The 56,796-nt window shown below is 52.8% G+C and carries 57 protein-coding genes, 2 tRNA genes and 1 other annotated feature (1 of these 60 only partly in view); of the genes, 49 read left to right on the plus strand and 10 right to left on the minus strand.

Translation table 11 applies throughout. From position 1 onward, the window contains the following. Positions 1-320 precede the first annotated feature (320 nt). From V4U84_RS24915 to argS, 8 genes are all read left to right on the plus strand, one after another. On the plus strand, positions 321-1,373 hold the full coding sequence (locus tag V4U84_RS24915) for an IS4 family transposase (RefSeq protein WP_334076942.1): 1,053 nt from the start codon (positions 321-323) through the stop codon (positions 1,371-1,373). 942 nt (positions 1,374-2,315) lie between these two features. Further along, positions 2,316-2,504 carry a hypothetical protein gene (locus V4U84_RS24920; protein WP_036624401.1) on the plus strand — a complete coding sequence of 63 codons (189 nt, stop codon included), beginning with the start codon at positions 2,316-2,318 and terminating at the stop codon, positions 2,502-2,504. 93 nt (positions 2,505-2,597) lie between these two features. Next, a complete protein-coding gene (gene accD, locus V4U84_RS24925; RefSeq protein ID WP_334075876.1) occupies positions 2,598-3,503 on the plus strand; it encodes an acetyl-CoA carboxylase, carboxyltransferase subunit beta in 906 nt (301 codons plus the stop codon). Continuing rightward, complete coding sequence (locus V4U84_RS24930; protein WP_334075877.1) at positions 3,493-4,515, plus strand: acetyl-CoA carboxylase carboxyltransferase subunit alpha; 1,023 nt, start codon at positions 3,493-3,495, stop codon at positions 4,513-4,515. Before accD ends, V4U84_RS24930 begins: the two co-directional genes overlap by 11 nt. 110 nt (positions 4,516-4,625) lie before the next feature. Beyond that, the gene (gene pyk / locus V4U84_RS24935) at positions 4,626-6,047 is read left to right on the plus strand and encodes a pyruvate kinase (protein ID WP_334075878.1); all 1,422 of its coding nucleotides are present in this window, start codon (positions 4,626-4,628) and stop codon (positions 6,045-6,047) included. Between the two features lie 139 nt (positions 6,048-6,186). Beyond that, the gene (locus tag V4U84_RS24940; RefSeq protein ID WP_334075879.1) at positions 6,187-6,606 is read left to right on the plus strand and encodes an acyl-CoA thioesterase; all 420 of its coding nucleotides are present in this window, start codon (positions 6,187-6,189) and stop codon (positions 6,604-6,606) included. An 84-nt stretch (positions 6,607-6,690) separates the two neighbouring features. Continuing rightward, the gene (locus V4U84_RS24945) at positions 6,691-7,083 is read left to right on the plus strand and encodes an FxsA family protein (RefSeq protein WP_334075880.1); all 393 of its coding nucleotides are present in this window, start codon (positions 6,691-6,693) and stop codon (positions 7,081-7,083) included. A 53-nt stretch (positions 7,084-7,136) separates the two neighbouring features. After that, positions 7,137-7,376: a binding site (T-box leader), on the plus strand. A gap of 45 nt (positions 7,377-7,421) precedes the next feature. Further along, positions 7,422-9,161: an arginine--tRNA ligase gene (argS, locus tag V4U84_RS24950; RefSeq protein WP_334075881.1), complete on the plus strand. Its 1,740-nt coding sequence runs from the start codon at positions 7,422-7,424 to the stop codon at positions 9,159-9,161. Positions 9,162-9,189: 28 nt separating this feature from the next. On the opposite strand, the gene ytvI is transcribed toward argS, so the two are convergent. Beyond that, positions 9,190-10,308: a sporulation integral membrane protein YtvI gene (gene ytvI / locus V4U84_RS24955; RefSeq protein ID WP_334075882.1), complete on the minus strand. Its 1,119-nt coding sequence runs from the start codon at positions 10,306-10,308 to the stop codon at positions 9,190-9,192. Positions 10,309-10,721: 413 nt separating this feature from the next. Here ytvI and V4U84_RS24960 point away from each other — a divergent pair, with 413 nt between their 5' ends. The 4 genes from V4U84_RS24960 (at position 10,722) to V4U84_RS24975 (ending at position 14,721) form a co-directional block, all read left to right on the plus strand. Then, a complete protein-coding gene (locus V4U84_RS24960; RefSeq protein WP_334075883.1) occupies positions 10,722-11,834 on the plus strand; it encodes a citrate/2-methylcitrate synthase in 1,113 nt (370 codons plus the stop codon). 77 nt (positions 11,835-11,911) lie between these two features. Continuing rightward, complete coding sequence (gene icd, locus V4U84_RS24965; protein ID WP_334075884.1) at positions 11,912-13,207, plus strand: NADP-dependent isocitrate dehydrogenase; 1,296 nt, start codon at positions 11,912-11,914, stop codon at positions 13,205-13,207. A 15-nt stretch (positions 13,208-13,222) separates the two neighbouring features. Continuing rightward, positions 13,223-14,164 carry a malate dehydrogenase gene (gene mdh / locus V4U84_RS24970; RefSeq protein ID WP_334075885.1) on the plus strand — a complete coding sequence of 314 codons (942 nt, stop codon included), beginning with the start codon at positions 13,223-13,225 and terminating at the stop codon, positions 14,162-14,164. A 125-nt stretch (positions 14,165-14,289) separates the two neighbouring features. Beyond that, the gene (locus V4U84_RS24975; RefSeq protein ID WP_334075886.1) at positions 14,290-14,721 is read left to right on the plus strand and encodes a hypothetical protein; all 432 of its coding nucleotides are present in this window, start codon (positions 14,290-14,292) and stop codon (positions 14,719-14,721) included. A 106-nt stretch (positions 14,722-14,827) separates the two neighbouring features. Here V4U84_RS24975 and V4U84_RS24980 read toward each other — a convergent pair whose 3' ends face one another. The 3 genes from V4U84_RS24980 to V4U84_RS24990 form a co-directional block, all read right to left on the minus strand. Further along, on the minus strand, positions 14,828-15,238 hold the full coding sequence (locus V4U84_RS24980; RefSeq protein ID WP_334078180.1) for a nuclear transport factor 2 family protein: 411 nt from the start codon (positions 15,236-15,238) through the stop codon (positions 14,828-14,830). A gap of 32 nt (positions 15,239-15,270) precedes the next feature. Then, positions 15,271-15,744 carry a MarR family transcriptional regulator gene (locus V4U84_RS24985; protein ID WP_334075888.1) on the minus strand — a complete coding sequence of 158 codons (474 nt, stop codon included), beginning with the start codon at positions 15,742-15,744 and terminating at the stop codon, positions 15,271-15,273. Positions 15,745-15,866: 122 nt separating this feature from the next. Further along, positions 15,867-16,202, minus strand: a complete 336-nt coding sequence (locus tag V4U84_RS24990; RefSeq protein ID WP_334075889.1) for a helix-turn-helix domain-containing protein — start codon at positions 16,200-16,202, stop codon at positions 15,867-15,869. Between the two features lie 176 nt (positions 16,203-16,378). On the opposite strand from V4U84_RS24990, the gene V4U84_RS24995 reads away from it, so the two are divergent. Together V4U84_RS24995 and V4U84_RS25000 are read left to right on the plus strand one after the other, a co-directional pair. Next, complete coding sequence (locus V4U84_RS24995) at positions 16,379-17,260, plus strand: glycosyltransferase family 2 protein (RefSeq protein WP_334075890.1); 882 nt, start codon at positions 16,379-16,381, stop codon at positions 17,258-17,260. Between the two features lie 168 nt (positions 17,261-17,428). Next, on the plus strand, positions 17,429-18,298 hold the full coding sequence (locus V4U84_RS25000) for an SDR family oxidoreductase (protein ID WP_334075891.1): 870 nt from the start codon (positions 17,429-17,431) through the stop codon (positions 18,296-18,298). Positions 18,299-18,585: 287 nt separating this feature from the next. On the opposite strand, the gene yfbR is transcribed toward V4U84_RS25000, so the two are convergent. Beyond that, entirely contained in the window at positions 18,586-19,191 is a 606-nt protein-coding gene (gene yfbR, locus V4U84_RS25005) for a 5'-deoxynucleotidase (RefSeq protein ID WP_334075892.1), read from the minus strand. 118 nt (positions 19,192-19,309) lie between these two features. Here yfbR and V4U84_RS25010 point away from each other — a divergent pair, with 118 nt between their 5' ends. From V4U84_RS25010 to V4U84_RS25055, 10 genes are all read left to right on the plus strand, one after another. Beyond that, positions 19,310-20,905 (plus strand): fumarate hydratase, encoded by a 1,596-nt coding sequence (locus V4U84_RS25010; RefSeq protein WP_334075893.1) that lies wholly within the window; start codon positions 19,310-19,312, stop codon positions 20,903-20,905. Positions 20,906-20,907: 2 nt separating this feature from the next. Continuing rightward, complete coding sequence (gene pnpS / locus V4U84_RS25015; RefSeq protein WP_334075894.1) at positions 20,908-22,710, plus strand: two-component system histidine kinase PnpS; 1,803 nt, start codon at positions 20,908-20,910, stop codon at positions 22,708-22,710. Between the two features lie 121 nt (positions 22,711-22,831). Then, positions 22,832-23,557: a response regulator transcription factor gene (locus V4U84_RS25020; RefSeq protein WP_334075941.1), complete on the plus strand. Its 726-nt coding sequence runs from the start codon at positions 22,832-22,834 to the stop codon at positions 23,555-23,557. 146 nt (positions 23,558-23,703) lie between these two features. Beyond that, positions 23,704-24,813 (plus strand): methyl-accepting chemotaxis protein, encoded by a 1,110-nt coding sequence (locus V4U84_RS25025; protein ID WP_334075895.1) that lies wholly within the window; start codon positions 23,704-23,706, stop codon positions 24,811-24,813. A 156-nt stretch (positions 24,814-24,969) separates the two neighbouring features. Beyond that, entirely contained in the window at positions 24,970-25,725 is a 756-nt protein-coding gene (gene pstB, locus V4U84_RS25030) for a phosphate ABC transporter ATP-binding protein PstB (RefSeq protein WP_334075896.1), read from the plus strand. Between the two features lie 19 nt (positions 25,726-25,744). Beyond that, positions 25,745-26,404, plus strand: coding sequence for a phosphate signaling complex protein PhoU (gene phoU, locus V4U84_RS25035; protein WP_334075897.1), 660 nt, complete (start codon positions 25,745-25,747; stop codon positions 26,402-26,404). Positions 26,405-26,543: 139 nt separating this feature from the next. Then, on the plus strand, positions 26,544-29,201 hold the full coding sequence (gene polA / locus V4U84_RS25040) for a DNA polymerase I (RefSeq protein WP_334075898.1): 2,658 nt from the start codon (positions 26,544-26,546) through the stop codon (positions 29,199-29,201). 69 nt (positions 29,202-29,270) lie between these two features. Further along, positions 29,271-30,218 carry a DNA-formamidopyrimidine glycosylase gene (mutM, locus tag V4U84_RS25045; RefSeq protein WP_334075899.1) on the plus strand — a complete coding sequence of 316 codons (948 nt, stop codon included), beginning with the start codon at positions 29,271-29,273 and terminating at the stop codon, positions 30,216-30,218. After that, positions 30,215-30,811: a dephospho-CoA kinase gene (gene coaE / locus V4U84_RS25050; RefSeq protein WP_334078181.1), complete on the plus strand. Its 597-nt coding sequence runs from the start codon at positions 30,215-30,217 to the stop codon at positions 30,809-30,811. Before mutM ends, coaE begins: the two co-directional genes overlap by 4 nt. Beyond that, a complete protein-coding gene (locus tag V4U84_RS25055) occupies positions 30,808-31,371 on the plus strand; it encodes a lytic transglycosylase domain-containing protein (protein ID WP_334078182.1) in 564 nt (187 codons plus the stop codon). The genes coaE and V4U84_RS25055 overlap by 4 nt, the downstream gene beginning before the upstream one ends. A 58-nt stretch (positions 31,372-31,429) precedes the next feature. On the opposite strand, the gene V4U84_RS25060 is transcribed toward V4U84_RS25055, so the two are convergent. Then, positions 31,430-31,651, minus strand: a complete 222-nt coding sequence (locus V4U84_RS25060; RefSeq protein WP_334075902.1) for an alpha/beta-type small acid-soluble spore protein — start codon at positions 31,649-31,651, stop codon at positions 31,430-31,432. A 162-nt stretch (positions 31,652-31,813) separates the two neighbouring features. Between V4U84_RS25060 and nrdR the strand changes: the two genes are divergently transcribed. The 8 genes from nrdR (at position 31,814) to V4U84_RS25100 (ending at position 37,702) form a co-directional block, all read left to right on the plus strand. Then, positions 31,814-32,284, plus strand: a complete 471-nt coding sequence (gene nrdR / locus V4U84_RS25065) for a transcriptional regulator NrdR (RefSeq protein ID WP_334078183.1) — start codon at positions 31,814-31,816, stop codon at positions 32,282-32,284. A 36-nt stretch (positions 32,285-32,320) separates the two neighbouring features. Beyond that, a complete protein-coding gene (locus V4U84_RS25070; protein WP_334078184.1) occupies positions 32,321-32,506 on the plus strand; it encodes a hypothetical protein in 186 nt (61 codons plus the stop codon). Between the two features lie 168 nt (positions 32,507-32,674). After that, a complete protein-coding gene (locus V4U84_RS25075) occupies positions 32,675-33,634 on the plus strand; it encodes a phosphate ABC transporter substrate-binding protein (protein ID WP_334075905.1) in 960 nt (319 codons plus the stop codon). Positions 33,635-33,712: 78 nt separating this feature from the next. Next, positions 33,713-34,615: a phosphate ABC transporter permease subunit PstC gene (pstC, locus tag V4U84_RS25080; RefSeq protein ID WP_334075906.1), complete on the plus strand. Its 903-nt coding sequence runs from the start codon at positions 33,713-33,715 to the stop codon at positions 34,613-34,615. Further along, the gene (gene pstA / locus V4U84_RS25085) at positions 34,612-35,499 is read left to right on the plus strand and encodes a phosphate ABC transporter permease PstA (protein ID WP_334075907.1); all 888 of its coding nucleotides are present in this window, start codon (positions 34,612-34,614) and stop codon (positions 35,497-35,499) included. Before pstC ends, pstA begins: the two co-directional genes overlap by 4 nt. Positions 35,500-35,509: 10 nt before the next feature. Continuing rightward, complete coding sequence (pstB, locus tag V4U84_RS25090; RefSeq protein WP_334075908.1) at positions 35,510-36,268, plus strand: phosphate ABC transporter ATP-binding protein PstB; 759 nt, start codon at positions 35,510-35,512, stop codon at positions 36,266-36,268. A 154-nt stretch (positions 36,269-36,422) separates the two neighbouring features. Beyond that, complete coding sequence (locus V4U84_RS25095; RefSeq protein ID WP_334075909.1) at positions 36,423-36,935, plus strand: PadR family transcriptional regulator; 513 nt, start codon at positions 36,423-36,425, stop codon at positions 36,933-36,935. A gap of 137 nt (positions 36,936-37,072) precedes the next feature. Further along, the gene (locus V4U84_RS25100) at positions 37,073-37,702 is read left to right on the plus strand and encodes a DedA family protein (RefSeq protein ID WP_334075910.1); all 630 of its coding nucleotides are present in this window, start codon (positions 37,073-37,075) and stop codon (positions 37,700-37,702) included. A gap of 63 nt (positions 37,703-37,765) precedes the next feature. Here V4U84_RS25100 and V4U84_RS25105 read toward each other — a convergent pair whose 3' ends face one another. Continuing rightward, on the minus strand, positions 37,766-37,972 hold the full coding sequence (locus V4U84_RS25105; RefSeq protein ID WP_334075911.1) for a hypothetical protein: 207 nt from the start codon (positions 37,970-37,972) through the stop codon (positions 37,766-37,768). 444 nt (positions 37,973-38,416) lie between these two features. On the opposite strand from V4U84_RS25105, the gene V4U84_RS25110 reads away from it, so the two are divergent. From V4U84_RS25110 to V4U84_RS25125, 4 genes are all read left to right on the plus strand, one after another. Beyond that, entirely contained in the window at positions 38,417-39,250 is an 834-nt protein-coding gene (locus tag V4U84_RS25110) for a patatin-like phospholipase family protein (RefSeq protein ID WP_334078185.1), read from the plus strand. 346 nt (positions 39,251-39,596) lie between these two features. Next, the gene (locus V4U84_RS25115) at positions 39,597-40,946 is read left to right on the plus strand and encodes a lytic polysaccharide monooxygenase (RefSeq protein ID WP_334078186.1); all 1,350 of its coding nucleotides are present in this window, start codon (positions 39,597-39,599) and stop codon (positions 40,944-40,946) included. 187 nt (positions 40,947-41,133) lie between these two features. Then, positions 41,134-41,631: a DinB family protein gene (locus V4U84_RS25120; protein ID WP_334075914.1), complete on the plus strand. Its 498-nt coding sequence runs from the start codon at positions 41,134-41,136 to the stop codon at positions 41,629-41,631. 58 nt (positions 41,632-41,689) lie between these two features. Then, positions 41,690-42,670: a helix-turn-helix transcriptional regulator gene (locus tag V4U84_RS25125; RefSeq protein WP_334075915.1), complete on the plus strand. Its 981-nt coding sequence runs from the start codon at positions 41,690-41,692 to the stop codon at positions 42,668-42,670. A gap of 13 nt (positions 42,671-42,683) precedes the next feature. On the opposite strand, the gene V4U84_RS25130 is transcribed toward V4U84_RS25125, so the two are convergent. Together V4U84_RS25130 and fabV are read right to left on the minus strand one after the other, a co-directional pair. Continuing rightward, positions 42,684-44,741 (minus strand): HelD family protein, encoded by a 2,058-nt coding sequence (locus V4U84_RS25130; protein WP_334078187.1) that lies wholly within the window; start codon positions 44,739-44,741, stop codon positions 42,684-42,686. Positions 44,742-44,914: 173 nt separating this feature from the next. Then, positions 44,915-46,105, minus strand: a complete 1,191-nt coding sequence (fabV, locus tag V4U84_RS25135) for an enoyl-ACP reductase FabV (RefSeq protein ID WP_334075917.1) — start codon at positions 46,103-46,105, stop codon at positions 44,915-44,917. 206 nt (positions 46,106-46,311) lie between these two features. On the opposite strand from fabV, the gene V4U84_RS25140 reads away from it, so the two are divergent. The 5 genes from V4U84_RS25140 to V4U84_RS25160 all read left to right on the plus strand — a co-directional run bounded on the left by V4U84_RS25140 (position 46,312) and on the right by V4U84_RS25160 (position 50,264). Beyond that, on the plus strand, positions 46,312-47,058 hold the full coding sequence (locus V4U84_RS25140; protein WP_334075918.1) for a DeoR/GlpR family DNA-binding transcription regulator: 747 nt from the start codon (positions 46,312-46,314) through the stop codon (positions 47,056-47,058). A gap of 3 nt (positions 47,059-47,061) precedes the next feature. Further along, positions 47,062-47,976, plus strand: coding sequence for a 1-phosphofructokinase (pfkB, locus tag V4U84_RS25145; protein WP_334075919.1), 915 nt, complete (start codon positions 47,062-47,064; stop codon positions 47,974-47,976). A gap of 45 nt (positions 47,977-48,021) precedes the next feature. Then, positions 48,022-49,944: a PTS fructose transporter subunit IIABC gene (locus tag V4U84_RS25150; RefSeq protein ID WP_334075920.1), complete on the plus strand. Its 1,923-nt coding sequence runs from the start codon at positions 48,022-48,024 to the stop codon at positions 49,942-49,944. A 163-nt stretch (positions 49,945-50,107) separates the two neighbouring features. Then, positions 50,108-50,182 (plus strand) — tRNA-Ala (locus V4U84_RS25155). A gap of 9 nt (positions 50,183-50,191) precedes the next feature. Beyond that, a tRNA-Lys gene (locus V4U84_RS25160) sits at positions 50,192-50,264 on the plus strand. 62 nt (positions 50,265-50,326) lie between these two features. On the opposite strand, the gene V4U84_RS25165 is transcribed toward V4U84_RS25160, so the two are convergent. Next, positions 50,327-50,641 carry a hypothetical protein gene (locus V4U84_RS25165; protein ID WP_334075921.1) on the minus strand — a complete coding sequence of 105 codons (315 nt, stop codon included), beginning with the start codon at positions 50,639-50,641 and terminating at the stop codon, positions 50,327-50,329. Positions 50,642-50,835: 194 nt separating this feature from the next. On the opposite strand from V4U84_RS25165, the gene V4U84_RS25170 reads away from it, so the two are divergent. The 8 genes from V4U84_RS25170 to V4U84_RS25205 all read left to right on the plus strand — a co-directional run. Then, positions 50,836-51,720 carry an AraC family transcriptional regulator gene (locus V4U84_RS25170; RefSeq protein WP_334075922.1) on the plus strand — a complete coding sequence of 295 codons (885 nt, stop codon included), beginning with the start codon at positions 50,836-50,838 and terminating at the stop codon, positions 51,718-51,720. A gap of 80 nt (positions 51,721-51,800) precedes the next feature. Beyond that, positions 51,801-52,793: an N-acetylglucosamine kinase gene (locus V4U84_RS25175; protein ID WP_334075923.1), complete on the plus strand. Its 993-nt coding sequence runs from the start codon at positions 51,801-51,803 to the stop codon at positions 52,791-52,793. Further along, the gene (locus V4U84_RS25180; protein ID WP_334075924.1) at positions 52,790-54,103 is read left to right on the plus strand and encodes a 6-phospho-beta-glucosidase; all 1,314 of its coding nucleotides are present in this window, start codon (positions 52,790-52,792) and stop codon (positions 54,101-54,103) included. The genes V4U84_RS25175 and V4U84_RS25180 overlap by 4 nt, the downstream gene beginning before the upstream one ends. 159 nt (positions 54,104-54,262) lie before the next feature. Continuing rightward, positions 54,263-54,550 (plus strand): Dabb family protein, encoded by a 288-nt coding sequence (locus V4U84_RS25185; protein WP_334075925.1) that lies wholly within the window; start codon positions 54,263-54,265, stop codon positions 54,548-54,550. Positions 54,551-54,583: 33 nt separating this feature from the next. Continuing rightward, on the plus strand, positions 54,584-55,012 hold the full coding sequence (locus V4U84_RS25190) for a DUF86 domain-containing protein (RefSeq protein WP_334075926.1): 429 nt from the start codon (positions 54,584-54,586) through the stop codon (positions 55,010-55,012). 117 nt (positions 55,013-55,129) lie between these two features. Continuing rightward, positions 55,130-55,552 (plus strand): YtxH domain-containing protein, encoded by a 423-nt coding sequence (locus V4U84_RS25195; protein WP_334075927.1) that lies wholly within the window; start codon positions 55,130-55,132, stop codon positions 55,550-55,552. A 195-nt stretch (positions 55,553-55,747) separates the two neighbouring features. Beyond that, on the plus strand, positions 55,748-56,569 hold the full coding sequence (gene racE / locus V4U84_RS25200) for a glutamate racemase (protein ID WP_334075928.1): 822 nt from the start codon (positions 55,748-55,750) through the stop codon (positions 56,567-56,569). A 184-nt stretch (positions 56,570-56,753) separates the two neighbouring features. Further along, on the plus strand, positions 56,754-56,796 hold the beginning of the coding sequence (locus tag V4U84_RS25205) for a TraX family protein (protein ID WP_334075929.1). It continues 599 nt past the right edge of the window; 43 of the gene's 642 nt are visible here — the first part of the coding sequence; its start codon is at positions 56,754-56,756; the stop codon falls past the right edge of the window.

Below are 56,796 nucleotides of genomic sequence, written 5' to 3' on the forward strand. Positions count from 1 at the left end.
AGGCACTAGCATTGCATTAAACCTGACACAAGAAATTAACGGAACAGTATTTACTAAATATGTTAATTTATATGTTATTTTCATGGAATAAAATAAAAAAAGCTCCTATTGTTGAGTTAGATGCGTTACCCATAACTCATCTCAACAAAAGGAGCCAACCATGGGTAACATACACAATTTATCTGTGATTCGTCAATGCTTTTCTTATATTTCTGAAGAAAATTTTAGCTTTCCAATTTCCGATCATCGTGTTCGCAAGCTTACTACCTTAAAAAGTATCAAGTTAATTTTAGCCTCCCAACTCGCTAAGTGGGATTCTTATGAACACATTTCTCAAGCCACTTCGAACAAGCACAACGCTGCAGGAAAGTCTGGAACTATCCAGCATCAGTAGTTCTCAAATCTCCAGGCGTCTAAAGATGATTCCTACCGAGATACTCGAAGGTCTATTCCTTGAACTCATCGGCAAGGTCAAGCAGAAAGCTCCATCGGAAATCAAGGGCACACAGATTCGGATTATCGACTCGACTTGTCTAAGACTTCCGGCGACACTGGCCAACTGGGCGTACGTAACCCGTGACCACACTCAAATCAAAATTCATGTTCGAGTCTTGGTTTTGACTAAAAATGAAGAGAAAGAGGTCATTCCTGAGAAGGCCATCCCTACTACGGGGAATGTGAGTGACTACGAAACCATGAACTTTCTGGTCGAAGATGACGGCACAATATACGTGATGGATCGCGGTTATGTGAAGTATAAACAGTTCGATACTTGGCTAGAGCAAAAAGTTCAATTCGTAACTCGAATCAACGAAAAACATAGGGTTTGGCAGGTGGAGCAAGAGCTGCCGGTTCATCCGGATTCAAACATCATCCGAGATGCTATCGTTCAATTAGGGAGTGCCTTTCGCAAGACAGAGAATTCTTTACGCCTTGTAGAGTTTTTGGATGAAAAGGGGCGCAAGTATCGTCTGGCTACTTCGTGCTTTGACCTAAGTGCTGAGGAAATCGCGGACATCTATCGGCAGCGTTGGCTGATCGAGCTATTTTTCAAGTGGATGAAGCAGCATTTGCGATTAGTGAAGCTGTATAGCTATGATCCTCAAGGGATAGGGAACCAGATCTTTATCGCTTTGATCGCTTATGCTATGGCCATGCTCATTCATGTGATCAGTGGAACCCGAATGAGTTTGTGGGAAGTGCTTCAATCACTTCGTCTTTTATGGGAGAAACCTAATTTGCTACTTGAATCCGAGCTTCATCGAAGGAGTAAAAGCCAGAACAACAAAGGGCGTCAAAGGAGTACAAAAATGTACAAGGAACCGCCTATTATGAACACATCGGTTGGAATGATCAAGCCAAGAAGAAAATGAAGCTGAGTGAAGAGGCAAAATAGAACAAAAAGTTAATATCCATAAAATGGAATAACGCATCTATTTTCTGACCCCCTTCATTTTTTGGCCAATTACTTAAAAATCGATATGGAAAAAAATTACACAACATCTCTGTAAGCCATCATGTAAGCTTTGGTGCAATGCCAGTGATTTTTAGGGCCTTATTTTCGGAACAAGCGGGCCAAACCCTGATTTCGAGGCCAGCCACAGGGCAATAAGGCCTTTTTTAACCGCTATGATTCCACCGGAGCCGAAGCGGGACGAAATAGCGTCCCAAAAGGCCGTTAACGTGGCGGGCGGCCGGGTAAAATTACGGGCGTCGGATCCAGCACGCCACACCGCTTCTTAACTCGTCGAATAAGCATTAAAATGGTCCGTACCCTGTCAGATTTGATGTAACGTCGATGCGTTATTAGTGTTGGATCCCTTCCTGCTGCAATCGTCCGCGCAAGAATCGCCCACGCGGAATCGCCCGCGCCGAATCGCCCGTGCGGAATCGCCCGCGCAAGAATCGCCCACGCGGAATCGCCCGCGCCGAATCGCCCGTGCGGGATCGCCCCGCGCAAGAATCGCCCGCGCCGAATCGCCCGTGCGGAATCGCCCGCGCAAGAATCGCCCACGCGGAATCGCCCGTGCGGGATCGCCCCGCGCAAGAATCGCCCACGCGGAATCGTCCGCGCCGAATCGTCTGTGCGGGAACGCCCGCGCAAGAATCGTCCGCGTCGAATCTTCCGCAGCCGGGAACGCGGGCGCGAAGGCGCGCCGGGCAACGGCCGGGTCTAACGCTGGAAGCGAAGCGGGGTGATGGTCTGGTTTTCCCCAGGACCAGGTTCCTTCCCTTTGTTGCGGGATTTTTTAAAATTATGTTATCATTACTCTATTATATGGGCTCGAGAAAAGATTGGGGGCTTGGAAGAGGACATGTGGACTGTTATGTACATTGCGCCTACCGCCAAAGTGGCGGACATGATCAAGACGAAACTCACCGAAGAAGGCTTTCTTGTCCAAACACGTCCTGTTAATTTATCCAAACAGCAGTTTGAAATTTTAGTTCCGTCTGGTGAACTGGAAGAGGTTCAAGAGGTTCTTAATTCGATATTGCATCCCTGAGGGCAAGGAAATAGGCATGGGCAACTTACCGGCATTGTTTCCTTGTCTTGCTGTGATGCGGCCAATAAATTTAACGGCTGAAGAGGTGTAGTTGTGTTTAAAGACTTGTTTCAGAAAAAAAGGAAATACGCGACCATTCCTTCAGAACGTTTGGGGACCAGCGAAAGTCCGCAGCCGGGAGACCGGCCGAAGCGTGAAATACCTGAGGGTCTGATGAGTAAATGCAGCCGCTGCGGCAGCATTCAATACAGCAAAGAGCTTGAAAAGAATCTTAAAGTCTGCCCTTCCTGCGGGCACCATATGCGTTTAAACGCCTTGGAACGGATTCAAATGACGTTGGATGAGGGAAGCTTCCTTGAATATGATGCGGATTTAATTTCCGTCGACCCGCTAAATTTTCCGGGTTACGCGAACAAGCTGGAACAGCAGAAGCTGAAGTCCGGGCTTCGTGAAGCCGTTGTAACCGGAGAAGGGACGATCGGCGGCTTTCCGGCGGTCATGGCCGTGATGAGTTTTGATTTTTTCACGGGCAGTATGGGCTCCGTCGTAGGCGAGAAGATTACGAGAGCGATAGAAACGGCGACGAAGAAGCGTCTTCCGTTGATTATATTCTCGACTTCGGGTGGAGCACGGATGCAGGAAAGCATTTTAAGTCTGATGCAAATGGCCAAAACCAGCGCTGCGTTAGCCCGTCTGGACGAGCAGGGCGGCCTGTATATCTCGGTCATTACGGATCCGACTACCGGGGGCGTTTCGGCCAGCTTTGCCATGCTCGGCGATCTTATTATCGCCGAACCCGGCGCGGTGTTCGGTTTTGCCGGCCGGATCGTGATCGAGCAAACGATCCGCCAGAAGCTGCCGGATGATTTCCAGACGGCGGAGTTCAACTTGCAGCACGGTCAACTGGACATGGTCGTCCACCGTAAAGAGCTGCGGGCCACCTTGGCTCAGGTACTGGATCTGCACAACGTGAAGGGAGGAGTTAATCATGGCGGGTGAGCTGCCTTTTGAAGCCCCTCTCGTGAAACTTCGCGAGAAAATCCGGGAGCTGGAGCAATTTGGTCAGGAGAAAGGGATCGATTTCAACGAGGAAATCGCCCGGTTGGAAGAGCGGTACAAGCAGTTGGAGGAGGAGATTTACAGCAGCATCTCCCCTTCGCAAAAGATGCACTTGGCGCGGCATCATCAGCGTCCGACTTCCCTGGATTTGATCGAGCTTATTTTTGACGATTTCATGGAACTCCATGGCGACCGCGTGTTTGGGGACGATCTGGCCGTTGTCGGCGGACTGGCGAAGCTGAACGGGACGTCGGTGACCGTGCTCGGACAGCAGCGGGGCAAGGATACCAAAGACAATATCGCCCGCTTCTTCGGAAGCGCGCATCCCGAAGGTTTCCGGAAGGCGCTCCGTCTGATGCGGCAAGCGGAAAAATTCGGCCGTCCGATCGTTACGTTTATCGATACGAAGGGAGCATACCCGGGGATTACGGCGGAAGAAAGGGGGCAGTCGGAAGCCATCGCCCGGAATTTGCTGGAGATGGCCAAGCTGCGGGTTCCTGTCGTCTGCGTTGTCATCGGCGAGGGAGGCAGTGGCGGCGCGCTTGCGTTGGGCGTCGGAAACCGGGTTTTGATGCTGGAGAACGCGATTTATTCCGTCATCTCGCCGAACGGAGCGGCTTCAATCCTTTGGAAGGATGCCTCCAAAGCCGATCAGGCGGCGGAAGCGATGAAGATTACCGCCCAGGATTTGCTGGAAATGGACGTGATCGAGGAGATTGTTCCGGAGCCTCGAGGCGGTGCGCACCGGGACTACGAGACTACGGCCGTGGCCATCAAAGAGAGTGTCGTTCGGCATTTAGAAGAATTGTCTCTTATGAATCCGGACGAGCTTGTGGAAGACAGATACCGGAAATTCCGCAAAATCGGACAATTTGCCGAGGGCGGGGCGAGCCGGGCGCAGGAAAAAGAAGCAGAGCCCATTATAGATTCCTCCCTAGTGGGTAATGACTAGATAGACTGTTACAATATGATAAACTTCCTATACAAAATGGGGAAAATGTAGTAAATTTAATTGTTGGAAATGATGTATAGAGAGAACTAAATAAACGGAGGAAACCCAAAATGCGCAAAACAAAAATCGTATGTACTATCGGTCCTTCCAGTGAATCGTTAGACAACACCAAGAAACTGATCATGGCCGGGATGAACGTCGCTCGCCTCAACTTCTCCCACGGAGATTTCGAGGAGCATGGGAATCGGATCAAAACGATCCGCCAAGCGAGCGAAGAGTTGGGGAAATCAATCGCCATACTGTTGGACACGAAAGGTCCTGAAATCCGCACCGGCAAATTGAAGGAAGAACCGATCGAGCTTGTGCAAGACGAGTTCATCACTTTGACAACCGAAGAAATTCTCGGCGACAAAGACCGCATCTCCATCACATACCAAGAGCTTCCTGGCGATGTGGAAGTCGGTTCAACCATTCTGATCGATGACGGTTTGATCGGTTTGACCGTAGTGGATATTCAAGGAACGGAAATCAAGTGTCGTATTGTCAACGGCGGTACCATCAAGAGCAAGAAGGGCGTTAACGTCCCAGGCGTAAACATTTCCCTGCCAGGCATCACTGAGAAAGACGCTAACGATATTATCTTCGGGATCGAACAAGGCATCGATTTCATTGCGGCTTCCTTCGTTCGTAAAGCCAGCGACGTTCTTGAAATCCGTCAATTGCTGGAGAGTCACAATGCCACGCACATCCAAATCATCTCTAAGATCGAAAACCAGCAAGGCGTGGACAACCTGGATGAGATTTTGGAAGTTTCCGACGGCCTGATGGTTGCCCGCGGTGACTTGGGTGTGGAAATTCCTGCGGAAGATGTGCCGTTGGTACAGAAGCGCATGATCGAGAAATGCAACCGCGTCGGCAAGCCGGTCATCACGGCGACGCAAATGCTGGATTCGATGCAGCGCAACCCTAGACCTACACGCGCTGAAGCAAGTGACGTGGCCAATGCGATTTTCGACGGTACCGACGCGATCATGCTGTCCGGCGAAACGGCTGCCGGGAAATATCCGGTGGAGTCCGTGCTGACGATGTCGCGTATTGCCGAGAAAGCGGAATCCGCGCTGGAATATCGCGAAATGTTTATAAAGCAAAGCAATGCGCAACAAACAACGGTGACCGAGGCGATTTCCCAAGCGGTGGCTAACTCCGCGCTGGATCTGAACGCCAAAGCGATCATCACTTCGACGGAAACGGGTTATACCGCTCGTATGGTCTCCAAATACCGTCCGAAAGCGCCGATTATCGCCGTCACCACGGAAGACCAAACGCTGCGCCGTCTTGCGCTGAACTGGGGCGTAACTCCGGTGAAAGGTCAATTGGCCACTTCCACGGACGAAATGTTCGACAACGCGATGAAGGGTGGACTGGATTCCGGTCTTGTGAAGGAAGGCGATCTGGTTGTGATCACAGCAGGGATTCCGCTGGGCCGCTCCGGTTCGACGAACCTGGTCAAAATCGGACAAATCCGCAAGTAATAGCTTTAGATACAGCTAGCCGCATATCAGAAGCAATGGGCTGCCCGTACAACGGGCTTTCCATTGCTTTTTTGCTAGATTAAGCCGAACTAGAAACGGTGCAACTCTTGTAAATGACAGGGAAAGGGGCGTACTAAAGATGCATGTTAGCGAGCTGGCGATCAAGCCCAAATATTTTGAGTTCGATATGATGGGCATCGTCTATCATGCCCACTATCTGGGCTGGTTTGAAGCGGGACGGACCGCGTTGATTGAGGAACTGGGACTAAACTACATTCACATGGAGCGGGCGGGTTATATTTCGCCGGTTCATGAAATGAAGGTGGAATACCGGAAAGGGATCCGTTACGGGGATGACGTTTTGCTCCGAACCTGGATCAGTTCGAACGGCGGCGTCAAAACGGAGTACGCCTACGAGGTGCTGAACGGGGGAGGCGAGCTTTGCGTCGTCGGATCATCTACGCATTATGTGGTCCGAAGGGAGGATTTCAAGCCCGTTCAGTTCAAAAAAGTATTTCCGGACTGGTATGAAGTATTCGAGCGGGCCAGTAAATTTTGATTCCGGTACATCAAAACGTTACAATACTCTTTAGAGCTTTGCTATAATTCATGGAGTTACGCCGCAGGAAAAAGGAGTTATTGTATGCGCAAATGGATAGCGGTATTTATCGTAGTCGTTCCCCTGGTAGAGTTTTGGGGTTATGTGTGGGTCGGGGAGCGGCTTGGTGTCGGAAAAACGATCTTTCTGACCTTGGCCACTTCGGTGATCGGCCTTCTGATGATGCAGTTTGAGGGCCGCAAGCTGATGGCGGATGCCAAATCTCAAATGATTGGCAACCAGATTCCCGGCAAAATGATGATCGAGGGCTTATGCGTGTTCGGCGGCGGGATCCTGCTGTTGATTCCGGGTTTCGTAACCGATGCGATCGGGTTTACGATGGTGTTTCCTTTAACGCGTCCCCTTTATCGTTTGCTATTGATGAAATGGATCGGCAAAAAAATCAAAGACGGAACGATCACCTTTTTCCGGCGTTGACTTTTTGATTTTTTTTCGATATAACTAGTTTAACTATTTTTGGAACTGCATATGAAATATCTGCGAACGGGACAGTACGCTGCTGGAAACCATAAAAGCGAGCCGGGAGGGTGGAAGCCGGTATGGGGAAGTGGGCGGAAGCGGGCCCGGGAGATGGTTTGCCGAAGGCGGCGGGGGTTGCCGCAAGCCGTAGTCAAATCCGGGTGTTGGCCGTTATCCTTCAGAGTGGTTGGGACGATGGGTCCCGACACGCAGAGTGGTACCGCGGGAACTGTAAGTCTCTCGTCTCTTCAATGGAGATGAGGGGCTTTTTTATTTGGAGAAAAGAGGGGATTGGAATGGATTGGTTTAAAAAAATCGTCGCGGAACAGATCGCTAGAGTGCTGGAAGAAATTACGGAGCAGGAAATCCGGGACTTGCTGGAGATCCCGCGGGACGCTTCCATGGGCGACTTGTCGTTTCCTTGCTTTACGTTAGCCAAAAAGCGCAAGGCTTCCCCCGCGGGGATCGCCCGGGAGCTTGAGGAGGGGCTTCATGCCCGGGGTATCGCCGGGTCCGGCCTTATCAAAGTGTCGTCGCAAACGGGTTACGTCAATTTTTCTTTGGATCATGCCGCAGTAGCCGAGGCGATATTGCCCGGGATTTTAGAAAGCGGGGAGCGGTATGGAGCGGGGGATATAGGAGCGGGCAAAACGGTGGTGATCGATTTTTCCTCCCCGAATATCGCCAAGCCTTTTCACGTAGGCCATCTGCGCTCCACGGTCATCGGAAGCGCGCTGTACCGGATTTACTCGTATCTGGGTTATCGTTGTGTCGGTATCAACCACCTGGGGGATTGGGGGACGCAGTTCGGGAAGTTGATCACGGCCTACCTCCGCTGGGGAACCGCCTCCCGCCTGGAGGAAGCGGCCATCGACGAGCTGTTGGGGTTGTATGTGCGTTTTCATGAGGAGGCCGACAAGGACCCCGCTTTGGAGGATGAGGCCAGAGAGTGGTTCGTCAAAATGGAGCAGGGAGACGAGGAGGCTAAGAAGCTGTGGAGACGGTTCGTCGATGTAAGTCTGGCGGAATTCCAGAAGATCTACGATCGGCTCGGCGTGCGGTTTGATTTTGTGACCGGGGAGAGCTTTTACAATGAGTATATGGATGATGTTGTGCGGGAACTGAGGGAAAAACGCCTGCTTGAGGAGGATGAGGGCGCTTGGCTTGTCCGCCTCGAGGAGTACGGCATGCCCCCGGCCTTGATTCTGAAAAAAGACGGCAGCTCCCTCTACCCTACCCGCGACATAGCGGCGGCGCTGTACCGGAAGCGGACCTTCGGCTTCCATAAAGCCTTGTATGTGACGGACTATTCGCAAAGCCTGCATTTTAGCCAATGGTTTAAGGTGATCGAACGGATGGGCTACGGGTGGGCGTCCGAACTTGTCCACGTTCCGTTCGGGCGGGTCAGCCTGGAAGGCGAGGCCATGTCCACCCGGAGGGGGAAAGTTGTCCGGCTGGAAGAGGTGCTGGATCAGGCGGTTTCCAAAATCCGCGAGATTATTGAGGAGAAAAATCCCAAGTTGGAGAACAAAGAAGAGGTTGCCCGGCAAGTTGGCGTGGGTGCGGTCATCTTCAATGACCTGCGGGGAAACCGGATCAAGGACATCGATTTTTCCTGGAAAGAGGCGCTCAGCTTTGAAGGGGAGACAGGGCCGTATGTTCAATATACGTACGCCCGGGCCTGCAGTGTACTGCGCATGGGGACGGGAACCGAGGATCTGCACGGCTTGAACCTTAGGCCCGGCATCGATTGGGACCCTCAACGGTTAAGCTGTGAGGCGGAGTTCAGGATGATCAAACAGCTCGGCCTGTTCCCGGAAGTGGTCGGGCAGGCGGCCGCTAAGCTGGAGCCTTCGCTGATTACCCGCTACTTGGTGGATACCGCCCAGGCTTTTAACCGGTTTTATCACGATTGTCCTATTCTGAAAGAAGAAGCCTCGCTGCGCATCGCCCGCCTGGCTCTCGTTCAAGGCGTGCGGATCACGTTGAAGACCGGGCTGGGACTGATCGGGCTGCAGGCGCCGGAGCGGATGTAGGGCGAACGTGGAGGAAGGCTGCAATGAATCATCGCAGCCTTCCGTTCACGATATAGTTGCGCAGATCGCGGATCACGCCCGCGCGGATCATGGCGCCGATGACGACGAAGGAGACGGGGCCGATAATCAGCCCAAGCACACCGAACAGCTTCAGTCCAGCAAACATGGCGATCAACGTGGGCAGGGGATCGAGACCGACGCTGCTGGCCAGCACTTTGGGCTCGATCAGTTGGCGTGCGATCAGAATCACGCCGTACAGAATCGACAGCCCGATCCCTAGTCCGAGGTCCCCTGTCATATAGGCATAAAGCAGCCAGGGGACCATGATGGTTCCGACGCCGAGATAAGGGAGCAGATCCACCAGACCGATTAATAAGGCATAGGTGAAGGCGGATTCGACGCGCAAAATCAGAAGGCCGATGAGGACGATGACGGCCGTGATCGAGATCATGATGAACTGGGCGCGCAAATAGCCGAACAGCGCTTTTTGCAAATCCCTCCAGACCTCTCCGGCGGTCTTACGAAAGGCAGGAGGGATAAAGCCGGCGAGAAACCGGATGTGGCGCTCCCAGTTTTTACTGATAAAAAAAGCGGCCAGCAAGATGACGACCAGAATCAGCCCGAGATTGGGCAGCGAGGTCAACAGTTGAACGATCCCGCTCAGCAGACCGCTGAGCAGGCGCGATACCGCCGAGCTGATTGTGCTTGTTGTGTTGTCGATGTTTTGATTGATCGTGTTTTCGTAATCCGGGTTATCGGCAATAAAGCGGTTGATTTCATTGATGATGTTTTGGATTCCTTCGCTTTGGCTCCATTCGACAAACCATTGCCGCCAGTTTTCGATATGCTGGTCCAAAGACTCGGCCAGGCTGATCAGCTCTTTGACGAGCCGAGTGATGGCGGCGGACAGGACGATCCCAGCTCCCCCGAAATAAACCAGGAGCGCCGCGGTAACCGCGAGCCAGCGCGGCAGTTTGACGGCGGCCTGCAGCCAGCGCACAAAGGGGTTCATCGCATAGGCGATCAGCCAGGCGATCAGGAACGGATACACTAGCGGCAGCGCCCAGTAAAAGCCGCCGGCCAGCAGGATCAGAACCAGGAGCACTCCGGTCCCCCGCATCAGGCGGTTTCTCAATACATTATCCAAACGGCATTCCCCTTTTCGGACAGGTCCTCTTTCTACCCTATTACTTAGCCTCTTTTTCTATGCCGGAAACAATTTGCCCAGGAAGTTCACGAAGTCATCGAAAGCAAAAAGATATAAAGTGACTTTTTTCATTGCAAAACGAAAGCGATTACAAAAAATCATTTATCACCACGATAAAACAATTTGATATCCCAGACCAGGCTGTTCGGGTTCCCTTGTTTTTAAAAATCCAGTATGATGAATTTACAGGATGAACCGAGTTACCGATGAACACGGTACCCGGCGTCATAGCCAGATATCTACTTTGTCCGGGCCTTGTTATTGCCATGCTCTGAAAATTTTAAACTTTTAAATTGAAAATGTTTTCATTGGCTTGTTCGGCTCATATTTCGTTTTTAAAGGAGAGATGCACTATGACGGCTACCAAAGGACTGGAAGGGATTGTGGCAGCGACTTCATCCATCAGCTCGATTCACGACGGGGTTCTTGCCTATCGCGGCATTAATATCGATGACCTGGCGGAGCGTGCGACTTATGAAGAGACTGCTTATTTGCTTTGGTACGGCAAGCTGCCTACCAAACATCAGTTGGCCAACCTGCAGAATCAACTAAGCGAATATGCGCCGGTACCGGAAGCGGTTCTCGAGCAAATGAAGCTCTATCCGGCCAACGCGAATACGATGGCCGTTCTCCGTACAGCCGTTTCGGCCCTGGCTTTGTACGACGAGCAGGCGAATGACAATACGCGCGATTGCAATCAACTTAAAGCGATCAAACTGCAGGCCGAGCTGCCTACGTTGATTGCCGCTTTTGCCCGGATCCGCGAAGGGAAAGAACCGGTCGCTCCCTTGAAAGGCGTTTCGCTGGCTCACAACTTCCTTTATATGCTGTCCGGCGAGGAGCCGGATCCGGTCGCCGTCCGCGCCCTGGATCAAGCGCTAGTCCTGCATGCGGATCATGAGCTGAACGCTTCCACCTTCTCCGCCCGCGTCACGGTCGCTACGCTGTCGGATATCTATTCCGGCGTCACCTCCGCGATCGGTACCTTGAAGGGCCCGCTGCACGGGGGAGCCAATGAGGCGGTGATGCGGATGCTGAGCGAAATCGGCACCTTGGATAAAGTCGAGGCTTACATTCAGAACAAGCTCGCCAACAAGGAGAAGATCATGGGCTTCGGCCATCGGGTTTACAAAAACGGGGACCCTCGCGCCAAGCACCTGCAAAAAATGTCCCGTCAGCTGGGGTTGATGAAGGGCGATACGACCCTTTACGACATTTCGGTCAAAGTGGAAGAGCTCGTGACGAATCAAAAGGGACTGAAACCGAACGTCGATTTTTATTCGGCCTCGGTTTATACGATGCTGGGCATTCCGAGAGATCTGTTCACGCCGATCTTCGCGATCAGCCGCCTGTCCGGATGGACCTCTCATATTTTGGAGCAGCTTGACGACAACCGGATCATTCGTCCGCGCGCCGAATACACGGGAGCGACGAATCAGCGCTACATCCCGATCGATCTGAGATAACGCCGACCAACCCGGGAAACCGGGTTGGTATTATGTTAAAATGGATAACACACGAATATAAGGAGGAAATCAAAGACATGCTGAAATTGGAAAAATTCAGTCTTCCGACCGAAGGCGAAAAAATCGTTATCGATAACGGCAAGCTTCAGGTGCCGAACAATCCGATCATTCCTTTCATAGAGGGGGACGGCACAGGCCGCGACATTTGGAAAGCCTCCAAGCGGGTTCTGGATGCCGCTGTGGAGAAAGCTTACGGCGGCGAGAAAAGAATAGCCTGGTACGAAGTATTCGCGGGGGAGAAGGCCTACAATACATACGGGGAATGGCTGCCAGCGGATACGCTGACTGCGATCCGCGAGTATATTGTGGCGATTAAAGGCCCGTTGACTACGCCGATCGGCGGCGGCATCCGTTCGCTGAACGTGGCGCTCCGCCAAGAGCTGGACCTGTACGTATGTCTTCGCCCGGTCCGCTATTTCGATGGCGTTCCTTCTCCGGTGAAGCGTCCCGATCTCGTGGACATGGTCATTTTCCGGGAGAATACGGAGGATATCTATGCGGGAATCGAGTACAAAGAGGGCTCTGAAGAAGTGAAGAAGGTGCTCCAGTTCCTGCAAAATGAAATGGGCGTGAAGAAGATCCGCTTCCCGGAAACCTCCGGCATCGGGATCAAGCCGGTTTCGGAAGAGGGCTCGAAGCGTCTGGTGCGCGCGGCCGTGGAATATGCGATCAAGCATGGCCGCAAGAGCGTTACCCTCGTACACAAGGGCAATATCATGAAATTCACCGAGGGCGCCTTCAAAAACTGGGGTTACGAAGTGGCTGAGGCCGAATTCGGCGACAAGGTATTCACTTGGGCCGAGTACGACCGGATCAAGGAAGAATCCGGAACCGATGCGGCCAATAAAGCGCAGAAGGAAGCCCAAGACGCGGGCAAAATCATCATCAAGGACGCGATTGCGGATATCGCGCTTCAGCAAGTGTTGACGCGCCCGACGGACTTCGATGTGATCGCTACCTTGAACCTGAACGGCGACTACTTGTCCGACGCCTTGGCGGCTCAAGTCGGCGGCATCGGCATCGCGCCGGGGGCGAACATCAACTATGTAACGGGGCATGCGATTTTTGAAGCCACTCACGGTACGGCTCCGAAATATGCGGATCTTGACGTGGTGAATCCCGGCTCCGTGATTTTGTCCGGGGTGATGCTCCTTGAGCATTTGGGCTGGCAGGAAGCGGCCGACCTGATTTATAAAGGTCTGGAAACATCCATCAACAACAAGACGGTTACCTACGACTTTGCCCGCCTGATGGAGGGCGCTACGGAAGTGAAGTGCTCCGAGTTCGCGGATCAAGTCATTAAAAACATGTAGGAGGTCTTGATCAACGTGGCTATTCGTCGTAAAAAAATTACGGTCGTCGGCGCCGGCTCCACCGGCGCGACTACGGCGCTGATGCTTGCGCAAAAAGAGCTCGGGGACGTCGTTCTCCTCGATATCCCGCAGTTGGAGAACCCGACGAAGGGCAAGGCGCTCGATATGCTGGAAGCCGGTCCGGTCCAAGGCTTCGACAGCCATATCGTCGGGACCTCTTCCTACGAAGACGCCGCGGAATCCGACATCGTCATTATTACGGCGGGGATTGCCCGCAAGCCGGGAATGAGCCGCGACGATCTCGTGAATACGAACGCGGGGATCGTGCGTTCCGTTTGCGAAAACGTGAAGAAACATTGCCCGAATTCCACGGTCATCATCCTGAGCAACCCGGTGGACGCGATGACGCATACGGCTTACCGGACGCTAGGGTTCCCGAAAAACCGCGTGATCGGCCAATCCGGCGTGCTTGACACCGCGCGTTACCGTACGTTTATCGCGCAGGAGCTGAACGTTTCGATGGAAGACGTTCGCGGCTTTGTGCTCGGCGGACACGGCGACGACATGGTACCCCTTGTCCGGTATTCCAGCGTCGCCGGGATTCCGATCGAAGCTCTGCTTCCGCAGGAACGGATCGAGGCCATCGTCCAGCGCACGCGCGCGGGCGGCGGCGAGATCGTCAACCTGCTCGGCAACGGCAGCGCCTATTATGCGCCGGCCGCATCGCTCGTGCAGATGACGGAAGCGATCCTGAAGGATAAAAAACGGATCCTTCCGGTTATCGCTCTTCTGGAAGGCGAGTACGGCTATGACGGCCTGTTCATGGGCGTACCGGTCATTTTGGGCGGGGACGGCATCGAAAAAGTGTTCGAGCTGGAGCTGACTCCGGAAGAAAAAGCGGCTTTGGATAAATCCGCGGCGTCTATACGCGAAGTCATTTCGATCGTTCGAGGGTAAACATGTCAGAAATGTGAATTTTTGAAAATGAGGAATCCTCCCGTCTCGGGGGGATTCCTTTCTTTTAATGACAACTCTAGGTATAATAGATTGTAATAAATCTAATTGACAAAGGTGGTTGTGATATGTATGGAATCATGATGTTTCTCCACATCGTGGGTGCCTTGGCGCTGGGCTTCTACCTGGTGCTGCCGATCGTATTCAGCAATGTGCCCAAGCTGACGCCGGCTGCCCAGGAAGGTACCGTGTCCGCCGTGAAGACGCTTAATACGTATGCGCAGATCGGCTTGGTCGTTCAATTGTTGACCGGCGGATATTTGATCAGCGGCGGCGGTGGCGGATATTCGGTGCCATGGATGATCGTTGTTGTGGTCTTGTTCCTGGCGATTGGAGCCTTCAGCGGGATGCTGGGGAAGCCGCTCCGTCAGGCGACGGAAGCAATCCGGGCCAACAAAGGGATTCAGGACACGGCCGGAAAGCTTCGGACCTTCAGTACGCTGCTTTGCCTTTGCGTGCTGCTGATTTCCTTCTTTATGGTGTACAGAAATATCATTTAGCCATTAATGGAATTCCCTACATAAGGGCATAAAGAGACCATTCCAGAGCCAGGCGACTGAAATCGCTGCCCGGCTTAGGAATGGTCTTTTTGGCCAAGCCATCAGATCACGGCCGGGCATTCACGCTCGCAATATCCTTGAACTCCTCCCCGGAGGAAACCGGGCGCGACAGCTCGTGGCAGCGAACGATTTTGGAATCTGCCCATTGGAACAAAGCTAACAGTTCCACCTGTCCGCGGGCTCCGTGTTTCTTCGTAACATCCACTTCATATCGAACCGCCGCCATCTGCTCCTCCTGGTCAAACACGATATCATGAAAAGGGGACACCCGGATTTGCCCGGCGATCCTTTTCAATTCCGCAATATGATTTCGGAAGGCGACCAGGTCGGATGTAACGCCGTCCGTAGTCTGCATGTAGTTGCCGGCAAAGTAATCCGGTATTTTGTCGATGTTTAAATTCTCAACGATATCCCGGTACATTTCCTCCAAAAATAAAATAGCTTCCGTCTTGTTCATCATAATAACCTCCGAGTTTAGGAAATTTGTGATCAGATCAAGCTGGACCATGCGTTCAAGAATCGAATAATCACGTCTAGTTCCTCGTCGGAAAAAGCGCCGAACAGCCGGATATATTCATCCTTCAAACGTTCATGAATCCGGTCATGGGCCTCCGCCGATGCACCGCCTTGTTCAGATAAGCGATAATAAATTTCTTTCTGATTTGCGACGTTGTGCGAGGGAAGCAGCAACTGCCGTTCCACAAGCGGACGGACAGCTTTGGTTACCGCAGGCTTGGAAAGATGAAGCCGCTCCGCAAGCAGCGTGTTATTTAATGCTCCGGGCTGTTTTTTGACCAGAGAGAGAATGTGGAGCTGGGTGAGCGTCCATTTTGATTCCGCTGCGGGAGTCAATTCGGAAGCGAGCATCTCGGCCGCCGTGCTTCGCGTTTGCACCCGTTTTTCTCTTCTCATAATGAATTGTTGAACGGCTTCAAGGGCTTGATTCTGTTTATCGGTTTCCATGGGGTACCCCTTTCTGTATAGTTAACCGGTTAACTATATTTTAGTTTACCAGTTAACAAAAACTTGTCAAGCACGAAAAAAACGCGAGTTGAAGAAGAACCTTCATCCCACGTTTTCTATTTCTACTTCTGCATATCATCCAAGTGGGCAAACATCAACTTCAGGATGTCGAGCGCCAGTTGTTTTTCTTTCGGCGAACGCTCCATCATGATTTGCCTTACTTGATTCATAAATTGGTCATCGTTGATCTCGATGGAATCGTGCAGCAAGTAGTCGACGGTAACGCCCAGTTGATTGGCCAGTTTAACGAGAGTTTCCAGGGATAAACTGCGTTCGCCCCGCTCAATCTGCCCTATGTATGCGTCGGAAACCTCGATTTTCTCAGCGAGTTTTTCCTGAGTCAGATTCATCTTGTGCCGCTCCTGCCGCAGCCGCTTGCCTAGTGCGTCATAGTCCATATTACCCCTCCTGTATTTAACCATAGTGAGATTGAGAGGCAAAGATAATAAACTGTTAGTTTTGTTTCTGTTTACTGAAAGCATGAATTGAAGTATTATGGTATTTGGAATCGGATAAAACAAGAAGTATACCCTGATTCTGGATTTATTTATTATGCGTGCTAAGGAGAATTTTTATGTCTTCCCAACCTATGGTTTCTATCATTATGACGGTAAAAAATAACGGGATCGATCTGTTTATGGCCATGGAGTCCTTAAAGGTTTCGCAAACTTCCATACCTTACGAGCTGATCCTGGTCAATGAGGGATCGGTGGACGGATGCTGCGATTTTTTGATGAATTATAATTTTCCCCGGCCTTTCCGTTTGCTCAAGGGCCAGACCGGTGTACCTTCCCGGAATTTGGGTGCGGCCCACGCGTTCGGCGCCTACCTGATCTTTTGTACGCCGCGGTTGTATTTTGAGGATCATTGGATGGAATCCCTGTTGGCACCGATATTGGGGGGCGAGGCCGACGGGGTATCCCCGCGAATGGAGATCCATGAAACTTCCCGATTCGTTCCCGAGCCTTGTTACGAAGGGGAGCTTCTTCACAGTATGGAACAGTATCCTTGGAGGATTGACGACGAAACGCTTGCCTGGTTATCCCCGGATTGCTTTGCGATTTCCCGGGAGAAATTTGAGGAAATTGGCGGGGTGGAGGAGAACTTTGTCGGCAAAGAGCTGGAAACCTCCGAGCTTTCGCTGCGAATCTGGCTTTTTGGAGGGCGTTGCCAGCTGGTTTCCGCAACCACGTTAATGCTGGTCTACAGACAAAATTTCCCCAGCGATGACAGCGGTAAGAAATGGGGGGGCGATTTGCTCAGGCTTGCCGAGCTTCATTTCCAGGAGAAGCGGATTGCGGCTTGCCGGAGTTTGGTGGTCCAGGCATTCGGTGAGGGGGCGCTGGGCCCTTTGGAGGAGATATCCCGCGCAACGTCTTTTTCCAGAGAAAAATATGCGGTTCGGCGCATGCGGGACGATTCCTGGTTTTTTGACCATTTCGGGATTCCGGTTTAACGATTTCCTGTTTGGTCCCAATCCTCCGGTGGTAAGTTAGTTCTGGAAGCGGCTATACCTTCACGTCGGGTTGTCTTTCACCATTTAGGGACTCGGCATAAGCTTCGGCGTGTAGGCCTATCCTAGAAAGGGTAACCAGGACTACGATTGACGGAAGGAGAATGAACCATGTCAGGAAACGGACAATCGAAGCAAACGATGCCTCCGCAGCATCAGGATCAACAGCCCGGAATCGAATCGGAAATGCATCCCCGCCCCGAATACGAAGGAACTTATTTGGCGGCGGGCAAGCTGCGCGGTAAAGTGGCGCTGATTACCGGAGGGGACAGCGGGATCGGCCGCGCGGTCGCGGTCGCCTATGCGAAGGAGGGCGCCGATATCGCGATCGTCTATTTGAACGAGCATGATGACGCCAACAAAACGAAAGGGGAAATTGAGCAGGAAGGCCGTAAATGCGTACTGATTCCGGGGGATGTGGGCGATGAGAGCTTCGCCAAGGAAGCGGTTAAACAAACGGTCAATAGCCTCGGCGGCCTCGATATTCTGGTCAATAACGCCGCGGAGCAGCATCCGCAGCAGCAGATCGAGGATATTACGACCGAGCAGTTGGAGCGGACGTTCCGGACGAACATTTTCTCGATGTTCCACCTCGTAAAGGCCGCGATGCCGCATTTGAAGAAGGGAAGCGCGATTATCAATACAGCTTCGGTCACGGCTTATAAAGGCAATCCGACGCTGATCGACTACTCTTCCACCAAAGGGGCGATCGTCAGCTTTACGCGCGCGCTTTCGATGAATATCGTCGGAAAGAAGGGAATTCGCGTCAACGCGGTAGCGCCGGGGCCGATCTGGACACCGCTCATTCCGTCGACGTTCGACGCCAAGCAGGTGTCCGAGTTCGGCGGGAATGTCCCGATGCAGCGCCCGGGGCAGCCGGAAGAATTGGCCGGGGCCTATGTGTACCTCGCCTCCGACGATGCTTCCTACATGAGCGGACAAGTGTTGCACATTAACGGCGGCGAAATCGTCAACGGTTAAACAAAAGGGTGTCCCCAAAAGTCAAAAATGACTAGGTGACACCCTTTTAATTTTAACGGAAGCTATAGCAGCTATTTTGCGCAATATGCCCATTCGATGATCCTAACGGAAGCCATAGCAGCTATTCTCTAAAATACCGACTGTTACGACCATGTTTCGGAGGAATAGAGGCTATTGTTTCCTTTAGAACACTGAAATAGGGGAAATGTCGAGATTATCAGCTACTATTTCCGTTAGCCGTGCCAGTGGTGTACTCACAACCCGGGCCAGCGGATGGAGCTTGTTTGTCATGCCTCATCTGACAACTCGTCCAGTGTCATTTCAAAGCTGGGTGCGAACTCTCTCAGGAAGAAGTCGACTTCCGGCAGACACATATGTTCCAGCTTGGCAAGGAGCTGCTGCTTCGCCACCGCAAATTCGCGGTTTCCGGCCGCCAATTCCCAGGCGCATTTCAAATAGGCGTCAAGCGTGTCGGCCGCCTTCACCATTCTCATCAGCTCGGCGTCCCCGTCGGGCCCTTGATGGGTCGAAGGCGAGACCAATGGGGCGTAGACGGCCCGCAAAGAAGGAGGCACCATGGAAAGCAGCCGCTCGGCGGCAATCCCTTCCATTTCCCGGAAGCTCGCCAGAAGCTTGGGATTGTGGTGCTTCACGGGCGTTGGGATATCCCCGGTAAACACCTCGGTGGCATCGTGAAACAACGCGAGCGTGGCGGCCCGTTCGGCATTCAAACTGCGCCCTGTGACATGATTGCCGATCTCGCATAACAAATGGGAGAGCAGCGCGACGTGAAAGGAATGTTCCGCGACGTTTTCGGCAGCGGTGCTCCGCATCAGACTCCAGCGCTGGATAGAACGCAGACGATACATATAAGCAGAAAAATGGTAGCTCATCCGTGAGAAACCTCTCTTTTTGACATGATGAATTTGTAGATATTTCAACCTCGGGGATAGTACTATGTTATTATAAAGCTATCGAGAAATTCAGGACAAGAGAGGGGAAGATCGGATCATGCACCAGTTTGAAGAGAGCGTATATCGATTGATTGTGGAAACGTCAACAAACTTGCCCGGGGATGTCCGCAGGGCGGTGAACCGGGGGCGGGCCATGGAGAACCAGGCCACGCGTGCTGGCCTTGCGCTGTCGACGATCACCCGGAATATTCGAATGGCCGAGGAGCAAATTTCCCCGATCTGCCAGGATACCGGAATGCCGACGTTTATCGTCCATACTCCGGTGGGAGCGAACCAGATTGAAATGAAGAAAGCAATCCGCGCGGCGATTCAGCGGGCAACGAAAGACGGCAAGCTGCGGCCGAACTCGGTGGATTCCTTGACGGGCGAGAACAGTGGAGACAATCTTGGTCCGGGGACGCCGGTGATTCACTTTGAGCAGTGGGAGCAGGATTTCATCGACCTGCGCCTGATCCTGAAAGGGGGCGGCTGCGAGAACAAAAACATCCAGTACAGCCTGCCCGCGGAGCTGGAGGGGCTTGGACGCGCCGGCCGCGATCTGGACGGCATCCGCAAATGCATCCTGCACGCGGTTTATCAGGCGCAGGGGCAAGGCTGCAGCGCGGGCTTTATCGGCGTGGGCATCGGCGGCGACCGGACGACCGGTTACGAGCTTGCCAAGCAGCAGTTGTTCCGCGAAGTGGACGATGTGAACCCGGTTCCCGAGCTCGACCGGCTGGAGCGCTACATTATGGAAGCCGGCAACCGGCTTGGGATCGGCACGATGGGCTTCGGCGGCGAGGTCACGCTGCTCGGCTGTAAAATCGGAGCAGCCAACCGGCTGCCGGCGAGCTTTTTCGTTTCGGTCGCCTACAATTGCTGGGCGTTCCGCCGTCAAGGCGTCAAGCTGGACCCGGCTACGGGCGGGATCCAGAGCTGGATTTATCCGGCAGGCAGCGAGGTCCAGGTCGGAGATTCCCTCGAAGAACCCGCTCGCGAAGCCGCTGCGGCCGCCACCGTACCGGCAGCCGGCCAAAACGATGGCCCAAGCGGAACGTCCGCACCCAGTCAAGGCCGCGAAATCGTCCTGCGCACGCCGATCACCGAGAAGCAAATCCGCGAGCTTCGGGTCGGCGACGTTGTCATTATTCAGGGCGAGATGCACACGGGACGGGATGCGCTGCACAAATACCTAATGGATCACGAGGCGCCGGTCGATTTGAACGGGGCGGTCATTTATCACTGCGGGCCCGTCATGTTGAAGGACGGAGAGGAATGGCAGGTCAAGGCGGCGGGTCCGACGACCAGCATCCGCGAGGAGCCATACCAGGGCGATATCATCAAGAAATTCGGCATCCGGGCGGTGATCGGCAAGGGGGGGATGGGGCCGAAAACATTGGCCGCCCTCAAGGAACACGGTGCTGTCTATTTGAATGCCATCGGCGGAGCGGCGCAGTATTATGCCGAATGCTTCAAGAAGGTTAACGGCGTCGATTTCATGGAATTCGGCATTCCCGAAGCGATGTGGCATTTGGAGGTGGACGGCTTTGCGGCGATCGTGACGATGGATTCGCATGGCGACAGCCTGCATGCCGGTGTGGAGAAGGCTTCTCTGGAAAAGCTGTCTACTTTTAAAGAAACGGTGTTTAAATAACGATGAAAACCTTTCGCACAAGGCTTACCTTGATTTTAATGAGCCTGGTCGGCGTCTCGATGTTGGCCGCCGGCCTTACGATGGCTCAGGTTTTTAAAGATTCCCACATTCGTGCGCTAGAGGAAAATATGGCACGGGAAATCAATTTACTGGAGAGCACGTTCGCTTTCATTCCTCCCGATCGCCCGGATGCCGTCGATTATTACACGGACCGGGCGCGGGAGCTTGATCGGCTGACGGACTCCCGGGTCACGTTTATTACGCTTGACGGAGAGGTCATAGGGGATTCGGAAATGCTTCCGGGGGAGATGGACAACCACGCCGGACGCAAGGAAATCCAGTCTGCCGAGGGGGATGCCGTCGGCAGTGCGATCCGGTACAGCGAAACGATCGGCGAGGATATGCTGTATGTTGCGCACCGGGTCAAATCCGACCGGGGGTTTGAGGGCTATATCCGTTTGTCGATGAGCCTCGAAGCCGTGGGGAAAGAGATGAATAAAGGCTGGTACTTGATGGCGGGCGGGCTTCTCCTGTTGTTTGTCGCGGCCGCCCTCGTCAGCTACCGCGTCGCGTCCGGATTAACCAAGCCGCTGGAGCATATTACCCGGGTGGCGAACCGGATTTCCCGGCTGGATTACGACGCCAGGGTGAATCTGGACCGGAAGGATGAAATCGGCCAGTTGGGGCATGCCATCAACGGGATGGCCGACAGTCTTCAGCAGCAGCTCAAGGTGATCCACGATAACGAGGATTTGATGCAGAGTGTGCTCGCCAACATGACCGGCGGCATACTGATGGTGGATGCGTCCGAGAATATCGCAGTGATCAACCGCGAGGCGGAACGGATCCTTCATTTGCGCAGCGACCAGGTTCAGGGAAAGCCGTACCATGAGCTGAAATGGAATTACGAGTTCATGAAGTTTGTGGAGGAGGGGATCACCCGTAAGGAATTTTTGCGGGAGGAGCGGAATTTGTATTCGCCCGAGGAACGGATCGTCCAGTTTGACGGCGTTCCCATGTTTGAGGATGACGGGAGCTATCGGGGGATGCTGTTCCTTCTCCAGGATGTCACCGATATCCGCCGGCTGGAGGTCATGCGCAGCGAATTCGTGGCCAATGTGTCCCATGAACTGAAGACGCCGATCGCCGCGGTGAAGGGCTTCGCGGAGACCTTATTGGCCGGGGGCGTGAAGGACGAGGATACGAAGCGATCCTTCCTGCAGATCATATTGGATGAGGGCGAACGGCTGAACCGCCTGATCGGCGACATTTTGGAATTGTCGAAGATCGAATCGAAGCGGGTTCCCCTAGAATACGCTCCGGTTCATTTAAAGGAGCTGTTTGACAGCATCTTTGAAATGCTGGATCCGGCGGCCAGGAAGAAATCGATCGTGATGCTGCAGATGGTTCCCGAGCATTTGTTTATAGAAGGGGACGAGGATCGGCTGCGGCAAATTTTTATGAACCTGTTATCCAATGCGATCAGCTATACGCTGGAAGGCGGACGGGTCAAAGTGGAGGCTGAGGTGCTCGGCGACGGGGACGAGGAGGAAAAACTGCGGATTACGGTAAGCGATACGGGGATCGGGATTCCGAAAAAAGATCTGCCCCGCATCTTCGAACGCTTCTACCGGGTGGATAAAGCGCGGTCTCGCAGTTCCGGCGGTACGGGGCTCGGGCTTTCCATCGTCAAACATTTGACGGAGCTGCACCGGGGGACGATCCGCGTTGAGAGCAAAGTCGGTGAAGGTTCCTCTTTCATCGTGGAGCTTCCGTTTATGCAGCATCACGATGAGGAAAGTTAAGCTCGCTTTTTCCGTATTTTTATATTTTTACACCCCGTTAACATATCCATGATATGCTTGGCTTGTTTAAAGGGCGTGAAATGGGATGGATCTGCAACTACTGGAGAAAATGGGGGTTACTATGACGCAGCGATTGTTGGTAATAGAAGATGAGCCGACGCTTTCGAGACTGCTGTCTTACAATTTGACCAGCGAGGGGTACGAAGTCGTGGTGGCCGAGCATGGCCAAGCGGGCTTTGATACGGCGATGCAGCAGGATTTTGATCTCATCTTGCTGGATCTGATGCTCCCCGGCATGAACGGGTTTGAGATTATGTCCAAGCTGCGTGGAGAGGGCGTCAAGACGCCGATCATTATTTTGACGGCCAAAAATGCGGAGCAGGAGGTTGTTGAGGGACTGAAGTCTGGGGCTGACGACTACATTACCAAACCGTTCGGCGTGGCCGAACTGTTGGCTCGGGTGGCTGCCGTGCTCCGCCGTTCCAACGGCCAGGAAGAACGGGAGACCACGGCGGTGTCCGAAGAGGCGCAGATTTCGCTCGGAGCGCTGACGGTATATCCGGAGAAGTACGAGGTTACGCTGAATGGGGAACAGATCACGCTGAGGCCGAAGGAATTTGAAGTGCTCCTTTATCTGGCCCGAAAGCCCGGTGTGGTGATGACGCGCGACGACCTGATGAACGCCGTCTGGGGATTCGACTATATCGGCGGCCAGCGAACGGTGGATGTCCATGTCAGCTCGCTGCGCAAAAAGCTGGAACTGGACCCGGGTTCGGTGCACATCGATTCGATTCGCGGGGTTGGTTATAAACTTGTGGTAAACAAGAAAAAGTCGGTCCATCATTGATTTTTCGATGATGGACTTTTTTTACAAAATGATGAATATTAGGCTATTTTACATGGGTCTATCGTCCTGTGAATATTCCCGTAACAATCCTGAACTATCATTTCTGACATACCCCTGTTTGAAGTAGGGACAAGGAGTGGTAGGAGATGAGCAATCAGGCAGTACTGGAGCTAAACAGGGATACCTTTACGGATACGGCGGAATACTGCCGAAATGTCCCGGTGATCGGCCCGCATGAATTGTGCCGGGAGGTGCTGCAGATGTTTCAGAAGCAGTCCGATATTCCGTGCATCGTGATTTCCGACGAACGTCATTTTCCGGTCGGGTTAATTATGCGGGATACGTTCTATCGCTATTTGGCCGGTCGTTTTGCCGCCGACCTGTTCTATGAACGGCCCGCGCTGGAGTTCTCCGAGCGATCCCCGCTCCGCTGCGAGCTGTCCGTACCGGCTTACGAATTGCTGGATGCGGCGCTTGGCCGCAAAGGCCTTCATTTTTACGATTGTCTTATCATCACGGAGCGCGGAAAGTTTTTCGGCATTATGACGGTGCAGGACCTGATGATGCTCTCGCGAAATTTGCAGCGGGAGGCGGAGGAAGCGAGAAGAATCGCCGTGACGCAGAGCGCTACTCGCGTGTTGGAAATCGAACGGGCGGCCGGGCAGGCGTCCGAAGCCGCCAAGCGCAGCCTCAAGGAGACCGAGCGTATGTCGGGGCTGGCAACCGCAGGAAGGCTGGAACTGGAAGAGGTGAAGGCGATGTTCGCCCGCGTCGCCGAGTTGACGCGTTCGCAGGAAGGCCAGGTCACCGAGCTCGCCGCCCGCGCGGGGGAAATTTCGCAGGTTGCCGCCCGGATCCGCGAGCTTGCGGACCAGAGCGGGATGCTGGCGATGAACGCGACCATTGAAGCGGCGCATGCGGGGGAGCACGGGCGCGGGTTCGCGGTCGTAGCGAACGAGGTCCGCAAGCTGGCTTTTCAGACGAAGAAGCTGTCGGGCGAAATCGGTGCGACGCTGGAACTGGTGGGCAGCCTGGTGAATCAAACCGCAGATACCGCCGTTTCGACGGCCCGGGAGATGGAACAAAGCCAGGGGCGGGTGAACAAGGCGGAGCATACGTTTTCCCAGCTCGTCGAATCGGCTCGGCAGACCGAAGTCCGCGGGAAGGAAGTCGCCCATTCGGCGGAAACCGCCGTGCGGACGACCGGGCTTGTCAGGGAAGAATTAACGAAGCTTGCCGAAGCCGATGGAGAGTGAATTTTTACACAGCGTTTACATTTGAGCTTATCCCCTTTTACATAATTGAGGTAGAATCGTCATGTACCCATTTACCTAAGCGTCAGCACGGGCTCGCCAAGCGTGAGGTCCGTGCTTCGTATTGAGATTACATTTTTACAGAGTGGGAGAAATGACATGACCTCGATTATTCATATTGACCAACTGAACCTTTACTATGATCAATTCCACGCGTTAAAAAACGTGTCTCTCGACATTCCGGAAAAAGCGATCACCGCTTTTATCGGGCCTTCCGGCTGCGGCAAATCGACACTGCTGCGGACATTGAACCGGATGAACGACATGATTCCGGCCACGAGAATTGAAGGCTCCGTGAAGATTGCGGGGGCGGAAATTTATGGTGAGGATGTTCAGGTGGAAACGCTGCGGAAGCAGGTAGGGATGGTGTTTCAGCAGCCGAATCCTTTTCCGAAATCAATTTATGATAATGTAGCCTACGGTCCAAGACTGCACGGGATGAAAAATAAAGCCCGACTCGATGAGATCGTCGAACAGAGCTTGCGTCAGGCGGTTTTGTGGGATGAAGTGAAGGATTTCCTGAAACGCTCCGCGCTCAGTCTTTCCGGCGGCCAGCAGCAGCGGCTCTGTATTGCCCGGGCAATAGCCGTGCAGCCGCAAATTTTGCTGATGGACGAAGCGACATCGGCCTTGGATCCGATTTCGACGCTCAAGATCGAGGAGCTGGTTCAGGAATTAAAATCCAGGTATACCATCGTTATGGTCACGCATAACATGCATCAGGCAGCACGGATTTCCGACCGCACGGTCTTCTTCCTCAACGGGGAGATCGTAGAGGCCGACGATACGCGCACGCTCTTTTCCACCCCGCGGGATTCCCGTACTGAAGACTATATTTCCGGCCGTTTCGGTTAACAGAAGGAGGCTACCCGAGATGATACAAAGAAAAGAATTTGACCAGAATTTGGAGGATCTGAGACAACTGCTCAGAAAAATGGGCGAACACGTGGAGGATGCGCTAAGCGAGGCCATCTCCGCTCTGCAAGCCTTGGATACGGGCTTGGCCAAGAAAATCGTGGAGCGCGACGTGATTCTTAACGAATTGGAAGAACAGGTGATGGATCTCGGCTCCCGCCTCATCGTCACCCAGCAGCCGGTGGCGAAGGACTTGCGCCGGATCATCGTGGCCTTCAAGATATCCAGCGATCTGGAGCGGATGGGGGACCTTGCGATCGATATCGCCAAAGTCACGATCCGTCTGGAAGGGCAAACCCTGATCAAGCCGCTGGTGGACATTCCGAAAATGGCCCAACTGGTCATCGCGATGGTACGGGAATCGCTGGAGTCCTATCTCGACGAAAACACCGACCTGGCTTACAAAATGGCGAAGGACGACGATGAAGTCGATCATTTATACAGCCAAATCATCCGGGATCTGTACTCCCATATGACGGAGCATCCCGACACGCTGCAGCAGGCCATGCTTCTGACATTGGTAGGCCGTTACATCGAGCGGATTGCCGACCATGCCACCAATATTGGGGAAAGCACCGTATATTTGGTCACGGGTCACCGACCGGATCTTAACCAATAAAGAACTTTAACAGTGGAGCAAGTTTTAAAGGAGATCCTCCGGCATTTGTCCGGGGGCTCCTTTTTTGTTTTTGCTTTTTTATATAAGTGGCGCATGTGTTAGAATAGGTAAAGGATTAAGCTGAAGGACGAGGTGTCATATGGAAAAATTGATGCTACTTGACGGCAACAGCATTATTTATCGCGCTTTTTTTGCGATGCCGCCGCTGACCAATTCGAGCGGTTTACACACGAACGCCGTATACGGATTTACGAATATGCTGCTTCGTCTGATCCAGGAGGAGAAACCGACCCATATCCTGGTTGCTTTTGACGCGGGCAAAGAGACATTTCGTCATGAAGGCTACCAGGAGTATAAAGGAGGCCGGGAAAAGACGCCTTCCGAGCTGTCGGAACAATTTCCGTTGATGCGCGAATTGCTGGAGAGCTTCGGGATTTCCTGGTTTGAGCTGTCCGGTTACGAGGCGGACGATATTATCGGCACGATCAGCAAGCAGGGAGAAGAATCGGGTCGTGAGGTTCTGGTCGTTACCGGGGATAAAGATATGCTGCAGGTCGTCAGCGAGAAAGTTACCGTGGCGCTGACGCGGAAAGGGATCAGTGAGGTGGAGCCTTACGGGCCGAAGGAGATCGAGGAGAAGTACGGTTTAACCCCGCTGCAAATCATCGACTTGAAAGGCTTGATGGGCGATGCTTCGGATAACATTCCGGGGGTTCCCGGGATCGGGGAGAAAACGGCGCTGAAGCTGCTGCATCAATTCGGCTCCGTGGAGGAAGTGCTGTCCCGTACGGATGAGCTGAAGGGGAAAATGAAGGAAAATTTGGTCAACCATGCCGAGGATGCAAGAATGAGCAAACGGTTGGCGACGATTTTCCGGGAGGTGCCGGTGGAACGGACCTGGAACGATATGGTATTTAACGGTCTCCGTGAAGAGACGGCGGTGCCGATATTGCGCAAGCTGGAGTTCAAATCGCTGCTGGAGCGGCTGAATTTGGGCGGAGACACCGCGGGAGCGGGAGCCTCAGCGGAACCGGAGCAAGAGGTAAACGTGACGATTGTGGATGCTGAGACCTTGTCCGAACTGGTGGAAGCCCTGCCTCGGATCGAAGCCATGCATGTGGAATCGACCGGGGAAAATCCGCACCAATCGGATGTGATGGGCATGGCTCTTTCGACGGCGGACCGTCAATTTTATCTCTCGCCCGAGTTTTTGAAGAGCGGAGAGGCCGGGCCGGTTCTTGCCTGGCTGTCCGATCCCAACGTCAAAAAACACGGGTATGATCTGCACCGGACCGATCTTGCCCTTCATTGGCAGGACATCCCGTTCGCCGGGGCGGATTTCGATATCCAGCTTGCCGCGTATTTGCTGGATCCGACGGAAGGCGATCAGACGCTCAGCGCCCTGGCCGCCAAATACGGACTGTCCTTCCTGGCCTCGGATGAGGAAGTATACGGCAAGGGAGCCAAGTTCAAAGTGCCGGATGAGGAGACGCTCAGCCGCCATTTGGCCCGCAAATGCGGGGCGATTGCGAAGATCGTTCCGCTTCAGCAGGCCGAACTCGAGAAGAACGAGATGAACCGGCTTTTCTATGAGCTGGAGATGCCGTTATCCCGGATCTTGGCGGATATGGAGAAGCAGGGGGTTGCCGTGAACCGGGATGCCTTGATCGAGCTCGGCAAAGAGTTCGAGGCTCAGATCAACAAGCTCGTCTCCCAAATTTACGAGATCGCCGGTCAGGAATTTAACTTAAATTCCCCCAAACAATTGGGCGAAATTCTGTTCGATAAACTTGGCCTTCCCGTGATCAAGAAGACGAAAACGGGGTATTCCACCGACGCGGAAGTGCTGGAGAAACTGGCCCCTTATCACGAGATCGTGCAGTATATTTTGGAATACCGCCAGTTGGCCAAGCTGCAGTCGACCTATGTTGAAGGTCTGCTTAAGGAAATTCACAGCAAGACCGGAAAAGTGCACACGTATTTCCGCCAGACGGTAGCGGCCACGGGCAGGCTAAGCAGCCAGTTCCCGAACCTGCAGAACATTCCGATTCGTCTTGAGGAGGGCCGGAAAATCCGCAAGGTCTTCGTGCCGTCGGAAGAAGGGTGGCTCATTCTGGGCGCTGACTACTCGCAAATCGAGCTCCGCGTGCTCGCGCATATTTCGGATGATCCCGGACTGAAGGAAGCGTTTCTGCACGACATGGACATCCATACGAAGACCGCGATGGACGTTTTCGGCGTGCCGGCGGATCAGGTGGATGCGAATATGCGCCGTTCCGCCAAGGCGGTAAACTTCGGCATCGTCTACGGCATCAGCGATTACGGGCTTTCGCAGAACTTGAACATCACGCGGAAGGAAGCGGCTCGTTTTATCGACCAGTATTTCGACGCCTTCGAGGGCGTGCGGCGTTACATGGACAATATCGTTCGCGATGCGAAACGGGACGGCTATGTCAAAACGCTGCTGGAACGCCGGCGTTATCTTCCGGAGATTAACGCGTCCAACTTCAACCTGCGCTCCTTCGCCGAAAGAACGGCGATGAATACGCCGATTCAAGGAACCGCCGCCGATATCATCAAGCTGGCGATGGTGCTGATGGACGAGGCGCTCCGCACCCGCGGGCTCCGAAGCCGGATGCTGCTGCAGGTGCATGACGAACTTGTCTTTGAAGTGCCGCCGGAGGAGCTTGACACCATGACCAAGCTGGTACCGGAAACGATGGAGAAAGCGCTGGACCTGTCCGTGCCGTTGAAGGCCGAGGTCAGCAGCGGTACGAACTGGTATGAGGCCAAGTAACCGTCCGAGTATCGGCTGGGCCTTCTTCAACAGCCGTAGCTTTACTATAGACATCGAGGTGACAAGACAATGCCGGAATTACCGGAAGTGGAGACGGTCAGAAGAACGCTGACCGGACTCATTGTCGGCAAAACCATCCAATCGGTCAGTGTGCTGCTGCCGCGAATTATCCAGCGGCCGGACGATATCCGGCGCTTCGAGCTGGAACTGGCGGGACACCGGATTCTGGATGTGGGCCGCAGGGGGAAATTTTTGCGGATCATTATGGACGGGCTGGTGCTGGTCTCTCATCTGAGGATGGAAGGCCGGTACGGCCTTTATGATGGCAGCGATCCGCTGGAGAAGCATACGCACGTCATATTTCATTTTACGGACGGAACGGAATTGCGGTATAAAGATGTACGCCAGTTCGGGACGATGCATCTTTTTTTGCCCGGCGAGGAATTTAGCAACCAGCCGTTGGCCAAACTGGGTTTGGAACCGCTCGACGATACCTTTACCGAGGCAGCGTTCCGGAAGGCGATCTCGGGGCGGACCACGAAGATCAAACCGGCGCTGCTGAACCAGGAATACGTGGTCGGGCTAGGGAATATTTATGTGGATGAAGCGCTTTTCCGCGCGGGCATTCACCCGGAGCGCCCGGCCAACCGGCTCGGCGATGCCGAACTGACCCGTCTGTACGAGGCGATATTGGCTACGTTAACCGAAGCGGTGGAGGCCGGCGGTTCATCGATCAAATCCTATGTGAACGGACAGGGCGAAATGGGGATGTTCCAGCATTCGCTGCGGATTTACGGCCGGCAGGGAGAACCTTGCGTTAATTGCGGACAAGCCGTGGAGAAGACGGTCGTGGGAGGACGCGGAACTCATTTTTGCCCGAGCTGCCAGCCGCAATATGCGGACGAACCTGTTGTGAAGAAAAACAGCGTTCAGGGGAAGCCTAAGGAAAAAACGAAGGCGAAAGCGAAAGGTCCCGCTTCTAAACGGGCTCATACCGGAAATGGAGTGAGAGGATGAATATCGGGTTAACCGGGGGGATCGCGACCGGAAAAAGCACGGTATCACAGATGCTCGTTAAGCGGGGAGCGGCGTTAATCGATGCCGATGTCATCGCCAGAGAAATCATGGAGCCGGGTCATCCTGTTTTGGACGCGGTGGCGGAACGGTTCGGAAGGGAAATCCTGCTGCCGGATGGGCGCCTTGACCGCAAGAAGCTTGGTGCGATCGTCTTTTCCGACACGGGCCAGCGCAAGGCGCTGGAAGCCATTACGCATCCGGCGATTCGTTCGGAGATGAAGAGAAGGATGACGGGAATCGAAGCGGCGGAGCCGCGAAGACTGATTGTGGCGGATATTCCGCTCCTCTTTGAGTCTGGTCTGGAAGGGGTATACGAAGAGGTGATGGTCGTCTACGTCCCCCGAGCCATTCAATTGGAGCGTTTGATGCTGCGGGATCGGCTGACTTTAGATGAAGCGGAAGCCAGACTGAATGCCCAGATGGATATCGAAGAAAAAAGAGAGAGGGCGGATGTTTTGATCGATAACAGTCACGGCAGAGAAGAGACGGAACGTCAAATTGATACCTTTTGGCGGGATAAGGGACTGGCATGAGTTGGCTTCGTAAAAAAAGAGTGCTGCTTTTGTTGTTTTTGGGCTTTATCCTGATCTTGTTTTTCAATTCCGCATGGCTGTCGCTTTTTTATCCGATCCCTTATAAAGAGGAAATTCGCCATCATGCCCGCAGCAACGGTCTGGACCCGTTAATGGTGGCCGCGATTATCAAAGTGGAGACGAATTATAAGCCGGGTTCGGAGTCCAAAAAGGGAGCGCTCGGTATCATGCAGATTATGCCGGATACGGCGAAATGGGTGATCGAGAAGGCCAAGCTGGAGGATGTCCCGCTGAACCGGGTTAAGGAGGAGACGGGGACCAATATCCGGATCGGAACCTGGTACCTGAAATCGCTCTCCGACCAGTTTGACGGGAATATGATAGCGGTCATCGCCGCCTATAATGCGGGGCCCACCAACGTGAAAAACTGGCTTCGTAGCGGCCGCTGGGACGGTCGGCTCGAGAGCGCGAAGGATATTCCTTTTGGCGAAACGAGGCATTATGTACAACGGGTTTCCCATTATTATAAACAGTATTCAAGTATATATGAGGATTTTTAATTCAAAAAGAAGCATGGGCAGCTAAAAGCTGCCCTCGCTTCCCGTTGATCGGTGATTATTATCTGAATTGACCTGCCAGCGATTGCTCGGCCAGGGTTACCAAACGTTTAGTGATGAAACCACCGATCGAACCGTTCTCATAAGAAGTCAGGTTACCTGCATATCCGTCTTGTGGGAAAGAGATGCCAAGCTCTTGAGCGATTTCATATTTCATTTGCTCCAGTGCTCCGGAAGCTTGTCTAACCACCAGGTCATTCGAAGAATTGTTGTTTTGGGCCATGATGTTCACCTCCTTGTGGTTGGTAACTGTATTATGCTCGGGATTCGGCAACTTCATTACCTGTTTTTAAAGTTATATATTGGAATCAAGAAATAAGAAAATCCGTAGTTCAATGAATCGTGATGAAGAGCTTAGGGCGAAAACGAAAGGAGGGAGATTCTTTTGAAATGTCCCTATTGTGATTATTTAGGTACGAAGGTGCTGGATTCCAGACCGGCGAACGAGAACCGTTCCATCCGCCGCCGCCGGGAGTGCGAAAAGTGCAACCGCCGCTTCACCACGTTTGAAATGGTGGAAGAGATGCCGCTGATCGTGATTAAGAAGGATGGCAGCCGGGAAGAATTTAGCAGAGAGAAGCTGCTTCGCGGCTTGATCCGGGCCTGTGAGAAACGGCCGGTTTCCGTAGAGCAACTGGAGTCCATTGTTTCCGAAGCGGAGCGTTCTCTTCGGCAATCGGCCAATGCGGAGGTGGAAAGCCGACAAATCGGCGAACTGGTTATGGAACAGCTTTATCCCGTCGATGAGGTCGCTTATGTGCGGTTCGCTTCGGTTTATCGCCAATTTAAGGATATCAATATGTTTATGAAAGAACTGAAAGGTCTCTTATCCAAAACAACCGAAGAAGATCAATAACAATAAGTTATTTTCTTTACTAAGGAGTGAGAGCGGATGCAGTCAAATCGGCTCATCGGACCCGCTTGCGGTTTTCTGGGAGGTACCACCTTCGGCAGTGGGATCGCTTTTTTGCTGGGATGGACATCTTATCCCGTCATCGCTTCCGTGTCATTCTTCGGTCTGGCCGGTGCGGCCCTCGGAGCCATAGCTGTAAAGATTCTACAAAAGCAGGTGGACTAAAACTAAAGTTCGCGCATATAACATTGGTAAACGTTTGTCCGGAGTTTCTTCTGGGCAGGCGTTTTTTTATTCGAATTTTTTACATTGCGTTTACAAAACAAAAACATGGGTTTGATATTTGCTGCTTATAATCGAGTTGTACAAACAAATGAGGGGGAAACCTTAACAATGAAAAAGAGTTTGGTCTTGGTAATGACTTTGGTTTTAAGTTTCGCATTGGCTGCTTGCGGCCAAGGGAACAAGACAAATAGTGAGGGTGCCGGAACAAACACCGGAACCACGAATTCCGCAAGTGGAGAGAAAGGTGCCGCAAACGGTGGAGAAACAACAACTTCCGAGCTTTCCGGTTCGATTCTGGCTGTAGGTTCCTCCGCACTTCAACCGCTGGTGGATCAAGCCTCCAAGAAATTTATGGAGAAGAACCCTAAAGTATCGATTCAAGTTCAAGGCGGAGGAAGCGGTACGGGCTTGACGCAAGTATCCGGCGGACAAGCGGACATCGGTAACTCCGACGTGTTTGCGGAAGAGAAATTGGATGAGGCGGCGGCCAAAGGACTGGTTGACCATCAAGTTGCGGTGGTGGCTATGGCTGCGGTGGTAAATCCTGAAATTACGATCGATAATCTGACTAAAGACCAGTTGGTTCAAATCTTTACCGGCAAAATCACCAACTGGAAAGACGTAGGCGGTCCGGATCAAAAGATTCAAATCGTAAACAGACCGTCCAGCTCCGGTACGCGCGCTACTTTTGAGAAATACGCGCTCGGCACGAAGACCGAAGACCTTCCAGGCGCCATTCAGGAAGATTCCTCGGGCACGGTTAAAAAGCTTGTAAGCGAAACTCCCGGCGCGATCGGTTACCTGGCACTTTCTTACCTGGACGAAAAAGTGAAGACTGTAAAATATGAAGGTGTGGAAGCGACGGAAGAAAATGTAGCGAACGGCACTTATCCGGTATGGGCTTACGAGCACATGTACACCAAAGGCGAGCCGAATGAAGTGGTAAAGGCGTTCCTGGACTACATGGTATCCGATGAAATTCAAAACGCGGATGTCGTAGAGCTTGGTTACATTCCGGCCGGCAAAATGCAGGTGAAGCGCGATCTGGATGGCAACATCACGAAATAATAGATCGACATCATCATACGGCAAGACAAGAGGCGGAGTATTCTGCCTCTTTCTGTGCTTTCAAAAAGGAGAGGTCTCATGGCTCGGTCCAGAGAAAATCGCAAAATAAAACAGCACATTATGGAAGAGTGGACTGGTAAAGTTTTTACCTCCTTATGTATTGTGCTTCTTGTTGTGACTATATTTTCATTAGTCTATTTTGTCGCCACCAAAGGGTTTAGCTCCTTTATCAAAGATGGCATCTCCATTGGAGAAATCTTTGGAGGGACCGAATGGAAGCCGGAGGGAGAACCGCCTTTGTACGGCGCGCTTCCGTTTATCATAGGTTCCTTCAGTACGTCGATTATGGCCGCGATTATCGCCGCCCCGCTTAGTATTTGCGCAGCCTTGTTCATGGTTGAAATTATGCCGAAGGTTGGGCGGAAATATCTGCAGCCCGCGATCGAGCTGCTGGCCGGGATCCCATCCGTTGTTTACGGGTTTGTGGGTCTCAGCGTGATCGTTCCGTTTTACCGGGATATCTTCCCGGGACAAGGCCTCGGGATTGCCGCCGGGGCCAGCGTGCTGTCCATTATGATCCTGCCCACGATGACATCGATTGCTACGGATGCGCTCGCGGCTTTGCCGCCGGGCCTTAAGGAAGGTTCCTATGCGCTTGGGGCCACCCGTTGGCAGACGCTGGCCAGAATCGTGATTCCGACGACGCTTCCCTCCCTGATGACGGGAGTCGTTCTCGGCATGGCACGGGCTTTCGGCGAAGCGCTCGCCGTTCAGATGGTCATCGGGAATGCGCCGCATATTCCGCACTCCCTGTTCGAGTCCGCTTCCACCTTGACCAGTGCGATTACGCTGAGCATGGGGAATACGGTCATGGGCTCGACGCAAAACAACGTTTTGTGGACATTGGCCCTCATTTTGATGTTAATGACCTTCGTTTTCGTCTTTATTGTTCGCTGGCTTGAAAGGAGAGCAAACCGATGAACGCAAAAACCGCAGACAAAGTCGCAACAGCCGTCATCATTTTTTTCGCCGGTATTATATTGTTGATTATGGCCGGTTTGCTCGGATTTATCTTGGTACGCGGCATTGGACATATCAGCTTTGATTTCTTGACATCGCCGCCGGAAACGATCAAGGAAGGCGGGGGGATCGGACCGCAGCTGTTTAACTCGCTTTTCCTGCTTGTCCTCACAATGATTATCACGGTTCCGCTCGGGCTTGGAGCGGGGATCTACATGAGCGAGTACGCGAAGCCGGGGAAGGTTACCGATTTTATTCGCCTTATTGTCGAAGTGCTGTCTTCATTCCCGTCTATCGTGGTCGGCTTGTTCGGCTTGCTGGTGTTCGTTAACGTGTTCGGCTTTGGCTTCTCCTTGTTCGCGGGTGCGTTGGCATTGACCGTATTTAACCTGCCTCTGATGGTCCGGATTACGGAGCAGGGGATGGCCAGCGTTCCGCAGGCGCAGAAAGAAGCAAGCTTGGCCCTGGGCTTATCCAAATGGAAAACGATCAAATCGATTATGCTGCCCATCGCCCTGCCGATCATTCTGACCGGTACGATCTTGGCCGCGGGCCGCGTCTTCGGCGAAGCTGCCGCTCTGCTGTTCACTGCGGGGATGAGCAGCCCGAGACTCGATTTTTCCGATTGGAATCCGCTGAGTCCGATGTCACCGCTCAATCCGTTCCGTCCGGCGGAAACGCTGGCCGTTCATATCTGGAAGATCAATTCCGAGGGGCTGGCGCCGGATGCGCCGGAAATTGCCGCGGGTGCTTCGGCCGTCCTGATTATTACAGTACTGCTGTTCAACTTGGCGGCCCGGTGGATCGGACGCATGCTGCACAAGAAATTTACGGCAACGAAATAGGAGGACTCCCATGCCTAATATAGAACTGTCCACCAAAGATTTGAGCGTATTCTACGGGGAAAAGCAGGCGGTCAAGGAAATTTCCCTCGATTTTGCCTCACGCCAGGTCACGGCGCTGATCGGCCCGTCCGGCTGCGGCAAATCCACCTTTTTGCGCAGTCTGAACCGGATGAACGATTTAATCGATGGAGCCCAGATCACCGGGGAGATCTGGATCGGAGACGAGAATATCAACGACCCCAAGACTGATGTGGTGCTGCTGCGCCAGAAAATCGGCATGGTTTGGCAACGGCCGAATCCTTTTCATAAGTCCATCTATGAGAATATTGCCTTCGGGCCGAGATACCATGGCATCCGCGATAAAAAGAAGCTGGATGAAATCGTGGAAGAGGCGTTGACGAAAGCAGCCCTCTGGAATGAGACGAAGGACCGGCTGGACCGCTCGGCCCTCTCCCTGTCGGGGGGGCAGCAACAGCGGCTGTGCATCGCCAGATCGATCGCGGTCAATCCGAGCATCATTTTGATGGATGAACCGGCTTCGGCGCTGGACCCGGTGTCCAGTGCGAAAATCGAGGAACTTATCGCCGATCTAAAGCGCGAATACTGCATTATCATCGTAACGCACAACATGCATCAAGCCGCGCGCGTGTCGGAGAAAACCGCGTTTTTCCTTATGGGCGAGTTGGTCGAATTCGACGATACGAGCACAATTTTCACCAATCCGACAGATAAGCGAACCGATGACTATATATCCGGCAGATTTGGATAATTTCAATTCCGGACCGAATCCGGCTGGCCCAAGGGGCCGGCCGGATTTTCCTTTTTCTTGTCATTTGAACAAGTGTTGGCACGTAATGGGAGGATCGAGTAAAATAAGAGGATATGACGGCCTTTACTGGATATTACGGTTCGGAGGATCAGGAATGGATATTGAAGTACTGATATTGGCTCAGTTGATGCAAGGGCCAAAGCACGGATACGAAATCAAAAAGAATATCGTGGTTGTTTTGAACAGTCAGAGAATGATCAACAACAACTCGCTATATCCGAAGCTAAAACGGTTTGAAGAGCGGGGGATGGTCAGCAAAACGATGGAGGAGCAAGATAAGAGACCTAATCGCCATGTATATGCGATCACAGAGTCGGGACGGCGTTTTTTTTTGGACACCCTTCACCGTTTTTCGCCGGAGCTGATCGAATCGGATGAGGAATGGGGTCTTCGGCTGGCCTACTATCATTTTCTGGACAAGCCGGCGCGTATGCGACTTCTCGTCTTCAGAAGACAAGCACTGGCCGAGAAACGGCTGCGTTTGGAAAAGCTGGGGCAAGGAGATTTGCCCCTGTTCTCACGGGAATTGTCGCTCTACCTGCAAGATATGATGATGAAGGAAGAAGAGATTATCATTCGGCTGCAAGCTGAGCTGGACCAGTTATAAATTCTGGACCATGGACGGGGAAGCAACGCGACCGGAGGCTATTTTGAATTTTCCTTTTTACGATCATACTGATAATATACTTTTTCGGCCAGTGCAGTTGACTGCGCCGGGTGACTGGATGAGGAGACAGGATATTTATGCAATTGCTGGAGTGGATAGAGGGAATGTTCCGAGAGTTCGGTTACTTTGTGCTGCTGCTCGGTCTTCCCGTGGACTTCATTGCGCTGCCGCTGCCCCCGGGGCAAACGACATTGACCTATACCGGTTACTTGTCGTATAAAGGAGTGCTCGCTTTTCTGCCGTCGATTCTCTCGGGATTTGCAGGTTCTGCGATAGGAATTACGATTACTTACTTGATTGGGCATCATGTGGGTGCCCCGCTGGTGGAGCGATACGGAAAATGGATCATGCTGAAACCGGCCTATTTGGAGAAGACGCGCAAAATCTATGATAAATACGGTAATAAAATGCTGTTGATCAGCTTTTTTGTTCCGGGAGTCCGGCAATTTTTCGGTTACTTTGTCGGCATTATCCGGGTTCCTTTTCGAACTTTTGCGCTTTATGCATATCCTGGTGCACTTTTGTGGGTCTGCGTTTTTGTCGGTATCGGATATATTTTTGGCGAGCAGTGGCAGCAGGTTATCGTACTGGTGGAGAAATATCTCGTTTATTTTTTCGGAGGCTTGGGCGCCTTATTGGCGGGAATCTTATATATAAAGTGGCGGAAGTGGAGAAAATGGAAGCTTAAGCAGGTCAAAACTCCATGACGCGAGTGCCGAATCCTCGGCGCAGTACATAAAAAAACGCCGACATATCCGGCGTTTTTTTCTTTAGCTTTTCTCCGTTCCTTCATCCTCGTTTTCTTGACGGACTTTAACCAGTGACAAAAAGGCGAAAAGATCTCCCAGGACGGTAAGACCCGCCCCAATGAGGGCCAAATCGTCCGCCGTTATCTCTGAATTGGTGATCGTACTGTTACCGCCGCGCGAGTTCTTCTTATTTTTGCTCCTGATCGCCACTTTTCCTTTATTGGGCATACGTACCACCTGCTTTAAATCGTCTTTATCTCAGGATATGCCGGGGGTGCGTAAAGGGAGTAGGCGCTGTAAAGGTTGGACTTTCGCCCCGGACCGGCGGGAAGCGTGATTTGGGCCGGCTTCTGTGCGCTTGCCGTGGCCTTTGGACGTTATGCTTAATATGATACCGTATACTGAGAAAAGGGAGGGAAAGTCATGTCGGGATATTGCGAAAACGGAAATAATGGCGGATACGTCGGCGGAATTTGGACTTCTACGGGTGTTATTCTGGTCCTGTTTATCCTTTTGGTTATCGTATCCAAAGGCTTCTATTAAGACCTTTTGACGTCGAGGAAGGGCCCTGCTGCGCCAGGGTCCTTTTTCATGGTTTCATTTTACATCCTCGCTGTCCTGGTCTATGATTAATAAGATAACCCGAACTCAGGAGACGTGAGGAGGATTGGCGTGCCAAGTTTAGTGTTGGAAGGCGGGACTCTTCGTCCGATTTTCAGCTCCGGCGTGATGGATGCCCTATTGGATGAGGGGATTATGTTTCCTTATTGCATTGGCGTTTCCGCGGGAATCAGCAACGGAATTTCCTATATTTCCAAACAAAAGCGAAGAAACCTGGAGATCATGGAGAATTATCGGAATGATTCCAGATACATAGGCTACCGGAACTTTTTCAAAAACCGCAGTTTGTTTGGTTTGGATTTTATCTTTAAGGAAATCCCGTCCCGGCTGGTTCCCTTTGATACGCCTACTTACAGGTCTTATAAGGGAAAGGTTCTTGTCGGCGTTACTAATGCGCATACGGGATCGCCCGAATATTTGAACGGCCTTGAAGCCGATGAACAGTGGACCCTGCTGCGCGCCACTTGCGCCATTCCTTTTGTTTTTCCGGCGATCGAATTGAATGGCCAAAAGTATTACGACGGAGGATTGGCGGATCCCATCCCGATCCGCAAGGCGGTGGCCGACGGGAATGCCAAACACCTCATTGTATTGACCCAGCCTAAAGGGTATGAGAAAAGGTTAAGCAAGCGGACCGTACGGGCGGCAAAGCTGCTACGCCGCAGATTTCCCAAGCTGGAGGAAGTTCTTTTGACGCGGCATAAGCACTATAATGAAACCGTTGCCTTCTGCGAGCAACTGGAACGAGAGGGCCAAGCCATCCTTCTTCGGCCGGAGGTTCCCCTCAACAGCTTTGAGAAGGATATCGGAAAGCTGCGCGAAACCTGTCAGCATGGATACGAGTTGGCGATGAAGCGAATGGATGAGATACACCGCTTATTTTAAAAAAGGCGATCCGAACCTGAAGCTCCGAATCCGATTCGGAGTTTTTTTTGCGGGTTCAAACCGCTGGAATAGGATGGGGATTATAAAAAACTACAATTTCTGTCATTTATCACTGTAACTTGGGTTTTATTCACACAAATTTCAAATTTAAGGTTATAATGGGGCAAGTTAGGCAAACTTAGCAAATCACTTCCTAGATCGTTTCGGTCGTTGCGTATATAGATCTCGTGAGAGATTTATATAAATCGGTTTCGGGAAGGAGTGAGGCGGGCTTTCATACACTGGAGTAACAGGAAAGACAGCAGGATGGGGACGGACAACTTCAAAATCAAAGGAGGCATAGGTTATGGCAGCTATTCGTCTTTCGAGGTCTTTTTCGATGAGAGCGGTTACTTCTTTGGGGGTTATGTTGGTTGCTGTTTTTTGTATGGTCCTGTTATCGGAAAAAGCTTCCGCCCATGGTTACGTTGATTCTCCCGGAAGTCGGGCGATCTTGTGCAAGAACGGCCAGAATACCGATTGCGGTGCGATTATTTATGAACCGCAGAGTCTGGAAGCGCCCAAAGGATTTCCGGCGGCCGGGCCGGCGGACGGGAAAATTGCCAGTGCAGGCGGTATATTCCCTAAGCTGGATGAACAGTCCGCCACCCGTTGGAGTAAAGTAAATATCTCTTCCGGTCCCAATACGTTCACCTGGGATTTGAAAGTTCCTCACGCTACCAGCAGTTGGAAATATTATATTACAAAACCGGGATGGAATCCCAATGCTCCACTGTCGCGGAACTCCTTCGATCTGACACCGTTTTGCTCCGTGGACTACGGTGGTGCCCGCCCGCCGTATACCTACTCCGATACTTGCAATGTACCGGAAAGAAGCGGCTACCATGTGATTTTGGCGGTCTGGGAGATTGCGGATACGGCCAATGCTTTTTATAACGTCATCGACGTGAATTTCGGGGGGACGAACCCGGTCGACACGCAAAAACCGAGTGCCCCCGGTTCCTTGGCGGCCAGCGGAATTACTTCCACCACCGTCAACCTTTCCTGGAACGCTTCCACAGATAATGTGGGTGTCACGGGATACCGGATTTATCGGGGAGGGAGTCTAATCGCTTCAGTCCCGGGCACGGTTTTGAACCATACCGTGACCGGTTTGTCGGCGGATACGGCTTATTCCTTCACCGTCAAGGCGGTGGATGCGGCCGGGAACGAGTCGGGGGCAAGCAACGCGGTAAACGTAAGGACAGGCCAAGTTGTCAACGATACACATGCGCCAACTGCCCCGGGCTATCTGCATGTGATGGGGACGCCAACCTCCTCCAGCATCGCGTTGATGTGGAATGCTTCTTCAGATAACGTGGGTGTAACCGGCTATCGCATTTACCGGGGCGGCACGCTTGTCCAAACGGTAAGCGGTACAACCACTTCGTATTCCGTTACAGGACTTAGCGCGAATACGAGCTACAGTTTTACGGTTAAAGCGGTGGATGCGGCGGGGAACGAATCGGCGGCAAGCAACGCGGTGACCGCGAAAACGTCCGAAGCTCCGTCCGTTCCGGAATGGTCCCCGAACGTCGCCTATGCCGTAGGGGCTATGGTAACCTACAACGGTGCCGTCTACGAATGCCGGCAGGCCCATACTTCTTTGGAAGGCTGGGAGCCTTCGACGACTCCGGCGCTTTGGCGGTTGAAATGAGATTTGACCGATAGAGAATATTAGGATTATAACGAAAAAATCACTGACCGAAACTGTCAGTGATTTTTTTGTATACTCGTACCGAAAAGAAAATTTGATAACGAGTTTTCGCAAACTCGCGACTTTAGTCATGAGTAAGAAAACTTCGGTTCAGGCATGTCATTTGACGCGATATGGAGGAATGCAAATGTTTTGGAAAATAGAGGCCTTTATTCAAGAATGGGAAGAAGAACGGAAATTAACGGAGAAAGTGATGAGCGCTCTTACAGACGAGTCATTGACCAGGCAGGTGATCCCAGGCCGCAGGACACTTGGGGATATCGCCTGGCATCTCGCGCTTTCGCCGCATTATATGACCGGCTGCGGGCTGATTTTTGACGGTCCGGCCGGAGGAGCGGAAGTTCCCGAATCGGCGGCTTTCATTGCGGAGCAATATGAAAAAGTGAGTTTGGCCCTGCAGAAGGCGGTGCAAACCCAATGGGATGACGCCCGGCTTCAAGAAATGCAGGAGATTATGGGACAACCTTATCGGCTAGGGGAAATGCTGCGATTCACCCTAATGCATCAAGCCCATCACCGAGGGCAGATGACGGTGCTTATGCGCCAGGCGGGATTGAGAATCCCTGAGGTTTATGGGCAAACCTACGAATCCTGGGTCGAGGCAGGGATGGAACCTCTAAAATAAAAAAGGTACAATGAAGGAAATTCGGGGACTTTCCCTTAAGGAATTGAGGTAACGCTACATGTCCAAAGCCGATCAAATGCTGTCGATCCTCTGGATGCTCCGTTCGGGCCGAAAAATGACCGCCCAAGAGATCGCGGAAAGGCTGGAGATTCATGTCCGTACTGTCTACCGCTGTATCGACTCGCTGTGCGCCAGCGGTGCGCCGATCATTGCGGAGCCGGGCCCCGGAGGCGGCTACAGAATCTTGGGACGCTTTGCGGAATCCCCCCTTATGTTTGACCGGGATGAACAAAAGGCTCTGGTTCATGCCGCCACTTTCGCCAGGGAGGCGGGCTACCCTCACACGCAGGCGCTGGAGAGGGCGGTAGATAAGCTGAAGCTGTACACCAATGAAGAACAGCTCAGCGAAATGGAGCGGCATGATCAGGGTTTAGCGGTCATTCAGCCTCCTTCGGAGGAGCGGGAAAGAAACCTCTTGGCCCAACTGGAGCAGGCCTCGGCGGAGGAGAGAACACTTGAAATGCTGTACGATAAGGGGAAGGGAGCCCCTACCTCGCGGTTGTTCGATCCGTACGGAATCGTACATTGGAAGGGAAGCTGGTATACGGTGGGTTACTGCCGCCTGCGCGGGAGTATCCGCAGCTTCCGGGTGGACCGAATTACCGGGCTTGCGGCCACGGAACAGCATTTCAAGCGTCCTGACAATTTTTCGGCCAAATCGCATTTGTTTGCCGGCCTCCTTCCCGGCTCCCTGGAGAGCGAAACGCTGGTGACCGTCCGGGTTTCCGGGAAGGAGCAGGTGCTGAACGAACTGTGCCGGCATTGGTTATTCGGTCACGCGCTGGTCAATCGAGGCAAGGAAGAGGCGGTCTTTCGGCTCGGAAGAGAATCGTTGATTTCTTATGTCCCGCATTTGCTTCTTCCTTATGGAAGGGCGCTGCGCATCCTGGAGCCCGACTGGTTCATCGAAAGGCTGGTCGAGGCAAGCCTAGACATCGCGGATCACTACGGAACAATGAGCGGGCAGCCAAACACGTGACACCAGCCGTGATTTAGGCCGGCAGGAAACGGGACGGTTCCCCGGCGTAGGTAAGAACAAGCTGGTGCATGGCTCTGGTGCAGGCGATATACAGCAAGCTTTGATCCATCTCGTTTCGGTAATTGTCCTGATCGGCAAAGGGAACGAGAACGGAATCGAACTCTAATCCTTTCGCCAAATAAGCGGTGGTTACGACGATGCCTTCGTGGTACTGCAGACTGTTGAAGTCAAGCATCTTGACGGGAATATCGCAATTTTGCAGATATCCGTAGACTGAATTCGCTTGCTTCGTCGATTTGCAGATGATTCCCAAGGAGCGATATTCCGAAAGCATAAAGTTCTCGACATGTTGTTGAATCCGCGCCAATTCTTCGGGGGCTCCCCCGCATGGCTGTAGAAGGGGTTCTTCGCCGTGCCGCTTCACCGGGATAAGATCCGGGTTGTTTTTGATGTTCCGGGCAAATTCGGTAATTTCCAAGGTGGAACGGTAACTTTGGTTCAATTGGACGGTTTCGGCCGCCGGGAACATGGACTTGATCTCATTTAGGGAAGTTGAAGAATACGGATTTACGGATTGTCCGGCATCGCCCAGAATGGTCTTTTTGCAGGAGAAAAGAATCGACAGCACCGCATATTGAACCGGCGTATAATCCTGCATTTCATCCACGACCAAATGCTTCACGAATTCATAAGGCGTAAGGCCTTCATAATAGTGCTTTACATAAATCATCGGGAACACGTCGCTATATTCGATAGTTTTGGGGCGTAGAGGTTTAAAAAGCTCGGGCTTCCCCAAGTAGCTGTAAAAGGCCTTGTACAGGGTTAGAAGATTTGCGTGCCGGTACATTTTTTGAATGGCGGAGCGGATCAGCCGGGCTGTGGAGGCGGAAGGCTTCTCACCGTCTGGTCCTTTGAGTTCCCCAGAAATCTGGTTAGCTATCTTACCCAATCTTGCTTTCACCGGCATTCTACGCAGGGCATAGTAACGCGTGCTGATCAGCTCCTTGGGAATAAAGAAGGATTCGATTTGCAGATCGGCAGCGATAAAGTCGTTCCGGTCGGCGAATTCGATGAACTCGTCCAGCTCCGTAACGAATTCTACCCTGGATTTGTAAGCGATTCGCTCCTTGGTTTGCCAATCATCCCGCTGTATCAAATCCACCACCTGTTCGTTGAAGGTCTGAAAGGAGCAGCATCCGTCCAACTCGGCGGAGGCGAGCTCCTGGACTCCGGTCTCCAGCATATTTTCTTCTCCGAGTTCCGGCAGAACATTGGAAATATAATCGGAGAACACCTTATTGGGCGACAGAATCAGAATGTTGCGCGAAGTCAGCACACCTTTCTGCTTATAGAGCAGGAAAGCGATCCGGTGAAGGGCCACCGAGGTTTTTCCGGAACCGGCCACGCCTTGAATGATCAGCTCGTAAGAGGTCTCGTTCCGGATAATGGCATTCTGTTCCTTCTGGATCGTGGCGACGATATTTTTCATTTTTTCGTCCGACGTTGCGCTAAGTTCTTTTTGCAGGACATCGTCATGGATATTCATCGAACTTTCGATCATATATTCCATGTTTCCGTTTCGAACTTTATACTGCCTTTTTAATGTGATTTGGCCTTCGACTATTCCCGCCGGTGCCTCGAAGTAAGCCGAACCGCTTTCAAAATCGTAAAAAAGCGTGGCTACCGGTGAACGCCAGTCGTAAATGAGGTTGGTTTGATTCTTCTCTTCGGAAAACGCGTGGATTCCAATATAAAAGGGTTCGCCGTCATCTTCATTGTTCTTTTTAAAATCCACCCTCCCGAAATAAGGGGATTCCAGCAGCTTGGTCAGCTTTCTGAGCTTGTCCTTGGACTTCTCTCCCGCATCGATCCGGAGGCCGATATCCATCCGGTTCGCCGCTCGCTCCGCGGGATCCAACTGGCCGATATTTGACCATACATATTTTTTGGCTTCAATAATTTCCTGGTATGAAAGTGATACATGTTGACTTATCCCTTCCGCAGCCTGCCGGAGCTTGTTTGTAATTTCCGTCAGATACATTCTTTCTTGCGTTTCTGTTTGGTTGATCATACCGTTGCCTCCTCTTGTCGGACTGTCCCCTAAGTATAGAAGCAACGCGAAAAAAGTATAGACTTATACTTACCTTTGTATTATTATATTTTGTACGTGGGTCCAAAAATACCTATACAAAATAACGGTTGGTCCAAGGTGCTGCCTTGTTCCAACCGTTTTTGTTTGTTCCCTTATTTTACGTTGATCACTTCCACAACAGGATCGGTATCTTGCTCATAATCCACGCCGTCCACTTCAAAGCCGAACAACTGGAAAAATTCCCGGCGGAAACCTTCCAGATCGGAGAGCCGATAAATATTTTCCGAGTCCAGCTCGTCCCACAATTTTGCCACTTCGGCCTGCACATCATCACGCATTTCCCAGTCGTCGATCCGAATCCGGCCTTCCGCGTCAACCGGAGTTTCCCCGCCCGCGTAAAGGCGATCGGCAAACAAACGGTACATCTGCTCAATCGTTCCCTCATGAACACCTTTTTCCTTCATGGTCCTGTAAAGCGCGGACATATAAAGCGGCACAACCGGTATGGCGGAGCTGGATTGGGTGACCAGCGCTTTGCTGACCGCGACGTAAGCCCGGCCTCCGCCTTTGGAGAGGCGGTTCGAAAGCTCTCGGGCCGTCTGTTCCAGATGGTCCTTGGCCCGGCCGATCGTTCCTTCCCGATAAATCGGCTGCGTGATGTTGGAGCCAATATAGGAATAGGCGACCGTCACCGCATTTTCCGTCAAAGCACCGGCTTTGTCCAGCGCTTCGATCCACAACTGCCAGTCTTCACCGCCCATAACCGTTACCGTGTCGGCAATCTCCTGTTCGCTGGCCGGCTCGAGCGTAACGGTGCTGACTTCACCGGTATGAAAATTTACGGTCTTGTTGGTGTAAGGTTGGCCGATCGGTTTCAGCACGGAGGTGTGTGTCTCGCCGGTTTCGGGATGGGTACGGCGGGCCGTCGCCACACTGTAGACAACCAGGTCGACCTGTCCCAGCTCGCTGCGGATGAGCTCGGCCGTTTTCCGCTTGGTTTCTGCGGAAAAGGCATCTCCGGTTACGCTTAAGGACTTAAGGCCCGCTTCTTTAGCGGCCCGCTCAAAAGCGGCTGAATTGTACCATCCGGCGGAAGCGGTCCGCGTGGCGCTGGCGGCGCTCGGACGGTAGACGCCGACAGTATTGGCACCCGCTCCAAAGGCCGTGACGATGCGGGAAGCAAGCCCATATCCCGTGGAGGCGCCAATGACAAGCACATTTTTCGGCCCATGAATCGCAGGGTGTTTTTTTACATAGTCAATTTGCTGCTCTACCTGGCGCGCGCATCCTTCCGGATGGGCTGTTGTGCAAATAAAGCCGCGGGTTCTGGGTTTAATGATCATAGAATCGATTCGTTCCTTTCTTCAAAAACTAACCTACAGCCTATTTTAAATTTGATTCATCTTCACTATTGTACCTGTATTTTCGAATTTGCAAAAGTTTGGCCACAAGATGCGAAATCGGAATGAACGAAATTGATTGTTTGTGAAATATTTTGATTGTTTTTTATCTATTTTATGGTACTATAGGAGCAGATGGAGGTTTAAATATGCTGACAGAAGAGAGATACGGAGTAATATTACAGCGCTTACAAGAACGTGGCGTCGTGAAGCTCCAGGAGTTAACCGAGCTGTTGGGTGCTTCGGAATCCACCGTCAGGCGGGATCTTGTCGATCTTGAGGAACGAAAGCTATTAAAGCGTATTCACGGCGGTGCCGCCTTGCCGGGGCAAAAAAGCCTCGAACCGGGAATGGAGGAGAAAACGCTCAAAAACGTTCAACAAAAGCACGTCATTGCTCGCTTGGCCGCCAAGCAGCTGAATGATGGAGAATGCATTTACCTGGATGCCGGCACTACCACATTAACCATGATTCCGTATATCGAAGCGCAAAATATAACCGTCGTCACGAACGGTCTGTCCCATGTCGAGGCATTGGTGGGCAAAAATATCCGCAGCTACCTGCTCGGCGGAATGATGAAAATGCATACCAAAGCGGTGATCGGCAGCATCGCGCTTCAGAATATGGAAAATTTCAGGTTTGACAAATGTTTTTTGGGAGCGAATGGGATAGACCCCAAGATGGGATATACTACTCCTGATCCGGAAGAAGCGCTGATCAAGAGAAAGGCCCATGAGTTATCCGGCAGCAGCTATGTTCTTGCGGATTCCAGCAAATTCGGTGAAATTACATTCGCTAAACTGTTCGATCTGGAGGAGGCCGTTTTGATTACCGAAGCGGTGCCTCAGTCATGGAAGGACCCGATAGGGCAAAAAACTAGAATAATCGAGGGATAACATATGATTTATACTATGACACTAAACCCTTCTATTGATTTTGTCGTAGAGGTTCATGATCTGGAGTTGGGAAGTCTAAACCGGATGGAGAGGGATTTGAAGCTTCCCGGAGGGAAAGGGATCAACGTATCCCGTATTTTGAATCGGCTCGGCGCGGAGAATACCGCACTTGGCTTTCTTGGCGGCTTTACAGGCGGCTTTATTGAACAATTTTTGAAACAAGAGTCCGTTCGGACCGATTTTGTGCAAATCGCGGGAGACACCCGGATTAACATCAAGCTGAAGCACGGAGAAGAAACGGAAATCAACGGTCAGGGACCCAAGATCGGTTCGGCTGAATCCGATGCCTTGCTGCAAAAGCTATCGGCGTTGAACCGGGAAGATATCGTCGTCTTGTCGGGCAGTGTTCCACCTTCGCTGGGCTCCGGTTTTTATGAACGGCTGATTGGAGTTTGCGAGCAAACCGGAGCCCGGTTTGTCATCGATACGACCGGGGAGGCCTTGCTCAGAGCGTTGAAACATCGCCCCTTGCTGGTGAAGCCCAATCACCATGAATTGGCCGAACTGTTCGGGGTGACCTTGGAATCCAAGGAAGACATTATCACTTATGGCCGGAAGCTGCTGGAGAAAGGGGCACAGCACGTGCTTATCTCCATGGCGGGGGAGGGCGCCTTTCTCATTGCGGGGGAGAAGGTCTATCACGCGAACGTTCCGGCCGGAACCGTGCGGAATTCGGTGGGCGCCGGGGACTCGATGATTGCCGGGTTTGTAGGGACGCTGGCCCAGGGTGGAGATCTTCTTGAAGCGTTTCGTACCGGGGTCGCCTCGGGCAGCGCCACGGCGTTCTCCGATGATTTGGCGACGGGGGAGAAAATCGGTCAACTGAGAGGTCAGGTCGCTATTTCGGAGTGGTCGTAACATCGTGATCTTATTGCGAAGACATTTTACAGGAGAGTGAGCAAAATGAGAATTACGGACCTGATGATCAAAGAAGCGATGATCATGGATCTGGCGGCGACCACGAAGGAAGCGGCCATCGATGAGCTGATTGCCAGCTTGGACAAGAATGGACGGATCAATGACCCGGCTGAATTCAAACAGGCGATCCTGAAGCGTGAAGGCGAGTCCAGCACCGGTATCGGCGGAGGGATTGCCATGCCCCATGCCAAAACGAAAGCGGTCAAACAACCGACCGTCGTGTTCGCCAAGAGCGCCAAAGGTGTGGACTTCGAAGCGCTGGACGGCGAGCCGGCTTACTTGTTCTTCATGATCGCTGCGCCGGAAGGGGCGGGAAGCACGCATCTGCGCACGCTGGCGGCGCTCTCGCGGCTGCTGATCGACAGCGATTTTATCGATAAGCTCAAAGGGACACAAACGCCGAAAGAAGTAGCGGCTTTGTTCGACGCCAAGCAGGCGGACGAAGAGGCGGCAAAGCCGGCGGAGCCGCAAAATAAAGCGGAGGCGCCAAAGGCCGCCGCAACAAGCGGGCCGACGGACGAGGAAGCGTTTGTGATTGCCGTGACAGCCTGCCCCACGGGCATCGCCCATACGTTTATGGCCGAGGATGCCCTGAAGAAGAAGGCGAAGGAGATGGGTGTCAGCATCCGGGTCGAAACGAACGGTTCCGAGGGAGCTGGCAACGTGTTGACCCCGGATGAAATCCGCCGGGCGAAGGGGGTTATTATCGCCGCGGATAAGAACGTCGAGATGGCCCGCTTTGACGGCAAGCCTGTGCTGCAGCGTCCGGTCAGCGACGGTATCCGGAAGCCCGAGGAACTGATCCGGAAAGCGCTGAATGGCGACGCGCCGATTTATCGTAGCGCGGGTGGCGGAGCCGAATCGGAGAAAGGCGAGAAGGCCGGCGGAATCGGCAGCGGCATCTATAAAAATCTGATGAACGGGATCTCCCACATGCTGCCGTTTGTCGTCGGCGGCGGGATCCTGCTCGCGATTTCCTTCCTGATCGAGCAAGTAGCCGGCGAAAGCAGTCCGCTGTTTCAACTGCTGCAAACGATCGGCGGGGGGAACGGGGCTTTCCATTTCCTGATTCCGATTCTCGCCGGTTTTATCGCCATGAGCATCGGGGACCGTCCCGCTTTGATGCCGGGGATGGTCGGCGGGTTGATGGCCGTCAACTCCAATGCCGGTTTCCTGGGCGGCCTCGCGGCCGGTTTCCTGGCAGGTTATGTCATCATCCTGCTGCGCAAAGTATTTGCCGGTTTGCCTAAAGCATTGGAGGGCTTGAAACCGATCCTGCTGTATCCCATCTTCGGCCTTCTGGTCGCGGGGACGGTTATGTTCTATGTGGTCGATCCGATTTTTAGCTGGATGAATGAAGGCTTGATCGATGTTTTGAACAATCTGGGTACAGGAAACATGGTGATCCTCGGTATCATCCTCGGCGGCATGATGTCGATCGATATGGGCGGTCCGTTCAACAAGGCGGCATATGCCTTCGCCATCGGGGTGTTTACCTCCAGCGGCAATACCAATGGAGCTATGATGGCGGCCGTTATGGCGGGCGGGATGGTTCCGCCGCTGGCGATCGCGTTGGCCACGACGTTCTTCAAACGTAAATTTACGGAACAGGAACGTAAATCCGGTCTTACCAACTACGTTTTAGGTCTTTCCTTTATTACCGAAGGCGCGATTCCGTTTGCCGCCTCCGACCCGCTGCGCGTCCTGACGTCCTGTATTCTGGGCTCCGCGGTGGCGGGAGGTTTGACTCAGCTGTGGAAAATTAACGTGCCCGCGCCGCACGGCGGGATCTTCGTGGCCGCGCTGGCCAACCACGCTTTGCTGTTTATGCTCGCCGTATTGATCGGCGCGGTTGTCTCGGGTCTCCTTCTCGGCGTTTGGAAGAAGAATGCGGAAGCGCAGGGTTAAACAAATCCAATAATAAAAAAAGGGATGTCCATTGCCATAGCGTCTGGCCGGGACATCCCTTTTATACTGTCTATATTATTGTCTATACTTAACTTTTTTTATTTTTATGGTTGACAACCATGCTGTGCAATGGTATATTATATTTCGTTGCTAATGATTCTATGGGGCGTTAGTTCAGTGGGAGAACGCTTCGCTGGCAGCGAAGAGGTCAGGGGTTCGACCCCCCTACGCTCCACCATAATATCGTGGACTCTTAGCTCAGTTGGTAGAGCAGTTGACTCTTAATCAATTGGTCCAGGGTTCGAGTCCCTGAGAGTCCATCATACATTGAGAAATAACCCCTCGTTTCCGAGGGGTTATTTCTTTTTACGCGGGAAAAGACTCAGTCGTCAAACATTACTGCCGTAATTCGGGATACGGGAACCGTGATCATTTGGCCGGCTTCATTTTTCATTTCGAGCGAGTGATACTGGACGGACACCAAGGTGCCCCGAATCGAGGATGCGTCCATTTGGAGCGCTACGGTTTTGCCCAATGCCGCCCTTAGTTTCTCACGGGTGGCCGGGTCCAAAAACCTGCTCTCCTCCAAGTGCTTCTCCATTCGTTCGAGCCGATCGGACAGCAGCTCCAGCCTGGCTTGAAGGATGCGAAGACGTCTTCGCATGGGAGAGTACAGCAGAAATCGCAGCAAACTCATGTCTTTCACCTCTCTTTCTGGAATAATGTTGATGGCTCCCCAGAAATCTATGAATTCCATTGGGAGTTACTATAGAATATGTTTGATAGTTTGATAGGGTATAGACCGAAAACGCGGTTGTGCAGGATTGGGGATTTGTGGTTCAATGAGGGAAAAGAAGATCATCGTATGATTTTAATGAGGGGGAACCCAGCGTGAACCGCTCAACATTCACACCGATCCAGCCGGATCATATCTCGTTGCCGGTCCACTTTCCGTTGACGATATCCAGTTCCACCGGGGTGACGCCTTCCTTTCAGCGGCTTCATTGGCACAGAGCCCTGGAAATTAACTGGATCGCTGGCGGAAGCGGAATTTACTTGATCAACGGCCAGGAATTTCAATTCGAACGGGGCGATCTTTTTCTGATTGACTCTCACGATTTGCATCGCGCTTTTGAGGGGAAAAACCTCGAGATGGTGATCGTCATGTTCGATCCGACGCTGTTGGCCCCCGAGCAGCGTTACGATCCCGATATTATGCAGCCGTTCCGCCAGACAGGAATTTGCTTCTCCAATCACATCCCGCATTCCCATCCGGCCAGCGCAACGCTCCGGGGTTATATTGAAACGATGATGCAGGAGTATAACGCCGCTTCCCCTTCCCACGCCTCGGCCATACGCGGGCTTTTGCTGCTGTTTCTTGCGGAGGTGAACCGGCGGTTTCGGCTGGACCCCGGAGATTCGCGGCGCACGAAGGCCAAGCATCTGGACCAGATTCGCCAAGTGATCCGGATCATGGATGCCGAACTGGCCCGCCCCTGGACGCTGAAGGAATTGGCGGAGCTTGTCCATTTAAGTCCCTCTCGATTCAGCGCTCTGTTCAGCCAAATGGCCGGTACCTCACCGATGAATTACCTGGTTCAACTAAGGCTGGATTATGCGGTAAGCCTTTTGGAGCAGGGGGAGCTCAGTATATTGGAGATTGCGGAAGCCAGCGGATTCCGCAACCTTTCGAACTTCAACCGCTTATTTCTTCATCATATCGGAACGCCGCCCAGTGTATTGAAAAAACGACTGCTGGGAGAAGAAAAAAAGTAAGATTGTATCAGAAAACAGGACTATTGCAGAGGAAATGCGATAGTCCTGTTTTGTATGCTGGAGAAGAAGGAGAGATGCGTATGGGGTATTTTTTGGGCGTGGATGCCGGAGGGAGCAAAACCTACTGCCTGATTGTGGATGACAAAGGGAACGTAGTCGGGCGGGGTGTGGCCGGCAACGGAAACCATCAGATTCATGAAGCGGAAGCGGAGCAAAATATTGCCGCCTCCTGTTTTCAAGCTTTGAGGGAGTCGAACCTTACGCCTGCGGCGGTCGATCATGCTTTCTTTGGTCTTGCCGGAGCTGATCGTGAACCGGATTACCGGGTGCTGCGGCCCATGATCGCAAGGCTCGGCTTCCCCCGCTGGACGATCGCCTGCGATACGATGATCGCCATGCGGGCGGGAACGGACCGGCCCTTTGGAGCGGTGGTCATCTGCGGGACCGGATTCAACGCGGCCGCCCGGAATCCGGCGGGGGAAGAGCTGCAGTACGGCGGCTTTGGCTACCTGTTCGGCGACGGCCAAGGGGCCGGGAGGGATTTGGCCAATTTCGCTTTTCGCTCGGCCGTCCGGGCTTGGGACGGCCGGGGCAAGCCGACGCTGCTTCAGCCCCTGGTGCTCCAAGCGACCGGGTTTCCCGGCGTACCGGAGATGATCGACGCCGCTCTGGACGATGGCTACGCGCCGCCCTTGCATTTGGCGGAACTGGTGTTCCAGGCGGCGGCGCAAGGAGATGAGGTCGCCTCGTCACACCTCACCGAACAGGGGCACGAGTTAGGCAACGCGGTGGCGGCGTTAATCCGAAGGCTGGGGATGGAGAGCGAAAAGTTTGATGTCGTATTGGGGGGCAGCGTTTTGGCAAAAAGCGTTACCAACATCATGCAGGATGCCCTTGCGGAAACTGTGCGGTTGACCGCGCCCCGGACCCGGATTACGCGGATTACGATGGAGCCTGTCGTTGGCGCGGTGCTGAGTGCCATGGATCGGACGGAATACACCGCCGGTCCCGAAATGCTGAAGAAGCTGCAAGAAATATCTTTTGCCGATAAAAAGGGAGTGGTGAACCAATGAAGCAACAAAACCCGAAGAAAGTGAAGATTGCGGTAATCGGGGGTGGGTCTTCGTATACCCCTGAGCTCGTGGAAGGGCTGATCAAAGGATACGGTGAAATGCCGGTATCGGAGCTTTGGCTGGTGGATATCGAGGAAGGCAAGCACAAGCTGGATATCGTGGGCAATCTGGCTAAGCGGATGGTTAAAAAGTCGGGACTTCCCATCGAAGTTCATCTGACTTTGGACCGGAGGGCCGCGATTCAAGGAGCGGACTTTGTGACGACGCAAATGCGCGTAGGCCTGCTTGAAGCTCGGAAGCTGGATGAGCATATCCCGCTGCGGCACGGCGTAATCGGACAGGAAACGACAGGCCCGGGCGGCATGTTCAAGGCGCTGCGGACGATCCCGGTCATTCTTGAGATTTGCCGTGACATTGAAGAGCTGGCTCCTCACGCCTGGATGCTCAATTTCACCAATCCGGCAGGCATGGTGACGGAAGCGGTGACGAAATATTCCCGCGTAAAGACTGTAGGTCTATGCAACTCTCCGATCAACTTTAAAAAGTTTCTGGCCGAGGAGTTCGCAACGCCGGAAAGCCGGGTACTGCCCGAATTTGTCGGCATAAATCACCTGCATTGGGTCACCTCCGCCCTGGTTGACGGGAAAGAGGTATTACCCGAGCTTCTGCGAGGGAAGAAGGAGTATTCGGCGACAAACGTGCCCACCCTGGGATGGGACCCGCAATTTTTACAGTCGCTCTCCGCTATTCCAACTTACTATTTGAAATATTATTACATGACGACCGAGATGCTGAACGAACAGATCGCTTCCTTGGAGAAAGATGGGACCCGGGCCGAGATCGTCAGCCGCGTGGAGAAGGAACTGTTTAAACTCTATGCCGACGAATCGCTGGAGGAGAAGCCAAAGCAGCTGGAGCAGCGGGGCGGCGCGTATTATTCCGAAGCGGCCGTTCATTTAATGCAGTCGCTGTATACCGGACGAAATGATATTCAAACGCTGAATGTGCCGAACGGCGGGATCTATGATTTTCTCCCGGCGGACGCAAGCATCGAGATCAATTGCGTCGTTACCGCGGGCGGCCCGATTCCTTTAACTCCCCAGCATGTGCCGCAGCATATCAAGGGACTGCTTCATGCGGTAAAAACGTATGAGAGCCTGGCGATCGACGCGGCGGTCAGCGGCGATCGCGGACTCGCTTTACAGGCGATGGTTCACCATCCGTTGGTCCCGTCGGTTTCGACGGCCAAGCTGCTGCTGGATGAAATGCTGGAGGCCCACCGCCGCTATTTGCCCAATTTTTACGCTTAGTCCTTTTTCTTTATGATGTTTGTCCGCATAAACAGCCCGGTGCCCGCGAGAAGGCGCCGGGCTGTTTTGACGCTGCGCTTTATGTTATATTTTGTATAGAAGAGTAAGGACATGCACGGTTTGAAACGGCCGTGACGACGACTGAAGGAGAGTGGGCAAGTGATCAAGCATATCGTATTGTTTAAACTGAAAGATTCGTCTCCGGCAAGTATTGAAACCACCGCCGGGGTGCTTCGCGGACTAAAAGGCAAGGTGGAGCAGCTTCGCGATCTGGAGGTAGGCATCGATGTCGTGAAATCGCCGCGTTCCTATGATATTGCCTTGGTGGCAACCTTTGATTCGCTGGAGGATTTGGAAGGATACCAGGTTCATCCCGAGCACAAGAAAGTGATCGAGCATATGACGCAGGTTCGGGAGAGCCAGGTTGCGGTGGATTTCGAATTTTAGCGGGATGCGAGAAGCCCCGAGGGAGGAAGCGCCTTGTATTATGTGAACCGGGAACAAATTGAACGCAGGCTGAATGTGCTTCCCGAGCTGGAACAGGTTTTTGCGGCGGCTTGCTCCGCCGAGGACAATCCGCTCATCCTGCGGTACGCCGAGGAACGGGCTCTGCATTTGGCGATTGAGGTCGTGACCGATGTGGGAAGCTACCTCATTGACGGATTTATAATGCGGGATGCCAGCAGCTATGAGGACATTATAGATATTATGCGTGATGAAAAAGTGATCGGTCAGCATCTGTTCGAGTTGTTAACCGAACTGGTACGGTTGCGGAAGCCGCTCGTGCAGGAGTATTTCGAATGGGACCGGAGCGCAGGACATGCGCTTGCCCGAAAGCTTCCGCAAGCGATGGAGGAATTCGCGGCAAACGTACGAACCTATCTGGACAAGGAAAATATTCCGTCCTAGAAGCGAAGTGACGATTTTTCCCGTGGACTGTGACAGGACGGCCCCCTCCTGCTTATAATGAACTATCGATATAGGCATTCGCCCGGTAGGGGAAGGCCGGATAAGGAGAGATGTGACGTGAGTAAAAACGCGAAGGGTTGGATTTGGGGAGCTGCGATCGGCGCGGTCGTAGGCTCGGTGACGGCATTGCTGTTTGCTCCGAAACCGGGGCGTGAACTGCGGAAGGATATCGCCGACGGAGCTCGTCAGGTTGGGGAGAAGACGCAGCAAGTGGCCGAAAAAGTCAGCGAACAAAGTGCGGAACTGGCCAGCCGCGTCAAGGAAACGGCCGGCGGTCTCGTTAGTGAATTCCAGGCTTGGCGCGCAGCCAAGGAGAAGGAAGACAACGAGGACACGGAAGTACGCGTTTCGTCACTCGGGGAGAATGAGGCGCCGGAGGAGACGGCGGTGATCGGCGTGGCTGGCGACAATGATCATCCCGAAAGCGATGTCTCGAGCGAGCAAATTACAGCCGCCGGCGAGACGGAACAGAAAGCTTAATTCCGGCCCGAACCGCCGGTGACGATCAAGACCCGATATGGGTCTTTTTTGTTGCCGCCGGTTAAAAATGGAAGGTCTCTATTTAGTTGTCCCTCCGTATAAATTGAGTTAAGATTTAGGTACGCTTTATGACTTGAATACATAAAGTAGGAAGAGAAAACGGAAATTTAAAATAACTAGTCTAAAGGAAGCGGTATGTTCGTGCAGCAGCAAGCCATCGCAATACTGGACTCCGGTGTGGGAGGTCTTACCGTCGTCAAGGAAGTCATGAGACAGCTTCCCCGGGAGAAAATTATTTATTTCGGGGATACCGCCCGCGCTCCCTACGGCCCCCGATCCTCCGAAGAGGTACGCCTCTTTACCGAGCAAATTGTTCAATTTCTGATTCAATTCGATCCGAAAATGATCGTTATCGCGTGCAATACCGCTACGGCCGCGGCTCTGGATTATATTCAATCCAAAGTGGCCGTTCCCGTGATCGGCGTGATTCATCCGGGAGCCCGTGCGGCTATCAGCGCCACGAAAACCGGAAAAATCGGCGTCATCGGGACGATCGGCACGATCCGCAGCGGCGCCTACACCGCGGCGCTTAAGGAACTGAATCCGGCGATTGAAATCGTCAGCGAAGCTTGTCCTACGCTCGTTCCGTTGGTGGAGCAGGGACGTTACGAAATGCCGGAGGCTCTGGGGATCGTGGAAGACGCGCTCCGTGAAATCCGGCAATATCCGATCGATTGCTTAATCCTCGGTTGCACTCATTATCCGTTTTTGGCGAGAACGATGATCCAGGTAATGGGACCTGCGGTAAAGCTGATCAGCTCCGCGGATGAGACGGCCCGGGAGATCAGCACCGTGCTTCATCAAAAAGGAAGGCTCGCCCGGGGCAGCGATATCCCCGTACACCAATTTTTTTGCAGCGGCGACCCGGACTTGTTCCGAAGCATCGCCTTGCAGTGGCTCGGCAGACAGATTGAGCTGACTCCGATCGTCTGGCAGGTATCCAACCCGGCCTTTTAACCGCAAAACCTTTGGGCAGCTATGCGCTGCGCCAAAGGTTTTTTGCTTTTCGTACGTGAAAGATGCGGTCGTATTGCGATTGCGGGTTAATTATATGGATAGCAAGCATTTCCGGCCCGTTGTTCGTGTAAAGTAAAATAGAGGTAAAGGGAAATCATTTATTATGTGAAGAAGGAGCAACCTTATGCAACTGATTGCCATGATTACGATGCTGATCGACCACATCG

Source organism: Paenibacillus sanfengchensis (assembly GCF_036864765.1).
Lineage (GTDB): Bacteria > Bacillota > Bacilli > Paenibacillales > Paenibacillaceae > Fontibacillus > Fontibacillus sanfengchensis.

Bases quoted from the DNA above. Each gene is read 5' to 3' on its own strand.
- V4U84_RS24915 (WP_334076942.1), top strand. From the start codon at position 321: ATGAACACATTTCTCAAGCCACTTCGAACAAGCACAACGCTGCAGGAA.
- V4U84_RS24920 (WP_036624401.1), top strand. From the start codon at position 2,316: ATGTGGACTGTTATGTACATTGCGCCTACCGCCAAAGTGGCGGACATG.
- V4U84_RS24930 (WP_334075877.1), top strand. From the start codon at position 3,493: ATGGCGGGTGAGCTGCCTTTTGAAGCCCCTCTCGTGAAACTTCGCGAG.
- pyk (WP_334075878.1), top strand. From the start codon at position 4,626: ATGCGCAAAACAAAAATCGTATGTACTATCGGTCCTTCCAGTGAATCG.
- V4U84_RS24940 (WP_334075879.1), top strand. From the start codon at position 6,187: ATGCATGTTAGCGAGCTGGCGATCAAGCCCAAATATTTTGAGTTCGAT.
- V4U84_RS24945 (WP_334075880.1), top strand. From the start codon at position 6,691: ATGCGCAAATGGATAGCGGTATTTATCGTAGTCGTTCCCCTGGTAGAG.
- argS (WP_334075881.1), top strand. From the start codon at position 7,422: ATGGATTGGTTTAAAAAAATCGTCGCGGAACAGATCGCTAGAGTGCTG.
- V4U84_RS24960 (WP_334075883.1), top strand. From the start codon at position 10,722: ATGACGGCTACCAAAGGACTGGAAGGGATTGTGGCAGCGACTTCATCC.
- icd (WP_334075884.1), top strand. From the start codon at position 11,912: ATGCTGAAATTGGAAAAATTCAGTCTTCCGACCGAAGGCGAAAAAATC.
- V4U84_RS24975 (WP_334075886.1), top strand. From the start codon at position 14,290: ATGTATGGAATCATGATGTTTCTCCACATCGTGGGTGCCTTGGCGCTG.
- V4U84_RS24980 (WP_334078180.1), bottom strand. From the start codon at position 15,238: ATGAACAAGACGGAAGCTATTTTATTTTTGGAGGAAATGTACCGGGAT.
- V4U84_RS24985 (WP_334075888.1), bottom strand. From the start codon at position 15,744: ATGGAAACCGATAAACAGAATCAAGCCCTTGAAGCCGTTCAACAATTC.
- V4U84_RS24990 (WP_334075889.1), bottom strand. From the start codon at position 16,202: ATGGACTATGACGCACTAGGCAAGCGGCTGCGGCAGGAGCGGCACAAG.
- V4U84_RS24995 (WP_334075890.1), top strand. From the start codon at position 16,379: ATGTCTTCCCAACCTATGGTTTCTATCATTATGACGGTAAAAAATAAC.
- V4U84_RS25000 (WP_334075891.1), top strand. From the start codon at position 17,429: ATGTCAGGAAACGGACAATCGAAGCAAACGATGCCTCCGCAGCATCAG.
- yfbR (WP_334075892.1), bottom strand. From the start codon at position 19,191: ATGAGCTACCATTTTTCTGCTTATATGTATCGTCTGCGTTCTATCCAG.
- V4U84_RS25010 (WP_334075893.1), top strand. From the start codon at position 19,310: ATGCACCAGTTTGAAGAGAGCGTATATCGATTGATTGTGGAAACGTCA.
- pnpS (WP_334075894.1), top strand. From the start codon at position 20,908: ATGAAAACCTTTCGCACAAGGCTTACCTTGATTTTAATGAGCCTGGTC.
- V4U84_RS25020 (WP_334075941.1), top strand. From the start codon at position 22,832: ATGACGCAGCGATTGTTGGTAATAGAAGATGAGCCGACGCTTTCGAGA.
- V4U84_RS25025 (WP_334075895.1), top strand. From the start codon at position 23,704: ATGAGCAATCAGGCAGTACTGGAGCTAAACAGGGATACCTTTACGGAT.
- pstB (WP_334075896.1), top strand. From the start codon at position 24,970: ATGACCTCGATTATTCATATTGACCAACTGAACCTTTACTATGATCAA.
- phoU (WP_334075897.1), top strand. From the start codon at position 25,745: ATGATACAAAGAAAAGAATTTGACCAGAATTTGGAGGATCTGAGACAA.
- polA (WP_334075898.1), top strand. From the start codon at position 26,544: ATGGAAAAATTGATGCTACTTGACGGCAACAGCATTATTTATCGCGCT.
- mutM (WP_334075899.1), top strand. From the start codon at position 29,271: ATGCCGGAATTACCGGAAGTGGAGACGGTCAGAAGAACGCTGACCGGA.
- coaE (WP_334078181.1), top strand. From the start codon at position 30,215: ATGAATATCGGGTTAACCGGGGGGATCGCGACCGGAAAAAGCACGGTA.
- V4U84_RS25055 (WP_334078182.1), top strand. From the start codon at position 30,808: ATGAGTTGGCTTCGTAAAAAAAGAGTGCTGCTTTTGTTGTTTTTGGGC.
- V4U84_RS25060 (WP_334075902.1), bottom strand. From the start codon at position 31,651: ATGGCCCAAAACAACAATTCTTCGAATGACCTGGTGGTTAGACAAGCT.
- V4U84_RS25070 (WP_334078184.1), top strand. From the start codon at position 32,321: ATGCAGTCAAATCGGCTCATCGGACCCGCTTGCGGTTTTCTGGGAGGT.
- V4U84_RS25075 (WP_334075905.1), top strand. From the start codon at position 32,675: ATGAAAAAGAGTTTGGTCTTGGTAATGACTTTGGTTTTAAGTTTCGCA.
- pstC (WP_334075906.1), top strand. From the start codon at position 33,713: ATGGCTCGGTCCAGAGAAAATCGCAAAATAAAACAGCACATTATGGAA.
- pstA (WP_334075907.1), top strand. From the start codon at position 34,612: ATGAACGCAAAAACCGCAGACAAAGTCGCAACAGCCGTCATCATTTTT.
- pstB (WP_334075908.1), top strand. From the start codon at position 35,510: ATGCCTAATATAGAACTGTCCACCAAAGATTTGAGCGTATTCTACGGG.
- V4U84_RS25095 (WP_334075909.1), top strand. From the start codon at position 36,423: ATGGATATTGAAGTACTGATATTGGCTCAGTTGATGCAAGGGCCAAAG.
- V4U84_RS25100 (WP_334075910.1), top strand. From the start codon at position 37,073: ATGCAATTGCTGGAGTGGATAGAGGGAATGTTCCGAGAGTTCGGTTAC.
- V4U84_RS25105 (WP_334075911.1), bottom strand. From the start codon at position 37,972: ATGCCCAATAAAGGAAAAGTGGCGATCAGGAGCAAAAATAAGAAGAAC.
- V4U84_RS25115 (WP_334078186.1), top strand. From the start codon at position 39,597: ATGGCAGCTATTCGTCTTTCGAGGTCTTTTTCGATGAGAGCGGTTACT.
- V4U84_RS25120 (WP_334075914.1), top strand. From the start codon at position 41,134: ATGTTTTGGAAAATAGAGGCCTTTATTCAAGAATGGGAAGAAGAACGG.
- V4U84_RS25125 (WP_334075915.1), top strand. From the start codon at position 41,690: ATGTCCAAAGCCGATCAAATGCTGTCGATCCTCTGGATGCTCCGTTCG.
- V4U84_RS25130 (WP_334078187.1), bottom strand. From the start codon at position 44,741: ATGATCAACCAAACAGAAACGCAAGAAAGAATGTATCTGACGGAAATT.
- fabV (WP_334075917.1), bottom strand. From the start codon at position 46,105: ATGATCATTAAACCCAGAACCCGCGGCTTTATTTGCACAACAGCCCAT.
- V4U84_RS25140 (WP_334075918.1), top strand. From the start codon at position 46,312: ATGCTGACAGAAGAGAGATACGGAGTAATATTACAGCGCTTACAAGAA.
- pfkB (WP_334075919.1), top strand. From the start codon at position 47,062: ATGATTTATACTATGACACTAAACCCTTCTATTGATTTTGTCGTAGAG.
- V4U84_RS25150 (WP_334075920.1), top strand. From the start codon at position 48,022: ATGAGAATTACGGACCTGATGATCAAAGAAGCGATGATCATGGATCTG.
- V4U84_RS25165 (WP_334075921.1), bottom strand. From the start codon at position 50,641: ATGAGTTTGCTGCGATTTCTGCTGTACTCTCCCATGCGAAGACGTCTT.
- V4U84_RS25175 (WP_334075923.1), top strand. From the start codon at position 51,801: ATGGGGTATTTTTTGGGCGTGGATGCCGGAGGGAGCAAAACCTACTGC.
- V4U84_RS25180 (WP_334075924.1), top strand. From the start codon at position 52,790: ATGAAGCAACAAAACCCGAAGAAAGTGAAGATTGCGGTAATCGGGGGT.
- racE (WP_334075928.1), top strand. From the start codon at position 55,748: ATGTTCGTGCAGCAGCAAGCCATCGCAATACTGGACTCCGGTGTGGGA.